At 64.2% G+C, this 53856-nt stretch carries 65 protein-coding genes (1 of these 65 only partly in view); 22 read left to right on the top strand and 43 right to left on the bottom strand.

The window, feature by feature from the left end:
* From CA234_RS08740 to CA234_RS24300, 5 genes are all read right to left on the bottom strand, one after another.
* Positions 1–339, bottom strand: the start of a protein-coding gene (locus CA234_RS08740) for an NADP-dependent oxidoreductase (protein WP_126001421.1). The gene continues 681 nt to the left of window position 1, outside the view; the window shows 339 of its 1020 coding nt (coding positions 1–339); it begins with the start codon at positions 337–339; its stop codon lies off the left edge, out of view.
* A gap of 72 nt (positions 340–411) precedes the next feature.
* Complete coding sequence (locus tag CA234_RS08735) at positions 412–1158, bottom strand: ferredoxin reductase (RefSeq protein ID WP_126001420.1); 747 nt, start codon at positions 1156–1158, stop codon at positions 412–414.
* Positions 1151–1756, bottom strand: coding sequence for a sulfite oxidase-like oxidoreductase (locus tag CA234_RS08730; RefSeq protein ID WP_126001419.1), 606 nt, complete (start codon positions 1754–1756; stop codon positions 1151–1153). The genes CA234_RS08735 and CA234_RS08730 overlap by 8 nt, the downstream gene beginning before the upstream one ends.
* A 389-nt stretch (positions 1757–2145) precedes the next feature.
* Positions 2146–3090 (bottom strand): VPGUxxT family thioredoxin-like (seleno)protein, type 2, encoded by a 945-nt coding sequence (locus CA234_RS08725; protein WP_126001418.1) that lies wholly within the window; start codon positions 3088–3090, stop codon positions 2146–2148.
* Between the two features lie 128 nt (positions 3091–3218).
* Entirely contained in the window at positions 3219–3389 is a 171-nt protein-coding gene (locus CA234_RS24300) for a hypothetical protein (RefSeq protein ID WP_164521752.1), read from the bottom strand.
* Between the two features lie 20 nt (positions 3390–3409).
* On the opposite strand from CA234_RS24300, the gene CA234_RS08720 reads away from it, so the two are divergent.
* From CA234_RS08720 to CA234_RS08705, 4 genes are all read left to right on the top strand, one after another.
* Positions 3410–3883 carry a redoxin domain-containing protein gene (locus CA234_RS08720; protein ID WP_126001417.1) on the top strand — a complete coding sequence of 158 codons (474 nt, stop codon included), beginning with the start codon at positions 3410–3412 and terminating at the stop codon, positions 3881–3883.
* 3 nt (positions 3884–3886) lie between these two features.
* Positions 3887–4375, top strand: a complete 489-nt coding sequence (locus CA234_RS08715; RefSeq protein WP_126001416.1) for a DM13 domain-containing protein — start codon at positions 3887–3889, stop codon at positions 4373–4375.
* Between the two features lie 76 nt (positions 4376–4451).
* Entirely contained in the window at positions 4452–5432 is a 981-nt protein-coding gene (gene gnd / locus CA234_RS08710) for a phosphogluconate dehydrogenase (NAD(+)-dependent, decarboxylating) (protein WP_126001415.1), read from the top strand.
* Between the two features lie 52 nt (positions 5433–5484).
* The gene (locus CA234_RS08705) at positions 5485–6798 is read left to right on the top strand and encodes an MFS transporter (protein WP_241213394.1); all 1314 of its coding nucleotides are present in this window, start codon (positions 5485–5487) and stop codon (positions 6796–6798) included.
* Between the two features lie 19 nt (positions 6799–6817).
* Here the strand turns inward: CA234_RS08705 and CA234_RS08700 are convergent, their stop codons facing one another.
* The 7 genes from CA234_RS08700 to CA234_RS08670 all read right to left on the bottom strand — a co-directional run bounded on the left by CA234_RS08700 (position 6818) and on the right by CA234_RS08670 (position 11817).
* Positions 6818–7234 carry a hypothetical protein gene (locus tag CA234_RS08700; RefSeq protein ID WP_241213389.1) on the bottom strand — a complete coding sequence of 139 codons (417 nt, stop codon included), beginning with the start codon at positions 7232–7234 and terminating at the stop codon, positions 6818–6820.
* Between the two features lie 101 nt (positions 7235–7335).
* The gene (locus CA234_RS08695; protein ID WP_126001413.1) at positions 7336–7908 is read right to left on the bottom strand and encodes a hypothetical protein; all 573 of its coding nucleotides are present in this window, start codon (positions 7906–7908) and stop codon (positions 7336–7338) included.
* A 94-nt stretch (positions 7909–8002) separates the two neighbouring features.
* Positions 8003–8971, bottom strand: a complete 969-nt coding sequence (locus tag CA234_RS08690) for a magnesium and cobalt transport protein CorA (protein WP_126001412.1) — start codon at positions 8969–8971, stop codon at positions 8003–8005.
* Positions 8968–9672 (bottom strand): glutathione S-transferase N-terminal domain-containing protein, encoded by a 705-nt coding sequence (locus CA234_RS08685; RefSeq protein WP_126001411.1) that lies wholly within the window; start codon positions 9670–9672, stop codon positions 8968–8970. The genes CA234_RS08690 and CA234_RS08685 overlap by 4 nt, the downstream gene beginning before the upstream one ends.
* A gap of 132 nt (positions 9673–9804) precedes the next feature.
* A complete protein-coding gene (gene msrA / locus CA234_RS08680; RefSeq protein WP_126001410.1) occupies positions 9805–10344 on the bottom strand; it encodes a peptide-methionine (S)-S-oxide reductase MsrA in 540 nt (179 codons plus the stop codon).
* A 1-nt stretch (position 10345) separates the two neighbouring features.
* On the bottom strand, positions 10346–10789 hold the full coding sequence (msrB, locus tag CA234_RS08675) for a peptide-methionine (R)-S-oxide reductase MsrB (RefSeq protein ID WP_126001409.1): 444 nt from the start codon (positions 10787–10789) through the stop codon (positions 10346–10348).
* Between the two features lie 152 nt (positions 10790–10941).
* A complete protein-coding gene (locus CA234_RS08670) occupies positions 10942–11817 on the bottom strand; it encodes a LysR family transcriptional regulator (RefSeq protein ID WP_126001408.1) in 876 nt (291 codons plus the stop codon).
* A 257-nt stretch (positions 11818–12074) separates the two neighbouring features.
* Here CA234_RS08670 and CA234_RS08665 point away from each other — a divergent pair, with 257 nt between their 5' ends.
* The 3 genes from CA234_RS08665 (at position 12075) to CA234_RS08655 (ending at position 14772) form a co-directional block, all read left to right on the top strand.
* A complete protein-coding gene (locus tag CA234_RS08665; RefSeq protein WP_126001488.1) occupies positions 12075–13310 on the top strand; it encodes a bifunctional alpha/beta hydrolase/OsmC family protein in 1236 nt (411 codons plus the stop codon).
* The gene (gene msrA / locus CA234_RS08660; protein ID WP_277600211.1) at positions 13307–13882 is read left to right on the top strand and encodes a peptide-methionine (S)-S-oxide reductase MsrA; all 576 of its coding nucleotides are present in this window, start codon (positions 13307–13309) and stop codon (positions 13880–13882) included. Before CA234_RS08665 ends, msrA (CA234_RS08660) begins: the two co-directional genes overlap by 4 nt.
* A 110-nt stretch (positions 13883–13992) precedes the next feature.
* On the top strand, positions 13993–14772 hold the full coding sequence (locus CA234_RS08655) for a ZIP family zinc transporter (RefSeq protein WP_126001407.1): 780 nt from the start codon (positions 13993–13995) through the stop codon (positions 14770–14772).
* Between the two features lie 29 nt (positions 14773–14801).
* Here the strand turns inward: CA234_RS08655 and CA234_RS08650 are convergent, their stop codons facing one another.
* Together CA234_RS08650 and rpiA are read right to left on the bottom strand one after the other, a co-directional pair.
* Complete coding sequence (locus CA234_RS08650; RefSeq protein ID WP_241213387.1) at positions 14802–15281, bottom strand: MarR family transcriptional regulator; 480 nt, start codon at positions 15279–15281, stop codon at positions 14802–14804.
* A gap of 311 nt (positions 15282–15592) precedes the next feature.
* A complete protein-coding gene (gene rpiA / locus CA234_RS08645) occupies positions 15593–16279 on the bottom strand; it encodes a ribose-5-phosphate isomerase RpiA (RefSeq protein ID WP_126001405.1) in 687 nt (228 codons plus the stop codon).
* 256 nt (positions 16280–16535) lie between these two features.
* On the opposite strand from rpiA, the gene gap reads away from it, so the two are divergent.
* The 4 genes from gap to CA234_RS08625 all read left to right on the top strand — a co-directional run bounded on the left by gap (position 16536) and on the right by CA234_RS08625 (position 19300).
* The gene (gap, locus tag CA234_RS08640) at positions 16536–17546 is read left to right on the top strand and encodes a type I glyceraldehyde-3-phosphate dehydrogenase (protein WP_126001404.1); all 1011 of its coding nucleotides are present in this window, start codon (positions 16536–16538) and stop codon (positions 17544–17546) included.
* A 183-nt stretch (positions 17547–17729) separates the two neighbouring features.
* A complete protein-coding gene (locus CA234_RS08635; RefSeq protein WP_241213385.1) occupies positions 17730–18248 on the top strand; it encodes a MarR family transcriptional regulator in 519 nt (172 codons plus the stop codon).
* A gap of 48 nt (positions 18249–18296) precedes the next feature.
* Positions 18297–18782, top strand: a complete 486-nt coding sequence (locus tag CA234_RS08630) for a DUF417 family protein (protein ID WP_126001403.1) — start codon at positions 18297–18299, stop codon at positions 18780–18782.
* Positions 18783–18859: 77 nt separating this feature from the next.
* Positions 18860–19300, top strand: a complete 441-nt coding sequence (locus CA234_RS08625; protein ID WP_241213384.1) for a DUF6314 family protein — start codon at positions 18860–18862, stop codon at positions 19298–19300.
* On the opposite strand, the gene CA234_RS08620 is transcribed toward CA234_RS08625, so the two are convergent.
* Complete coding sequence (locus tag CA234_RS08620; protein ID WP_126001402.1) at positions 19288–20256, bottom strand: YeeE/YedE thiosulfate transporter family protein; 969 nt, start codon at positions 20254–20256, stop codon at positions 19288–19290. The two genes, CA234_RS08625 and CA234_RS08620, sit on opposite strands and share 13 nt — an antisense overlap.
* A gap of 431 nt (positions 20257–20687) precedes the next feature.
* On the opposite strand from CA234_RS08620, the gene CA234_RS08615 reads away from it, so the two are divergent.
* Entirely contained in the window at positions 20688–20972 is a 285-nt protein-coding gene (locus tag CA234_RS08615) for a LysR family transcriptional regulator (protein ID WP_126001401.1), read from the top strand.
* Between the two features lie 80 nt (positions 20973–21052).
* Here the strand turns inward: CA234_RS08615 and CA234_RS08610 are convergent, their stop codons facing one another.
* The 5 genes from CA234_RS08610 to CA234_RS08585 form a co-directional block, all read right to left on the bottom strand.
* Positions 21053–21583: a hypothetical protein gene (locus CA234_RS08610; RefSeq protein WP_126001400.1), complete on the bottom strand. Its 531-nt coding sequence runs from the start codon at positions 21581–21583 to the stop codon at positions 21053–21055.
* Between the two features lie 53 nt (positions 21584–21636).
* Complete coding sequence (locus CA234_RS08605) at positions 21637–22038, bottom strand: hypothetical protein (protein WP_126001399.1); 402 nt, start codon at positions 22036–22038, stop codon at positions 21637–21639.
* Between the two features lie 100 nt (positions 22039–22138).
* On the bottom strand, positions 22139–22702 hold the full coding sequence (locus CA234_RS08600; RefSeq protein ID WP_126001398.1) for an alpha-ketoglutarate-dependent dioxygenase AlkB: 564 nt from the start codon (positions 22700–22702) through the stop codon (positions 22139–22141).
* Between the two features lie 439 nt (positions 22703–23141).
* A complete protein-coding gene (locus CA234_RS08590) occupies positions 23142–23402 on the bottom strand; it encodes a hypothetical protein (protein WP_126001397.1) in 261 nt (86 codons plus the stop codon).
* Between the two features lie 25 nt (positions 23403–23427).
* Positions 23428–23949 carry an SOS response-associated peptidase family protein gene (locus CA234_RS08585; protein WP_241213382.1) on the bottom strand — a complete coding sequence of 174 codons (522 nt, stop codon included), beginning with the start codon at positions 23947–23949 and terminating at the stop codon, positions 23428–23430.
* A 52-nt stretch (positions 23950–24001) separates the two neighbouring features.
* Here CA234_RS08585 and CA234_RS08580 point away from each other — a divergent pair, with 52 nt between their 5' ends.
* From CA234_RS08580 to CA234_RS08555, 6 genes are all read left to right on the top strand, one after another.
* Positions 24002–24610, top strand: a complete 609-nt coding sequence (locus CA234_RS08580) for an SOS response-associated peptidase (protein ID WP_126001396.1) — start codon at positions 24002–24004, stop codon at positions 24608–24610.
* A gap of 1 nt (position 24611) precedes the next feature.
* Positions 24612–25049, top strand: coding sequence for a DUF1810 domain-containing protein (locus tag CA234_RS08575; protein WP_126001395.1), 438 nt, complete (start codon positions 24612–24614; stop codon positions 25047–25049).
* Positions 25050–25204: 155 nt separating this feature from the next.
* Positions 25205–25981 (top strand): protein ImuA, encoded by a 777-nt coding sequence (locus tag CA234_RS08570; protein ID WP_206431137.1) that lies wholly within the window; start codon positions 25205–25207, stop codon positions 25979–25981.
* Positions 25899–27746: a DUF6504 family protein gene (locus CA234_RS08565; RefSeq protein WP_126001394.1), complete on the top strand. Its 1848-nt coding sequence runs from the start codon at positions 25899–25901 to the stop codon at positions 27744–27746. Before CA234_RS08570 ends, CA234_RS08565 begins: the two co-directional genes overlap by 83 nt.
* The gene (locus CA234_RS08560; RefSeq protein ID WP_126001393.1) at positions 27746–31021 is read left to right on the top strand and encodes an error-prone DNA polymerase; all 3276 of its coding nucleotides are present in this window, start codon (positions 27746–27748) and stop codon (positions 31019–31021) included. The genes CA234_RS08565 and CA234_RS08560 overlap by 1 nt, the downstream gene beginning before the upstream one ends.
* A 221-nt stretch (positions 31022–31242) precedes the next feature.
* On the top strand, positions 31243–31773 hold the full coding sequence (locus CA234_RS08555; RefSeq protein WP_206431135.1) for a DUF1993 domain-containing protein: 531 nt from the start codon (positions 31243–31245) through the stop codon (positions 31771–31773).
* A 372-nt stretch (positions 31774–32145) separates the two neighbouring features.
* Here CA234_RS08555 and CA234_RS08550 read toward each other — a convergent pair whose 3' ends face one another.
* Genes CA234_RS08550 through CA234_RS08530 form a run of 5 tightly spaced genes read right to left on the bottom strand, consistent with a single transcriptional unit; the run spans position 32146 to position 38571 of the window.
* Positions 32146–32640 (bottom strand): DUF2726 domain-containing protein, encoded by a 495-nt coding sequence (locus CA234_RS08550; RefSeq protein WP_126001391.1) that lies wholly within the window; start codon positions 32638–32640, stop codon positions 32146–32148.
* 28 nt (positions 32641–32668) lie between these two features.
* Positions 32669–32869 (bottom strand): hypothetical protein, encoded by a 201-nt coding sequence (locus tag CA234_RS08545; protein ID WP_126001390.1) that lies wholly within the window; start codon positions 32867–32869, stop codon positions 32669–32671.
* A gap of 43 nt (positions 32870–32912) precedes the next feature.
* Positions 32913–35984 carry a MobF family relaxase gene (gene mobF / locus CA234_RS08540; protein WP_126001389.1) on the bottom strand — a complete coding sequence of 1024 codons (3072 nt, stop codon included), beginning with the start codon at positions 35982–35984 and terminating at the stop codon, positions 32913–32915.
* 3 nt (positions 35985–35987) lie between these two features.
* Entirely contained in the window at positions 35988–38291 is a 2304-nt protein-coding gene (locus CA234_RS08535) for a type IV secretion system DNA-binding domain-containing protein (protein ID WP_126001388.1), read from the bottom strand.
* Positions 38281–38571, bottom strand: coding sequence for a hypothetical protein (locus tag CA234_RS08530; protein ID WP_126001387.1), 291 nt, complete (start codon positions 38569–38571; stop codon positions 38281–38283). The genes CA234_RS08535 and CA234_RS08530 overlap by 11 nt, the downstream gene beginning before the upstream one ends.
* Positions 38572–39265: 694 nt before the next feature.
* Between CA234_RS08530 and CA234_RS08525 the strand changes: the two genes are divergently transcribed.
* A complete protein-coding gene (locus CA234_RS08525) occupies positions 39266–39484 on the top strand; it encodes a hypothetical protein (RefSeq protein ID WP_126001386.1) in 219 nt (72 codons plus the stop codon).
* Between the two features lie 112 nt (positions 39485–39596).
* Here the strand turns inward: CA234_RS08525 and CA234_RS08520 are convergent, their stop codons facing one another.
* Entirely contained in the window at positions 39597–39821 is a 225-nt protein-coding gene (locus tag CA234_RS08520; protein ID WP_126001385.1) for a hypothetical protein, read from the bottom strand.
* A 781-nt stretch (positions 39822–40602) separates the two neighbouring features.
* Between CA234_RS08520 and CA234_RS08515 the strand changes: the two genes are divergently transcribed.
* Positions 40603–40785 carry a hypothetical protein gene (locus CA234_RS08515; protein WP_126001384.1) on the top strand — a complete coding sequence of 61 codons (183 nt, stop codon included), beginning with the start codon at positions 40603–40605 and terminating at the stop codon, positions 40783–40785.
* 97 nt (positions 40786–40882) lie between these two features.
* Here the strand turns inward: CA234_RS08515 and CA234_RS08510 are convergent, their stop codons facing one another.
* Together CA234_RS08510 and CA234_RS08505 are read right to left on the bottom strand one after the other, a co-directional pair.
* Complete coding sequence (locus tag CA234_RS08510) at positions 40883–41461, bottom strand: hypothetical protein (RefSeq protein ID WP_126001383.1); 579 nt, start codon at positions 41459–41461, stop codon at positions 40883–40885.
* 189 nt (positions 41462–41650) lie between these two features.
* Positions 41651–42628, bottom strand: a complete 978-nt coding sequence (locus tag CA234_RS08505; protein WP_126001382.1) for a DUF2493 domain-containing protein — start codon at positions 42626–42628, stop codon at positions 41651–41653.
* A 461-nt stretch (positions 42629–43089) separates the two neighbouring features.
* Between CA234_RS08505 and CA234_RS08500 the strand changes: the two genes are divergently transcribed.
* Positions 43090–44217 (top strand): SH3 domain-containing protein, encoded by a 1128-nt coding sequence (locus CA234_RS08500; RefSeq protein WP_126001381.1) that lies wholly within the window; start codon positions 43090–43092, stop codon positions 44215–44217.
* Between the two features lie 110 nt (positions 44218–44327).
* A complete protein-coding gene (locus CA234_RS24295; protein ID WP_164521751.1) occupies positions 44328–44501 on the top strand; it encodes a hypothetical protein in 174 nt (57 codons plus the stop codon).
* A gap of 61 nt (positions 44502–44562) precedes the next feature.
* Here the strand turns inward: CA234_RS24295 and CA234_RS08495 are convergent, their stop codons facing one another.
* From CA234_RS08495 to CA234_RS24830, 15 genes are all read right to left on the bottom strand, one after another.
* Positions 44563–44883: a single-stranded DNA-binding protein gene (locus CA234_RS08495; protein ID WP_126001380.1), complete on the bottom strand. Its 321-nt coding sequence runs from the start codon at positions 44881–44883 to the stop codon at positions 44563–44565.
* Positions 44884–45206: 323 nt separating this feature from the next.
* Entirely contained in the window at positions 45207–45644 is a 438-nt protein-coding gene (locus tag CA234_RS08490; protein WP_126001379.1) for a hypothetical protein, read from the bottom strand.
* Between the two features lie 3 nt (positions 45645–45647).
* Entirely contained in the window at positions 45648–45908 is a 261-nt protein-coding gene (locus CA234_RS24290) for a type II toxin-antitoxin system Phd/YefM family antitoxin (RefSeq protein ID WP_164521750.1), read from the bottom strand.
* Between the two features lie 148 nt (positions 45909–46056).
* Positions 46057–46575: a DUF736 domain-containing protein gene (locus CA234_RS08480; protein WP_126001377.1), complete on the bottom strand. Its 519-nt coding sequence runs from the start codon at positions 46573–46575 to the stop codon at positions 46057–46059.
* On the bottom strand, positions 46572–47288 hold the full coding sequence (locus tag CA234_RS08475; RefSeq protein WP_126001376.1) for a hypothetical protein: 717 nt from the start codon (positions 47286–47288) through the stop codon (positions 46572–46574). Before CA234_RS08475 ends, CA234_RS08480 begins: the two co-directional genes overlap by 4 nt.
* On the bottom strand, positions 47278–47766 hold the full coding sequence (locus tag CA234_RS08470) for a hypothetical protein (RefSeq protein WP_126001375.1): 489 nt from the start codon (positions 47764–47766) through the stop codon (positions 47278–47280). The genes CA234_RS08475 and CA234_RS08470 overlap by 11 nt, the downstream gene beginning before the upstream one ends.
* Before the next feature lie 100 nt (positions 47767–47866).
* The gene (locus tag CA234_RS08465; protein ID WP_126001374.1) at positions 47867–48196 is read right to left on the bottom strand and encodes a hypothetical protein; all 330 of its coding nucleotides are present in this window, start codon (positions 48194–48196) and stop codon (positions 47867–47869) included.
* Positions 48197–48423: 227 nt separating this feature from the next.
* Positions 48424–48774, bottom strand: a complete 351-nt coding sequence (locus tag CA234_RS08455) for a DUF3768 domain-containing protein (protein ID WP_126001372.1) — start codon at positions 48772–48774, stop codon at positions 48424–48426.
* A complete protein-coding gene (locus CA234_RS08450) occupies positions 48771–49631 on the bottom strand; it encodes a hypothetical protein (RefSeq protein WP_126001371.1) in 861 nt (286 codons plus the stop codon). The genes CA234_RS08455 and CA234_RS08450 overlap by 4 nt, the downstream gene beginning before the upstream one ends.
* A 17-nt stretch (positions 49632–49648) precedes the next feature.
* Positions 49649–50293 (bottom strand): hypothetical protein, encoded by a 645-nt coding sequence (locus CA234_RS08445; RefSeq protein WP_126001370.1) that lies wholly within the window; start codon positions 50291–50293, stop codon positions 49649–49651.
* Between the two features lie 85 nt (positions 50294–50378).
* Positions 50379–51137 (bottom strand): PRTRC system ThiF family protein, encoded by a 759-nt coding sequence (locus CA234_RS08440; protein ID WP_126001369.1) that lies wholly within the window; start codon positions 51135–51137, stop codon positions 50379–50381.
* Positions 51127–51786 carry a PRTRC system protein A gene (locus tag CA234_RS08435; RefSeq protein ID WP_126001368.1) on the bottom strand — a complete coding sequence of 220 codons (660 nt, stop codon included), beginning with the start codon at positions 51784–51786 and terminating at the stop codon, positions 51127–51129. The genes CA234_RS08440 and CA234_RS08435 overlap by 11 nt, the downstream gene beginning before the upstream one ends.
* Positions 51783–52610 (bottom strand): PRTRC system protein B, encoded by an 828-nt coding sequence (locus CA234_RS08430; RefSeq protein WP_126001367.1) that lies wholly within the window; start codon positions 52608–52610, stop codon positions 51783–51785. The genes CA234_RS08435 and CA234_RS08430 overlap by 4 nt, the downstream gene beginning before the upstream one ends.
* A gap of 7 nt (positions 52611–52617) precedes the next feature.
* The gene (locus CA234_RS08425) at positions 52618–53535 is read right to left on the bottom strand and encodes a hypothetical protein (RefSeq protein WP_241213376.1); all 918 of its coding nucleotides are present in this window, start codon (positions 53533–53535) and stop codon (positions 52618–52620) included.
* A gap of 22 nt (positions 53536–53557) precedes the next feature.
* Positions 53558–53782 carry a hypothetical protein gene (locus CA234_RS24830; RefSeq protein ID WP_206431151.1) on the bottom strand — a complete coding sequence of 75 codons (225 nt, stop codon included), beginning with the start codon at positions 53780–53782 and terminating at the stop codon, positions 53558–53560.
* Positions 53783–53856 lie beyond the last annotated feature (74 nt).

Raw genomic sequence — 53856 nt, 5'->3', positions numbered from 1 at the left:
GATCTTGGTGGCAGAAGTGGCGTCGATGACCGCATAGTCACGCCACCCGGCGAAGTGGCTGACGACATCGCCCGGCCTGAGGTCGGTGTCTTCGCTTTCGATGACGACGCCGATCGCGGCCCCATCCAGGGGCTCGCCTAACTCAAACGGCGGCATGTAGCTTTCGCGCCCGGTCATCCTTCCGCGCATGTAGGGGTCGACCGAGAGCCAACGATTGCGGACAAGAACCTGCCCGGTGTGCGGAGACGCGAGCGATCGTTTGACGAGTTCGAAGTTGTCAGATGCGGGCAGCCCTTCCGGACGCGCCTTGAGATGAAATTGTCGCGCCACGACCGTCATCGCATCAGCCCTCCCCGCTGATCGCCGAGGTTTAGCGTCCCTGCCCGAGAGGACGCGGCGAGACTTGCGCCGTTATCCACCGTAGCGCTCGGTCTTGATTGCCGCGGCGTCCAGACCGGCGCGCAGTGCGCCATCGGTCGCAATGTTCACGAAGCCGTTCGACCCGCAGACGAAGACGTGCGCCGGCGTGCGGGGAAGCCGACCGATCACCTCCCGGACGACTGCGCTATCGATCCGCCGCGCGAAATCTGTCGCACGCCTCGGAGCTTCACGCGTGATCGCCAGCGTCAGCACGAAGGCGGGATCATCCAATTCGATGGCCTGCAGCTCGTCCGAGAACAGGACGTCGCGAGCCGAGCGGGCCGACAGGAGCAGGGCTGTCGGAACAGTCTGTGCCATCTCGCGGCGCTGTCGGATCATCGCCATCAGCGGGACGAGGCCAGAGCCTGCTCCGATCAGGAGGATCGGCTCGGCTGCCTGCCCCGGCCAGAGGAAGTGCCCGCCGAGTGGGCCGCGAAGTTCGATCTCGTCACCGACCGCCGCCACGTCGTGGAAGAAGGGGGATACTTCCCCGTCGGACAAGCGTTCGATGGCGAGCTCGAGGACCCCTGTATCGTTGGTTGGCGAGGCAATCGAATAGCTGCGCATCGCCGTGTAGCCGTCAGGCGCCGTCAGGCGCACGTCGACGTGCTGACCCGCCACATGGGTGAAAGGCGTGCGCAGCCGGAAGAAGAAGCTTTTGATCGCCGGGGTCTGTTGGGCGACCCGGTCAATCACGGCTTTCTGCCACGGCGCTGCCTGCACGGCGCCATCAGTCATGGGTGTACCGCTGCTCGCGCCACGGATCGCCATAGATGTGATAGCCGCGAAGTTCCCAGAAGCCGGCTTCGTCGCGCGTTGTGAACTGCAGCGCTTTCACCCACTTGGCCGACTTCCAGAAATACAGGTGCGGCACGAGCAGGCGCGCTGGGCCGCCATGATCGCGCGGAAGCGGTTGCCCGGCATATTTGAGCGCGACCATCGCCTTGTCGGAAAGCAGATCCGCCAGTGGCACGTTGGTCGAGTAGCCGTCGTACGAATGTACGAGGACGAAATCGGTTGGTTGCTCGAGCCCTGCGTCCGCGAGGATGTCCTCGATGAGTACGCCTTCCCATGCCGTATCCAGCTTGGACCAGGACGTGACGCAGTGAATGTCCTTCTTCACCCTGGTCTGAGGCAGAGCGTTGAACTGGCTCCAGTTCCAGACCTTGACCGGCTTCGGCCCGATCTTGACCGTGAAATTCCATTTCGCGGTATCGAGGTCCGGCGTCGGTCCCGCGGTCAGGACCGGAAAATTCTCGACGAGATGCTGGCCAGGCGGAATCCGGCCGGACTGGTCGCTACCCGATCCGCGACCGGTAAAACCTCTCGTGACCATGCCGGACTCCCCTTGTTCGTCGCGACAGCCCCGGCCTAGTTTTCAGCTCACTTTCCTGCGTCACAAGTCTTACGCACGCGGATCGAAACGAAGATAAACTTTGTGAAACCTAGGTGCCTGATGCTCTGCCAGTATAGACATGATTTCGTTCGTCATGATTCGTGACGACGACGTGTTGACTATAACTTCGGAGCATTGCCGTTTCCCAATAGCCTGTGACTATAGTTTCAATAGCCGTGAGAGCATTGGATGCCGCGTGATCGCCAAGACCCAGGCACCTCGCGCACTCGCAAAGCCTGGGGAGTGGTCCGCAAACGCGAGCGGCTGCACCGCGATCGACCGCGACGCGATCCAGTCAAACCCCGATATGAATTCGAGGTTCGGTCGAGCTATCTCGCGTCAATGGCTTCGGAAGCGGAATCGAGCTTCGCCTTGAGCACCGGCCAGCTATCGCGAATGTCTTGGCGGTAGGTCTCTCCGTCGCTCACGCGCTGCAAAAGCGGATGGGCAAGCCAAGCGGACTGCTGCGGGCTGAGATAGTCAGGGATCGGGTTGCGATACGGCACGGCCAGGTTGAGTCGAGTTCGCTGCGCCGCCGACAGCGGCAGATGGCGGACGGCGTTCTTGCGCAGGTAGAATTGCGGCTCGCGGTCTAGACGAAAGCTACCACGCGCCACCGGTGCGAAGCCCTCTGCACGGGCATAGGCGTCCAAGTCGTCGCGGGTGATGGCGCGCGGGTCGAATTGCACCTGCACCGCTTCTTCGCCGTCCACCCAACCCGCATCGGTCGTGATCACGGCGGGATGCTGAGCGAAACTCGTTTCCCCCGACCAAAAGCACGGCGTCGTATAGATGCCCCTCTCGCTCAGGCCATTTTCGATGAGCAGGTCACGCCCCAGCAGTTGGAAATAGGCCGGCACGTCGCCGCCGAGCGCTTCCAGAGCTGCGCTGAGCCTCTCGTGAAGGGCGAGCGGATCGTACCGATCCGCCAGACGGGGCAAAAGCTCCGTTCCATCTGGGCGAAGGAAGCGCGTGACCGGGTGGTTCCAGGATCGCTCGCCATAGAGGCGCATTATCCTGGCATCAGCGCCGGGATGATTGTTGAAGACCGCCACCGGCACAAACCGCTCGGCGATCAGCTCCACCATCAGAGGATGCGTCAGAACGTCCTGCCCGAAGTTCACGCAGGTCGCGCACCCCGGAACTTCCTGAAACAGCAGCAACACAGGCTTGCCCTGAGCGGCCGCGAGCGACGTGGCATGATCATAGTCGCGCAGCCATGCGACATCGCCGAGCTCACGATGCTCGCGATATGAAACTCGTGTCTTTGTCATGCCATCTATTTAGTGAAGCGAGGCGGCAATTCACCTGATCGATATCTGCGACATCGAATATCTTGGCTCGCAGGAAGCGCTCCAAGCCTCTGAGCTTACAGCTTGGCTATCGAAACTATAGCCTACGGCTATTGGAAAACAGATGGCGCGAACTTCATAGTGTCGACGCCCGGATCGACATCGAAGCCTGTGGAAGGTGCGGTCATGATCTCGCGGACACGGCAGATCGTAAGCACCAGGGCCATCCAACTGGCTGGGCGCTGTGGTCTGCAGACATTGATTTGGATGTCGAACGGCATCTCTGAGGAGGAGAGACGCAGTGGCCGCTCCCGAGCAATCAGCGCCTGAACTCCGGGTTAGCCAATGGATCGGGGGAGACGGCACGAAGCTGGACACCCCAGTCACACTCTCTCAACTGGGGCAAGGACCGAAGATCCTCTTTGCGTTTCAGCACTGGTGCCGCGGCTGCCACCTGCACGGCTTCCCTACGTTACAGCGGCTTCATGCCGGCCTGGCGCCGAAGGGCGTCGGCTTTGCGGTGATTCAGACGGTTTTCGAGGGAGAGCACGAAAACACCTTCGAGAAACTACGGGAAAACCAGTCGAAGTACGAGCTGCCGGTCGCATTTGGCCACGACCCTATTCCGCATGGCGCGCGTCTCCCCACGTTCATGGAGGATTACCGGACGCGCGGCACGCCCTGGTTTAGCGTAATCGATGCCGAGGGCGCGGTCGTATACTCGGACTTCCAACTCGACGCGGACAAGCTGGTGGCGCATCTGGACCGGGCTTGATCGATGCGCCGTTGGCTCATCCTTGCCACGACCCATGTCGCGACACTGTCACTAGGGTTTGCCGCCGGCATCTACGCTTTGCCGATCCTGACGGCGCCGCCTCCGCCGGATGCGGCGGCGATCGCGTCGACCGAAGCGGAAGCGCTCTACACCGGGCGATTTGAGCGCCGTCTTGAGGGCAGCGATTTCGTTCACTGGGGCGAGGGAGATGTGAAGGTGTCGCGCGAACGGATAGCGCACATCGGCCGCCTCTCCCCCGGTCCGGATTACAAGCTCTATCTCACCCCGCGCTTCGTAGACACGAAAGACGCGTTCATCGCAGTCAAGAACAAGTCACGCCGCATCGGCGATGTGAAGACCTTCGATGGTTTCCTCATAACCGTCCCGGCCGACGTCGACGTCGCCGCCTTCAACACGGTGGTGATCTGGTGCGAAGCGTTCGACCGCTTCATCAGCGCGGCCGAGTATCGGCGCCCTGCCCGAGCATCATGAAACCTGAAGGGCGCCCCGATACCGCAAGTCCGATGTGGCCGCCGTCGACACCGTATGTTGCAAGGCGGAGAAGAATATGAAGATCGGCATCATCGGGCTCGGCCGCATGGGTGCAAACATAGCCCGGCGGCTGATCCGGCACGGCCATGACACCGTAGTCTATAACCGCTCGCCCGAGCCCGTTGCCGATCTCGTGCGAGAAGGAGCAATTGGTGCCTCAGGGCTGGCCGACATGCGCAGCAAGCTCGACAAGCCGGCGATCTACTGGGTGATGCTGCCGGCCGGCAAGCCGACCGAGGCAATGATCGCCGCGATCGCCGACCTGGCTGCGCCGGGCGATATCATCATCGATGGCGGCAACGGCTTCTACAAGGACGATATCCATCGCGCCAAGGGCCTTGCAGAGCGCGGCATCCACTTCGTCGATGTCGGGACGTCGGGCGGCGTGTGGGGCCTCGATCGCGGCTATTGCATGATGATCGGCGGCGAGAAGCCGGTGATCGATCATCTCGATCCCATCTTCGCCGCTCTTGCGCCGGGGCTGGGGACGATACCGCGCACCGTCGACCGCCGCGACGGTCACGACCCGCGCGCGGAGAAGGGCTACATCCACGCCGGGGCTGCTGGGGCAGGCCATTTCGTCAAGATGGTCCATAACGGAATCGAGTATGGGCTCATGCAAGCCTATGCCGAAGGCTTCGACATACTCAAGGGCCGGTCGTCGGCAAAACTGCCTGAGCACGAGCGCTTCGACATCAACCTCACCGATGTTGCCGAGGTGTGGCGTCGCGGCAGCGTGATCTCATCTTGGTTGCTCGACCTGTCGGCCGCGGCGTTCGCGCGGGACCAGATGCTCGAGCAGTTCTCGGGCCATGTCTCGGACTCAGGCGAGGGCCGATGGACGATCGAGGCGGCGATGGAAGAGGCGGTCCCGGTCAACGTCCTCTCGGCCGCGCTGTATGCGCGTTTCAGGAGCCGTGTCGAACATACCTTCGGTGACAAGCTGCTTTCGGCGATGCGCTTCGGTTTCGGCGGACATGTCGAGATGCCGCAGTGATCGCGCCTCCCTTCCGCGACAAGGGCTCGCGTCGGCCGATCGCACGGCGATCATGCGGGCGCTGGGTGGTTTGGCGGGACAGAAGATGACCCCTCCGATGGAGTCGGTCAAGGCGGCTGCCACGCGCGGTCTCGCGCTTGCGCCCGTGGCGGCGCTGCTGCTGAGCGTCGCCTTTCTCCTGCTCGGCAACGGATTGCTGGGAACCCTGCTGATCGTCCGGGCCGGACAGGAGGAGTTCTCCAGCGGCAGCATCGGAGCGATGATGTCGGCCTATTTTTCGGGCTTTACCATCGGCGCGCTTTTGCTGCCGCGCGTCATTGTGTCCGTTGGTCATGTGAGGACGTTCGCCGGCTTTGCGGCCATCGCATCGATCACCGCGATTCTGCATGCCGCACTAGTGGAGCCTTTGGCCTGGATGCCGTTGCGCATGATGACCGGGGTGGCCTACGCCGGCATGATCCTGGCGACGGAAAGCTGGCTCAACGCGCACGCATTGCCTTCGACGCGCGGGCAGCTTCTGTCGATCTTCGGCGTCGTCTCGATGGGGTCGTGGGCCGTTGGCCAAGCGCTCTTGAACATCGCGCCACCTGCCGGGGTGACGCTGTTCCTGATCGTGTCCGTGCTGATATCAGCGGCGGTGGTGCCGATCACCCTGCTGCCCAGTCACCCGCCGGCCGAAGTCGAACAGGAACCGGTCGCCCTCCGGGATCTCCTATCGCTGTCCCCTCTCGCGACAGTCGGAGCCTTGCTGACGGGTCTAGCCATCGGCGGGTTCTGGGGCATGGGTCCGAGCTTTGCGCAGAAAATCGGTCTCGATGTTTCCGGAATCTCCGCCTTCATGGCTGCGGTCCTTGGAGGCACGCTCGCATTGCAATGGCCGCTCGGCTGGCTGTCCGACCGGGTGCCTCGAAATCTGATCATCGCCGGCGCCGCCTTGGCATCTGCGGCGGCCGCCGTAGGCGTAGCCCTGACGGCCGAGGCACCCCTGCCCTTCCTGCTCGCCGCGGGAGCGCTCTTCGGAGGGTTCGGGATTCCGATCTACTCTCTGTGCGTCGCGGTCGCGAACGACGATCTCCCAGCTGCTCGTCTTCTGGGAACCGCGCGCGGTCTTCTGCTGCTCAACGGCATCGGGACCGCCGTGGGACCGCTGGTCGGCGGAGTGGCAATGAACCTCGCTGGTCCCGGCGGCCTCTTCTTGTGCGCTGCTGCGCTGCTGACGGTCCTTTCAGCGGTGGCCATCGTCTACCGGTGCCCAGAGCACTCATTGGCTGTGAAGGCCACCCGATGCCCGAGCGCACCGATGATCACGGGGGCGCTCGACGCGATGATACAAAAGCAGGACCGGCGTCGAAGCGCCACGCGCTAAGGAACGACCACGTCAGGCCCTACGCGACCTCTTCCACCAGAAGATCGCGGCCATTGAACTGCACGGTCTCCCCGGGTTGCGCGCCCTCGATCGCCTCGTAGATCGGTGCCATCGTCGAGATCCCCATGAGCTCTTGCCCGTGGCACATGAACTTGCTCGTTGAGACAGCGATCACGAAGTAGCGGCCCGACAGCTTTACGAGCGCGCCTTCCGCGACTGCGGACTTCGGTCCGAAGTCGATCGTCCTGAGCTTGTCGAGCTTATCGGCGTAATCGTCGAGCGTGTCATCGAGCGCTTCCGCAAAGTCGCTCGCGACCTCGGCCTGGGCCTGTTCGTCGTTCTCGATCGGCTCGCTTCGATCGAGCCTGGCGGTGGAAACATAATCCAGATACTTCTCGCGGGCGCTTTGCAAGGCAGCCGTTTCAAGCGAGAGCATCGTGTCTCGAACGTGATCCTTGTTCCAATGCATGACAACCTCGTTTGATTTCGCTTGCGTAGACCGAAGAGAGCAGCGAGCTGCTCGCCGCACCAAGTCCGCTACTCGTCTGTGACGACATCTTCGCCCTGGTACGGGATGCGGATGAGGCGCGGGTCACGAATGATGCTCGTGACCAGCCATACGTAGGTTTGCTCTGCGGTGTCGAAACCTAGGATGCTGAAGGCGCCGCCGAAGGGGCAGGCAGGGAAATCCGGAAAGCCTTCGCGCAAGACGTATCGCTCGGGATCGCTGTCGAACTCGGCCTTGTAGACCTTGCGTAGACCGTGCTTGCTCGGCACATCTTCATCGCCTGCCGGCGTCGTTTCGCGCTGCTCTGAAAGACGTTCGGCCAAATCGCGGTGGCAGATTTCGTCGAAGACATCGAAGGCATCGATCAGCAACCCCTTGTGCTGGGTTGCGGGATCGGTGATCGCGTAAATGTTGGAGGCGTCTTCGGCATCGTCGCCACTTTCCAGACGCAGTGCGGCATCTACTTGAATCGCGCAGGCATCCAAAGTCGATCCGAGCTCGAGATCGACCAGGCGCCCTTCCTTCACGCGATACTCCCGATCGTAGCCCTTCGCGACGAATGACTGCACCGCTTCCAAAACGTCGGAGACCTGAGAATTCATGAGTGCACCTTTGCCTCTTTTATGATCAGGATCGCTTGAGCGTGCGCCGCACCTTGGCAGCGAGCGCAGGTGAAGGAATGCGCTTGAGCGGCGCTCACAGCCATTTCACCTTTTTGAAGCGCAGGAACAGGAAGACGCAGAACAACGTCATCACCCCAAGCACGACGAAATAGCCATAGGCGGTGTCCAGTTCGGGCATGTGCTTGAAGTTCATGCCATAGATTCCGGCTATCGCCGTCGGTACGGCGAGGATCGCCGCCCAGGCTGCGAGTTGACGGGTGATAACCCCGGTCCGCTGCGCTTCCAGCAGGCTGCTGAACTCGAAAACGGACGACAGGACCTGCAGGAGGCCGTCGACCATGGTCTGCACTCGCGAGACATGATCCGCGACATCGTTGAAGTACGGCCGGACCTCGGTGCTGATGCAGGGGAAGTGCCCGCGGACGAGCTTGCGCACGAGCTCCGCCATCGCTCCCAGGGTCCGCTGGAATCTTGTCAGCTCGCACCTCAGCCCGAAGATGCGAGCGACTTCCTTGCGGCCGAGGAAGTCGTCCAGCGATTTGCGCTCCATGGCCAGAACGTCGTCCTCGATCATCTCGAAGATCGGGAGGTACTGGTCGACGATGCGGTGCAGGATCGCGTGCAGGACGTAATCGACGCCTTTGCCGAACAGCGTCGGCGAGGCTTCAAGCTGCTCCCGGAGATTCCCCAAGGCGCCAGGCGTGCCGTGTCGCACGGTGATGAGATGATTGTGGCCCATGAAGATGGCCGTCTTGCCGTAACGGATGCGGTCGCCGTCCAGTTCGGCCGTTTTGGCGACCACGTATAGCTCGTCGTTGTAGACCTCGAGTTTTGGAGGACATTGCGGGTGCATCGCGTTGTCGATGGCCAATGGATGCAGGCCGTAGGTTTCCTGAAGCGAGCGGAGTTCGCCCGTCGTCGGTTCACTCAATCCTATCCAGCAAAAGCCCGAACGGCTCTTGTCCAGCGCGACACATTCGTCGATCGCGACTTCTCGTACGCGCTTTCCTTCGTTGTAGTAATAGCTGGCGATGACGCTCATGCGGTTCTGGCCGGAACGAGCAGCCCGCGCTTCACCGCCGGCCGCGCGAGACCGCGCTCGAGCCAAGCCGCTATGTTCGAGAAATCGCTAAGTCCGAGAAGGTCGCCCGCGTCATATGTTGTGACGAGCGCGTTCACCCAGCCGAGCGTCGCAATGTCGGCGATCGAGTATTCGCCGACGATCCAGTCGCGGTCATCCAGCTGGCGATCGAGGATCTCGAGCAGCCGCTCGGACTCATCCGCGAAGCGCTGCTGAGGGCGCTTGTCCTCGAAGTCCTTGCCGCCCCATCGCAGGAAGAAGCCCAACTGCCCGAACATGGGCCCGATCGCCGACATCTGGAAGAATACCCAACTCAGCGTCTCGTAGCGCGCAGCCGGAGCGATCGGGATGAACTGGCCGGTCTTCTCCGCCAGATAGACCAGAATGGCTCCGGACTCCCAAACGCCGATCGGCGTGCCGCCCGGGCCGTGGGGGTCGATGATCGCCGGTATTCGGCCGTTCGGATTGAGCGATACGAAGGCCGGGTCCTTTGACTCGTTCTTGGAGATATCAACGAAATGCGGCTCGTAGGCGAGCCCGGTCTCCTCGAGCATGATCGAGACCTTCACGCCGTTCGGCGTCGGTGCCGCGTAAAGCTGCACCCGGTCTGGATGTGCCGCTGGCCATCGCCGCGCGATGGGGAACGAGGAGAGTTCTGGCATACGGCTGCGATCCTCGGGGCAGGCTTGGTCCGAATAGGTGCCGGTCAGGCTTCAATTCGAGGACCGCATCGCACGGCGATGCGGTCACGAAGTATGCGGCCTCAGTCGGCGATGGCGCGTGAGGGCGGCGGCCTATTCCGCTCGGGCAGCGACCGCGGCTTGCGCATCGCCGTCATTCTGGCGCTTCGGAAGCACCCAGTCTTTTCGCTCGAAGTGACAGGTGTAGCCACCCGGACGCTTCTCGAGATAGTCCTGATGCTCCGGCTCGGCTTCCCAGAAATCGCCAACGGGCTTGACCTCGGTGACGACCTTGCCGTTCCACAAGCCCGATGCATCCACGTCGGCGATCGTATCTTCGGCGACGCGCTTTTGCTCCTCGTCGACGTAGTAGATGCCTGAACGGTAGGAGAGCCCGCGATCGTTGCCCTGACGGTCCTTCGTGGTCGGATCGTGGATCTGGAAGAAGTATTCCAGGATGTTTCGATAGCTCGTCACCTCTGGGTCGAAGACGATCTCGATCCCCTCGGCATGCGTGCCATGGTTGCGATAGGTGGCGTTGGGGACGTCGCCGCCGGTATAGCCCACGCGGGTCGAGATGATGCCGGGTTTCTTGCGGATCAGATCCTGCATGCCCCAAAAGCATCCGCCGGCGAGAACAGCGCGCTGTTGCATGTTAAGCCTCCTCTACCTGGTCGAGATATTCGCCGTAGCCTTCCGCCTCCATCTCATCGCGCGGGATGAAGCGGAGCGCTGCCGAGTTGATGCAATAGCGCAGGCCGCCCCGGTCGGCGGGGCCATCCGGGAAGACGTGGCCAAGATGGCTGTCGCCATGCACCGACCGAACTTCCGTCCGCACCATTCCATGCGAGCTGTCTCGCACTTCGTTGACGTGCGCCGGAACGATCGGCTTGGTGAAGCTCGGCCAGCCGGAGCGCGAGTCGAACTTATCGGTCGAAGCAAAAAGCGGCTCGCCCGAAACGATGTCAACGTAGATGCCCGGCTCCTTGTTGTCGTTATACTCGCCAGTGAAGGCCCGCTCGGTGCCGTGCTCTTGGGTAATGCGACGCTGCTCGGGAGTGAGGCGGTCAATTGCCGCCTGTGTCTTCTCAAACTTCATGATCCGATCTCCAATGCTAAGTCTAGAGGGCCAGGCGCACTATGTTCAGCTTGACTGATCTGTCGTCATATCAACTATCGCAGTGACGACATCACTTATCCAATACGCTGTAAGCATAGTTTCCATAGCTTTGACGCTTCGCTCCGCGTGGCTCACTGCCACACATGTCGGGCCGCGAGCTGCGCGACCTTCCGGATTTCGACCGGAGCCGTCGAACCGGAAACCGTTGCGATCACCACCTCTCTTTCCAGGGTGAACCCTTCGATCGGTCGCGTGACCAGACCGGTTTCTGCGGCCGATCGTTCCGGCACGATGCATATCGCGCGACCTTCGGCGACGATGCGGTGAACCCAGTCTTCCCGTTCTGCACGGAAGCGCGGACGCATCACCACGTCGCGTCGTGCAAAATGCTCCAGTATCTGATCACGAAACTCACACTTCAGACGATCGACCAAGGGATATCTCGACAAGTCCTCTCCACGAACGACGTCCACCGTGGCCAACGGATGCTCGACCGCGCAGGCGAGCACGAACCGCTCTCGAAAGAGGGTGCGGACATCGAGCTTGCGATCCGGGCGAGTTTCACGCGGCAGAATGCAAGCGTGGTACTTGCCGGACAAGACCTCCGACGTGTCTTCGCTCGATTGAAGCGAATGCAGCCTGATCTCGATCGACGGCACCTTGTCCAAGGCAACTTCGAAGAAAGCTGCGAACGCCTTGGGTCCGACGGTAGGCGCCACGGCGATGTCCAGGACGCGGTGCCGCCCCATCGTCCAGTTCTCGGAATGATCGCGCACGCTCCTCAACGCCAGGAGCATCCGCCGGAATTCTGCCTCGACATCCTGGCCCAGCCCCGTGAGACGGCTGTTCTTTCCGTCACGATGGATCAGCGCACCGCCGAGTTCCTCTTCCAGGCGACGGATGGCGCGGGTCAGGCTTGGCTGAGACACGCCGCTCAGCCGAGCTGCCTCGGTGAAATTCAGCGTCTCAGCCAAATTAATGAAATAGCTGACCTGATTGAGTTCCATCACCCTTCGGCCCATGTGTCTGCAACACGCTTTCCCGCAGCGCCGACCTGGACCGGCCGCTTTGGAAAAGTATGCGTGACGCATATAGTTTTTGGGTTTGGGCTTGTCTATATGCGTGACGCATATAAAAAGCATGTCCTGTGGTGATAGGTGCCGATGCCCGATGCTGTGCGGCCCAATGAAACGCGAGGCGGTGGCGATGCCCCTCTCGCGGGCTGGCAGAGATCGTCGATCAGCGCCCTGATATGACGGGAGGTATCGACGTGCCGGGCAGATCGTTCACGTTCGAAAACGAAGAGGGCAGGCTTCTCTCCGGGCTCCTGGAGTCGCCGGAAGGGACGCCCCGTGGATGGGCAATCTTCGCCCATTGCTTCACGTGTGGGAAAGACAGCCGAGCGGCTGTCCATATATCCCGTGCGCTTTCGCGGGCGGGCATCGGCGTCCTGCGATTCGACTTTGCTGGCACCGGGATAGGTGGCGGCCAAGGCGAGGCAGTCAGTTTTGCCTCGGACGTCACGGATCTCAAATCCGCAGCGAAAGCGATGACGGCCGCGGGAATGACCCCTTCCCTCCTCATTGGGCATAGCCTCGGTGGAACTGCCGCATTGGTGGCTGCGGCTGATCTGCCGGATATCGTCGCCGTGGCGACCATCGGCGCTCCGGCGGAGCTCCAGCATATCCTGAAGGTCTTCAATGCCAGCGATCTCGACACGGTCAGGCGCGATGGAGAAGCATCAGTCGAAATAGCCGGCCGGCCCTTTCTCATTCGTCGCAGCTTCATCGACGCCGTCGAGGAGGTGGACGTGGAGAAGACGGTCGCTGCCCTGCGTCGCCCCCTGCTCGTCTTGCACTCCCCCGTCGATCAGGTGGTCGGGATCGAGCATGCGTCGCGCATCTTCGTCGCCGCTCGCCATCCGAAGAGCTTCGTGTCGCTCGATATGGCCGATCATCTACTCGCCGATGCGGCCGACGCGAACTTCGCTTCAGCAATGGTGGCGAGCTGGGCGAACCGCTACCTACCGCCCCTCGTAGCCGATCTTCCGCAGGTTGAGGCCGCGGGCGGGGTCGAGGCCATCGAAACGCTGGCAGGCAAGTTCCAGCTCAAGGTCCGCAGCGGCGAGCATACGATTTACTCGGACGAGCCAGCCTCGGTCGGCGGTCTAGGGAGCGGTCTGTCGCCATATGAGCTGGTCTCGGCAGGACTTGCTGCCTGCACCGTGATGACGATGCGCCTCTATGCGAACCGGAAGGGATTCCCGCTCGAACGGGCGAGCACGAGGGTGGAGCACAAGAAGGTGGCGGACATGATGCCGCCGGACAGGTTCACGCGCACGATCGTCCTCGACGGCCCTCTCGATGACGAACAGCGCGCTAGGATACTCGAGATCGCCGATCGCTGCCCCGTCGATCTGACGCTCATTCGCGGATCCGATGTGCAAACCGAGCTCGTCGATGCGCCCAGCCCCGATTCCAGCTCCCAGTCGGCCGCATGACCATGGCATCCGGCGAGGACGACCATGATCGATCAGGAAGCGAGCGGTCTGTGAGCGACGGTGTTGCCCGAGGCGGGGCGAGCCGTACGGAGCGAGCGATACTCGCCGGCGGCTGCTTTTGGGGCATGGAGGATCTGCTGCGCCGAGAACGGGGGGTCATTTCGACACGCGTCGGATACATCGGCGGGGAGACGGCGGACCCGACCTACGATGATCATCATGGTCACGCGGAGGCGGTGGAAGTGGTCTTCGACCCGGCCGTCCTGAGCTATCGCTCCCTGCTGGAGCTCTTCTTTCAGATCCACGATCCCACGACGTACGAGCAGCAAGGCAGCGACGTCGGTCCGAGCTATCGCTCCGCAATTTTCTATACTGACAAGTGTCAGATGGACGTCGCCCTGGCCACCATCGACGAGATCGAGGCGTCAGGACGATGGCCAGGTCCGGTCTTGTCCGAGATCAATCCAGAGGAGCCTTTTTGGGAAGCCGAGCCGGAGCATCAGAAATACCTCGTCCAACACCCAAGGGGGTATAGCTGCCACTTCGCGCGGCCCAATTGGCGCCTGGATTGATAACGGTGAGGATGTGGCAACGCCGCCAGTCACGCGCCCGTCCGATCGCCAGTGGATGCACAAGCGAGCGATTCTGCGCCTCGCCATCATCTGAAGGAGGCTGAGCGTAAATGGGCTCTCCTGTTTCCCCGATCCCCGAGTACGTTGTGGCCGGTCTGTGGGGCCTGGTGTCCGGCAGCGGGCTGCTTTTGGGCGCGATCGTTGCGGACGCCTTCTTCGGCAAGCTCAGCCATCGGATGGTTGCGGCCGTCATGGGCTTTGGCGGCGGGGTCTTGTTTGCCGTGATAGCCACTGAACTCGTCGTCCGGCCGGATGCGGCTGGGGCGGATTTGTGGCCGACCGTCGCCTTGCCGGCAGGTGCGGCGGTTTTCAGCAGCATAAACTGGTATCTCGCCAGCCGCGGCGCGAAGAACCGGAAGCGCTGCGGCGAATGCGTGGAGCAGCCGAACGAGGCAGAGCATCACGGCAGTGGATCGGCGATCGCGGTAGGCAGCGTGCTTGACGGCATCCCCGAGGCGCTGGTGATCGGGATGTCAGTCGCCGGCGGCGGCGCGATCAGCCTGGCGGTGATCGCGGGTTTCTTTCTGGCGAACGTGCCCCAGGGGCTGTCGAGTACCTCGGGCATGAAGCAGGCGGGCCGCTCGCGTCGGTACGTCTACACGATTTGGATCGGGATACCGCTGCTCATCGGGGTCGCCGCCGCCGTCGGGAATTTCCTGCTCGGTTCGGCGTCCGCGCAGGAGCCGGCGATCCTCTTGTTCGCGGCGGGAGCCGTACTAGCCATGCTGGCCGAAGCCATGATCCCCGAAGCATTCGAGAATGCGCCTCCTTTCATAGGCCTGATCACCGTTCTTGGCTTCCTGGCTGCCTACCTGATTGCGCAGCACTAAACCGGCACGTATCCGGATGGACGCGGCCCTTACGCGCGGTCCAGCCCCCGCTCGTGCAGCTCGGCGTCGATAGGGCAATCGGTACAGCCTTCGTAGCAGCACAGGCGGCAGATGCGATACGAGTGCTCGAGGTTCTCCAGGCGGGCGCGCAGCACGCGCTCGGCGATGTCAGCCAGAAACTTCATTTCGCCCTTGTTGAGGATCGACAACCCCTCGGCGATTACCTCATCTCTTGCGGCCAGGACCGCGGCGCTGGCCTCTTGACCGGCCGAGGTCAGATACAGGGAGCGGACCCTCCCGTCGGTCGAAGTCGCCCGGCTCTCGATCAGTCCCTGGTTGGTAAGGCGATCTGCAAGTCGGACCGCCGCCGCGTGCGACAGGCCTACGCCAATCGCGAGCATTCTAACCGAAAGCCCGGGCTTGTGCGCAATCAGCGCCAGCGCCGAAGCGGCAGGTCCTTCTTCGGGCGCCCGCGATGAACTAGCGCGAACGATGTCCTCGCTGATCATGAGTGCGAACGCCCCGAACACGTTACGGTCTCGAGGTTCATCCATCCGCACCGTTATATGTGCGTGGCGCATAGACAGCAAGCTTCGGCGCGGCTTGACACACGCGGCCCGAATGCGGGTAAGTGCAATAATATCAAGATTTTACGTCGATTTGGCAGCCGTCTGGCTCTCCAGAATTTGCGACGGGCTGTCGAGCGGCATGATACGCGGCGGCTATGACAGCGAAGTGAACGCCTGGTCTCGTGCGGTTTTCCTCCGCTTCGTCGACGATGTGGCGGTGCGATCGATCGATGCAAGCCGTCGGGTTGGCTTCACGACCGCTCCGCGTGCCGGAGCTCGACCGTGCCGCCGCGGGCAATAACGACGGTGTCGATCTCAGAGAGGAAGAGGCCGTGTCCGGCGACGCCCGGAATGCATGAAATAGCGAGCGCGGTCTGCTGACTATCCGCAATCGACCCAAGCGCAACGTCCAGGATGTGGTTGCCCTGATCGGTCAGGAATGGGTGGCCGTCCTTCATTCGGAGAGAGACTTGGCCTCCGAGATCAGCAAGGCGCGCTCCGACGAATTCGGTAGCAAATGGAAAGGCCTCGACCGGTAGCGGAAAGCGGCCCAGCCGCGTCACAAACTTGCTGGAATCAACCACGGCTATGACGCGGGCCGACGCGGCAGCGATGACTTTTTCCTGCAGCAGGGCGCCCCCGCCTCCCTTGATCGCCTGCAAACGCTGATCGATCTCGTCGGCGCCGTCGATCGTGAGGTCGATTGAGCTGAGACCCTCCATGGAGGTCAGCGGTATGGCCAGTTCGTGGGCCAAGACTTCGGTCATTCGGGAGGTTGCCACCGCCGTGATGCGGAGCCCGCTGGCAATCCGTTCGGCCAGGCATCTTACCGCATAGTTTGCCGTGCTGCCTGTCCCTAAGCCGACAAGCATGCCGTCCTGGACTTCATCAACCGCTCGTCTGGCCGCGAGAACCTTTTCTGCTTCAAGGTCAGACACCACTCACGTCTCCTGTTCTGTCCTCGGGCCATCACTTCGCGTGATGCCTGCCAGCGCAACGGTAGCGAATGTGCTGTCGGGCGTTCGCCTCGGTCGTTCGTCCGCCTTGCGATATTGACCTGCTAGGCGCTGACGATTAGGTCTATGCGTCACGCATATATATACTGCGTCGGCTCAAGTCTCAAATCTCTTCCGAACGGTGGCGAGGCGATGCCCGCTGCCAGCGACCATTTCTCGGCAACTGAAGGAAATGCGCATGACGGTCAGGGTCGCGATCAACGGTTTCGGGCGCATCGGTCGCCTGACATTGCGCTCGATGGTCGAGCTTCGCCGTCAGGGCATCGAGGTGGTGGCCATCAACGACCTCGCATCGGTCGGCACCCTGGCGCACCTTCTCAAGTACGATTCCATTCATGGTCCCTTCCCGGGCGAAATCGAGATCGGCGCCGACTGGATCGACGTCGGCTCTGGAAAGATCGAAGTTACCATGAAGCGCGACCCTGCGGACTTGCCTCATCAGCGGTGCGGGGTCGACATAGCGCTGGAGTGCTCTGGGTTCTTCACTTCGAAGGACAAGGCGAGCGCACATCTGCGCGCCGGCGCGAAGCGCGTTCTCGTCTCCGCGCCCAGCGAGGGTGCCGACAAGACGATCGTCTTCAAAGTCAATCACGATACGTTGACCCCCGAGGATGTGATCGTCTCGAACGGGTCCTGCACGACGAACGTGCTAGCACCCGTGGCGAAGGTTCTGAGCGACCTGTTCGGTATCGAGCGCGGTTACATGACGACGGTTCACGCCTACACCGGTGACCAACCTACGCTGGATGCCGTCCACTCGGATCCATATCGAGGCCGCGCTGCCGCTCTCTCGATGATCCCGACGTCGACGGGTGCGGCGAACGCCATTGGCCGCGTACTGCCGGAGTTGAAGGGCAAGTTGCACGGATCGTCGATACGGGTTCCGACCCCCAATGTGTCGGTCATCGACCTGGCTGTGTCCGCCATGCGCGACGTCACCGTTGAGGAAGTGAACGAAGCCATCCGGCATGCGGCCAGTGGATCGATGCAGGGCGTGCTGGCCGTCACGACCGAGCCGCTGGTCTCGATTGATTTGAGCCATCGGACCGAATCGTCGATCGTCGCACTCCCCCAGACCGACGTTGTCGACCGGCGATTGGTTCGTGTGCTCGCTTGGTATGACAACGAGTGGAGCTTTGCGACCCGCATGGCCGATACAGCGCTCGAGATGGGCAAATTGGAGGGCTGACCGGACGACGAGACGCCGACGCTGGACACACGCGGTCCGGCCGTCATCTCTGCGCCCGGCTCGCGATCCTCAAACACCTCATCCGACGAGAGGTGTTCCGGACAATCGGCGCAACTATTTCCGGTTCAAACTCGACATGGGCTGATTGAAGGTGTATGCGTGACGCATATATCCTGTCGAGTCATGCTGATGATGGACGAGCCCTCAGATCGACTGATCAATGTCTTCGGCGCGCTCTCTCAGGCCGTGTCCGATCGGGTGCGGATCGCGATCGCCGAAGCGTTTACCGCGGGCGGGGAAACCGCAGCCGCGCTGATCGCGATCGGTCACGAGCCGGGGATGTCGATTGATCAGATCAGCCGAATCCTTCGCCTCTCACACGCCGGAACGGTTCGCGTGGTCGAGCGACTTGATGATCAAGGCTTTGTTGGAAAATCACAATCGCCGTCCGATCGCCGCGTCGCCCATATCACGCTGACGCGGCGGGGACAGGCCGAACGAACCAAACTTCTCGGTCTGCGAAATGCAGCGGTCGCCGGCTTGTTGGTTCGGGTTCCTGACAACGATCGCGCGGTATTGGAACGGATCGCAGACACCATTCTCACATCTCTGCTCGACGATCCGCAGAGCGCGCTGTCGACGTGCCGCTTCTGCGATCAGGCACGATGTCTTGGCTGCCCGATGGGCACGCGGCGCCATTGAGCCACTCGTCCCTCCACAACCGACATTATCTTCAATGAGGAGTTTCAGATGCCGTTTCTGAACCGATATCGCTTTCATGTTGCTGAGGAAGGCCGAAAGGACCTGGCGCTGCTGAGATGGGCGCTCGTCCTGGTCTTTCTATGGTTCGGTGGCATGAAGTTCACTATGTACGAGGCTGACGGGATCGCTCCGTTCATCGGGCATAGCCCGCTGATGAGCTGGCTCGGCATGTTCGGAACGCAGGGGCAGAGCTACTTCATCGGGGTCATCGAGCTCTCGACGGCTGCGGTTCTTGCTATCGGCGCGTTTCGGCCGATCTTCTCGGCGCTGGGTGCGCTGATGTCCGTTGCCACCTATCTGATCACGCTGACATTCTTCGTGACGACGCCGGGCGTCGCCGAAGCCAGCGCGGGAGGCTTCCCTGCCATTTCAGCCGCGCCGGGCCAGTTCCTGCTAAAGGACGCCGTCCTCCTCGCAGCGTCGCTCGTTCTGTTCTTCAACTCGGTCGAGCGGCGACCGGCGCAGTTGGCGTGACGGACGCCTGCTCGCGCTTCAGGTCATAGGCCTGAAGCGCGTCAGCGCGTGTACAAGACGCTGGGAGACGGTTCGTCGTGATTGAAGGGCCTGGCCTCCTTCAAAGTCTGAGCGGCGCCTGGCAGCTTGATCGCGACATCAAAGCTGCCGGCGCGCAGCTACGGGGCGAGGCGATCTTCGAGCCCGAACCTGATGGCGCCTTCGGATACCGGGAGTGTGGAACGCTTCGATTGCGAGACGGCCGGGAGTTGTCGTCTCACCGGCGCTACACCTATCGGCCCTCCGAAAGAGGCTTCACGGTCGCCTTTGCCGATGGGCCGGCGATAGGCAGCGACTTCGTGCGCCTGATCTTCGATGCCTTGGACGGCGAACGCCTGGTAGCTGACGACGTCCATCACTGCGGTGACGACATTTACGAGGTTCGTTACGTTCTTGCGCTGCCGAGTGCATTCGAGACCGTCATCGACGTGACAGGACCAGCCAAGGCCTATCGTCTGATCAGCAGCTATGTTCGGTGAGGATCGATGCGCCCGCCGCGGGTCAGTCTGCGGCGTCCGATCAAGCCAAGCAATATGGTAGCGGTCATCGTGAGGACAGCCGCGAATCCGGCTGGCGACAGCGCAGGTATCGCCGACAGGATCAAGCCGTCGTTTCCGCCGGGGATGAGTGCGATCCCAATTCCCATGAGAAGGCCGCCGCCGAAGGTGCGGACGAGGTCACGAGCCGAAGGCGTCTGCAGGCGCACGGTGCCTTGACCCACCGAGGCGGCCAGTGCGCCCAAGACCGACGCAGCAACGGCCGGAAATGCGAAAATTCCGGTGCGCATATCTCCGAGCAGAAGGCTGTGCTGCAACAAGTGCGCGAGGGTCCAGGCTGGCGACAGCGCAAAAAGCGCGCCGCCGGTCGTTCCAAGGACCAGCATCGATAATGCCAGTGGCCATCGTGTCCTAGGTAGCAGAGGCTCGGTGGCCGTTAGCTTGATCGATGCTAGCGTCAGGACGATCAGAAAGCTCAGCAGGCAGACCGTACCCAGCAGGCTCGGCGTCGAAAGCGGGCTCGGCCACGTCGCGAAGGGAGCAAGTCGCGCTTGGTCAATGAGCAGGATGCCGGCCGACAATCCGAAGGGCAGTGCCAAGAGCCGTATTTCCCCGTCCCCCAAACGAGCGAGCGATCCCAACAGGCACGCGTCGTTGACGAGGGCTCCGATGCCGAAAGCAACGGCACCCACCACGAGCGGAATATGGATGCCGGCTGCGGTGATCGATGGTCCGTCGGTCGCGGCGGTCCAAGCGAGCGGCACGGCAGTGAGGCCGGCAGCCGCAGATGCTGCGATAAGTCCGATGAAAACTCTTGGGGGGCGTCGTCGGACCAACTCGTCAGCAGCCGCGACCAGGCACGTGCCCCCCTGGTTGGCGGAGAAACCGAAGCCGAAGGATAGCGCACACAGAGCGACATCGAGCCACGACAGCATCATGCTAGGCCCCGCAATTCAGGCGGCGCATTTTCGACCATGGGACGCCGATCAACGCAATCTCCTTAAGCGCGCGGAAGAGCCTTGCGAGCCAGGGTGCAGCGATGCCGCGCCTCATATGGACGAAACTATATGCGTGACGCATAGACATTGCCCGCCAATCAGTGTATGCGTGACGCATATAAATCGAGATTTGCAACATGGCTATCTTGCCGAGCGGGACGTTCCCTCGTCCTGCTGAACGAAAGCGGCGCGCTCCTCCCGATATGCTGGTCAGCCAGCGTAGTGGAGGCCGGGCGCTAGGCCGATGGGCCGTCGTCGCGCTCGAAAGGCGCGTGACGCTGCGTACAAGCAGCGGCAGGCCTTTTCCTAATGAAATCCTAGGCACAGCAAACAGCGCGGCAAGCAGCATTCCCGGCACCCGGTGCTAGCGCATGTCCAGGGACGACCTAGCCGATCTGGTAGCATTTGCAGCGGTGGCTGAAATGGGCAGCTTCACGAAAGCCGCATCGCGGCTTGGCGTATCGCAGTCGGCATTGACCCGGGCAGTGCAGCAACTGGAGGGTCGGCACCAGATTCTGCTGCTTGAACGGACTACCCGACGTCTGTCTCTAACTCCTGCCGGAGAGGCGCTGCTCGACGTCGTTCGCCCTGCGCTGCAGACCATTCAGAACCAGCTAGCGCTTCTCGAAAGTCAGCGGGAGCTACCTTCTCCTTGAGCCGGCGGTCACGCTGGCTCTGTCCGCCCAAAGAAGGCGCTGGTCCGTGGCCGGTCTACTAGCGCTGGATGGTGGGTCGATTATCGGCGTAGGGCTGCGAGCGCGTCAGGTACGATCGTATAGACCGCCTCGCGCTGCGCCCCACGGTTTTCATGATCGACGCGGTAGCCTTGATAATGGCGCCGTAGCAGCCCGGCCCGAACAAGGTCCGAGACTGCCCGGCTGACGTTGCAACGACCCGAGCGGCGGACGCGCTCACGCACCTTCTGCTCGATGAGAAGATCGGCTTTGGTGGCATCAACAGGAAGCGCGTTCGACTTCTCGAGGTCCTCGCGCACCGCTTGGACCGTTGAGCGTCGGCGTGCGTCGCGCTGCGCCATCGGGACTAGACCGTCGCAAAGCCAATCCCGCACCGGCATCGCCGCGCCGTTGACAGCAACGCTCGGACCTGCCTGGCCTTTTTCGTCGGCAATCTCAGCGATCAGCTGAAGAAGCATGTAGGCGAACTTGGGTCGCTGCGAGGCGCCGGCGATCGTCGCCAGCAGCATCGGCGTATCCATGGCGCGCCTTGAAGGCCGCAGCTGGTCGAAAAGGTCTGCCTGATGGAACATAGCAGGAATCTACGCGACGCCGAGTCGCGTGTGAATCCCCTTTGTCGCCTTGCTCAGACTTTCTTGCGCGCCTTCGCACGGGTGAGCCGGCGAGCGTTGCGGTGGACAGGGGCGAGCGCCCTCCCCGCTGCCTTGGCGCTCCGCTCGATTATCGTCGCCGTGCGAGACGTCATGGTCCCGACCTCGGCCGGCGTAGCTGCACGGCCTTTGAGCGCTATGCCCATCATCATCTGCCAGTTAGCGATCGCCTGCGCTTGGACCGCCTGAAGATCGTCGACCGCGGAAGCCCCGGCCCTTGCGAATGCCGCGACCTTTTCCGGCACCATCCGGCTGAGCTCGGCATAGTCGCCGTTCAGGGGATCGCGCGACGCCGCCAACATCGCCTGTGATCGGGTCTCGATGACGGTGCGCGATGCATCGGCCATCTGCGCCATCTTCATGCCGGCGTCGGCCATCGCCTGCCCGCTACGCCACATGCCGGTCCAGAAGTCGAAAGGGGTCAAAGCCGTGCTCCGCTGGTGCTCCCCTCCTAACGACCAGCACTGCCGGATGGCTTCAACCCGGCTTCACCAAAGTACGAAATGTGATCGACCAACGCGCTTCTTCGAGCGCAGCGATGCTGTGTTCCCACAAATGGCGGGCCTCACCGGTCAGATGGTAGATCGAGCGCGGCAAGAGCGGCGCGATTGCGCGCGTAAAGCCGGCAGCACCGCGCTGCCGAAACCGCATCTGAGCCGTCGCGCCAAGCGAAATGCCGATGATGTGCTCGAACACCGGACGATCTCTGTGCCACCCGATGCCGGCACCCGGGTCGTAGCGGATGAGCAGGGCCTGGGCGATGTCAGTGGGCTCGAGGCCGGCGAAGGCGGCTGCGCGTATCTTGAGGGGTTCCAGCCATTCCGGGATCGGTTCGGCCGTCCCGAAGCGGCCGGTTTCGAAGTCGTAGGACCATCCATAAGAGCAGGTCAGCCGCTTGCCGGTCCATTGCTGGAAGCGAAACGGGGATAGCTCGGCGCCATCGATGTGGGCGATCAACGCCTGTTCTTCGGCTTGCGCGAGGAAGTCGGCTGCTAAAGCCAGACCAGGCAGCAGCGGCGGGGTGAACAGGTCGGTCTGCATCGCCCTGCTCATCGGCCGCCCTCAAGACCACCGCGGCCGCGCAATAGATTGCCGAGCGGACGCCCGTCCAAGCTGCAATGCGCCACAACGCGGTCATAGCTCCGTCGGCCGGCGTGGCAGGTGAGAGACCGCCCCATGACGATGCTAGCGAGCAATCGCTTCGCACGCTGGCCACCTGGCTCGTTCAGCTCCGGGGCGTCGAAGTCGGCGAGGCGCACCTCGATCCATCGGTCGGGCCGTCCCGCAGGTCCGATGCAAAGCCCGTCGCCATCGCCGACATAACGAACGACACCGGAGAAGGCGGCGCCGCGAGCGGGCAGAACACCCTCGCACGGATCGGCCAATGCGGGTGTCGCCCAGGAAAATGAGGCAACGACCACGCCGAGGACCAATGCCCGACGCAGATTAGGAAAGTTCGGCTTGAACCGTCTCGGATACATCACCACGGTATGTCGTCGTCCGTAATCGCATCGGTCGCCTCCGGCGCGGAGGGTTGGCTAGGCCAAAGGCGTACGCCCGCGTCGGCACGGCGCCTCAGCTCGGCTATGATAGCCACAGCCATGTCCCGATCGCCGTCGTAGTTCGCTATCGTTCGCTCGAATGACGCGGCGAGGTCGGCGGGGGATGTTTGAGGATATTCGAGCAGGATCTCATCGGCCTCTTGGGTCAGCCAATCTTCTACGTCCGCTAGCGCGTCCATGCTCATCCTCCTTTCTTTTCGGTGGTCACAGCGCGAGTTCCGATTGGCTGGTCCCGCCGCCTAGGAGCCGCTCGACGAGGAATGTCCGCTCTGGCGGCGTCTGCAGCAGGTCGATCTCCGGAACGGTAGCGTCGAGCCATTGCATCCGGTGCCGTCGTTCGATGATCGCGCCATGCCGTTCCTGGTAGCGTGCAACCTCCGCGTTCGCCGCGAACGTGATGATACGGAAGCTGAGCGGCCACTCGCCCATCGCCGGCTCCCAGATGGCGGCAAGATAGAAGAAGTTGCCGCTTTCGAGGGTCGCGCGGTAGCGCTTGTCCCCCACGCGCATGTGAAACTCGCTGGCTGGAACCAGGCAGCGATGGCGCGGGAAAGTGCGGCCCTCCGAGCGAACGAACCGCAACGAGGCACCATCGCTGAACCGGGGGTTCGACCCCCATGCCGCCTCGACCATCTCGATTTCGCTGGCGTCATCCGGATTTCGCCTGATGATGGGACGTCTGCCCCCCGGCGGGGCATCGATATCAAATGGTGTGGGCGACTCCATCGCGCCGGAACATACTGGGAACGACGACAGGTCGCAAGAAAGGCTGGGGCGCGTGTGCAATGACTATCGGCTTGAGGTGGACGTCGCCTCGATCATGGAGGACTTCGAAGACCTCAAGATCAAGATCAAGACCCCCGAAGGCACGCCAAACGTGGCAGCTCGTGAGGATATCAAGATCAGCGATTCAGCCCCGATAGTACGCGGTGTCGATGGCGAACGTGGCGTGGGCGAGCTGGTCAGTCGTAGATGGAGCTGGCCAGGGCAAGGCGGCAGGCCCGTCTATAACTTCCGCAGCGAAGGTCGCGAATTTTCCTCCGGCCGCTGCCTGATCCTCGCCGATGGCTTCTATGAGTTCACCGAACCGCAGCCAGGTCAGAAGCGCAAAACGAAGTGGCTGTTCACGTTGAAGGGACACGACTGGTTCTGCATCGCCGGCATCTGGCGCACAGCGCCATCCGGCGAAGCCTGGACCATGCTGACCATGGAGCCGGGTGAGGATGTCGCGCCATATCATCATCGTCAGATAATCCCACTGACACGAGACCAGTGGGCCGACTGGCTCGATCCGTCGGTGCCGGCGAAGGATGTGCTGCGAGCGTTGCCGAAAGGCAGCTTGCCGGTCACGCGCGTGTTCCCGGCCGCAGAACCGGCGCTGCTCTGACATGCCGGGGACCAACTCGCTCGACCGCTTCGTCGAGGCTCAGACCCTCAGCTACAAGACCGCGCTCGCCGAGATCCGGCGCGGGGCCAAGCGCTCGCACTGGATGTGGTATGTTTTTCCACAGTTCGCCGGGCTCGGGCGCAGTTCGACCGCGCAGCATTTCGCCGTCCGGTCGCTCGAGGAGGCCCGCGCTTATCTCGACCACGCCGTATTGGGTCCGCGCTATCTCGAATGCGTCGCTGCGCTGCAGGATCTCGCGACAAGCAATGCCGAGGCTGTGTTCGGCGACATCGATGCCACGAAGCTGCGCTCATCGCTCACTCTGTTCGAGGCAGCCCGTCCCAACGCGCTCATCGCCGCGGCGCTCGACCGTTGGTTTGGCGGCGAGCGCGACCCGTTGACGCTGCGGCTGATCGGGGACGAGGCGCCCACAGGCTAAGCCGCTACATGTTAACGCCCGAGAGACGGATAGCTTGGGCGATCGAACCCGCGAGTTGCGTATCGAAGTCATGCGGCTTGGTAATCAATCATCCGGCTTGACGAATCCCAAGAGTAAGCGGAACATAAAAGGAACAAGTGAGTCGATGCTGACCGATGCCCGTACCTTCGTCGTCCCCCGATCGGCCCGGTGCCGATCAAATAGCCGCGCTTCGCGCGCAGCTTGCGCAGGCCCAGAGCCAGCGCGGGCCGGTGCTGGCGTTCGGACTGGAAGCGGTCGATAGCCAGATTGCCGGCGGCGGGCTCGACGGCGCCGGGCTCCACGAGATAGCCGCTGCCACCGCCTCGCTGAACGACGACGCGGCCGCCACGCTGTTCGCAGCCGGTATCGCCGCCCGATTCGCAGCACAGCCAGGATTCACAGTGCTGTGGGCGCTGAGCCGCTATGACCTTTATGCGCCGGGGCTGGAACAGGTCGGGCTCGGCCCTGAGCGTATTTTCCACGCCGAGGCGGGCAAGGATGCCGAGGTGCTGGCATTGGCCGAGGATGCGTTGCGGTTCGGCTCGCTTGCCTGCGTGGTCGCCGAGGTGAAGTCGGCCGACCAGACCGCGACCCGCCGGCTCCAGCTCGCCGCATCGGATGGCGGGACGCCGATCCTGCTCTACCGCCGGCATCGCTCGCTCGATCGCTGTCCGCTCGGTCAGCCCTCGTCGGCGATGACCCGCTGGCGGATCGGCTGCGTGTCGTCAGCCAGGCTGCCCTACCCCGGCGTCGGTCGTCCGCGCTGGTCGGTCGAGCTGGTCCGGCAGCGCAACGGTAATCCCTTCTCCCTCGAACTCGATGCGTGTGATGACCAGGGTCGCCTCGCTCTACCTGCCCCAGCTCGCCATCGAGCGGTTGCGGCGGTCGGAGCGGCCAGCCAAGCTGCCTGAGGCGCTGCCGGCCCCCACACGCTCGAGGTTCGCACCGCCGATCGATGACGATCCTGGCGCCTGCTCGGTGCCGCGCGGCGGCGGCTGGCGGCCGGGCGCCCGCTGGGCGCTCGTTGATCATGGCGCCGCGGCCTGGCCACGCGACGGCGCTCCGCCGCGCGCGTCGGTCGAGGACGCGATCGCCTCGCTGCCCGCGCATCAACAACCGCCCAAGCGCATGCTCGGCCGGCGCAGCGAACCTGCCGATCATCCGTTCAAGGCAATGCCGCCCGACGAAGGTGCCCCGGCGCGCAGGCCTGCCATGCCGGCCCCGATCGCTCAGACATGGGGTCGCCCGACCGTCCTGATCGAGCGGATCGGCCAGAAGGACGTGTTGACCGCCACGTGCCCGGCCGCACTCGAGCTGGGCCTGCGCCCCGGCATGGCTGCGGCCTATGCGCGCGCGCTCGTCGCCGATCTCGACGTGCGCGACGCCGAGCCCGATGAGGATCGCGCTTGGCTCGACCGGCTGGCGCTTCATGCGGTCGGCCATTGGACGCCTTCCGCCAGCGTCGCCGGACCGGATGGCTTGTGGCTCGATCTCACCGGTACCACCCATCTGTTCGGTGGCGAGCCGCACTTCTGCCGCCGGTTACTGCGCTTCCTCCAGCGCATCGGCTTCACCGCCAGCATCGCGATCGCCGGCACCCCGGGCGCAGCGCATGCGCTGGCGCGCTACGGCGACAAGCCGGCCACCATCCTGCCACCTGGCACCGAAGCCGAGACCCTCGCCGACCTGCCGCTTGCCGCGCTGCGACTGACGCCGGAGGCGTTGCATGCGGCCGCCAGGTTCGGGCTGGAGCGGATTTCCGACCTCTATCCGATGCCGCGCGGTCCGCTCGCGCGGCGGCTCGGCATGGCGACGGTCACTCGCCTCGACCAGGCCCGCGGCATGGTCGCCGAGCCGATCGTCCCGGTGGTACCCTTCGAAGAGCCGCGCGTGATGCGCCGGCTGCTGGAACCGATCGGTACAGCTGAGGCGATCACCCAGGTGATTGGCGATCTCGTCGACGACATGGTGGCGGTGCTGCAGGCACGGGGGCTCGGTCTTCGCGCCGCGGTGCTGACCTGCTTGCGCGTCGACGGCGACGAGCAGCGTATCGGTCTTGGTACCGCGCGGGCAACGCGCGACGCGAAGCATCTCACGCGGATGCTAGCGATGCGGGTCGAACGGATCGATCCGGGGCTGGGTATCGAGGCGGTGGCGCTTGCCGCCCCGAGGATCGAAGATCTCGCACCGGTGTCGCTCGGTGCGGCGCTGGTTGGCGACGATCGTCCCGCCGACATCGCGCCGCTGGTCGACCAGCTTGCCGGACGCGTCGGTGAGGCCGCATTGTTCCGGGTTGGCGCAGAGGAGAGCGACGTACCCGAACGCGCGACCCGGCGGACAGACGTGCTCGCGACACCGGTTGGCTGGCCGACGTGGAAGCGGCCCGTGCGGTTGCTACGTCGACCAGAGCTGCTCGGCGACGTCGTCGCGCTGTTGCCGGATCAGCCGCCGCGGCGGTTTGCGTGGCGCGGCAGCGGCTATCGCGTCGTCGCCGGCGATGGCCCGGAACGCATCCATGGCGAGTGGTGGCGCAACGAGCGCGAGATGTGGGCGGTGCGGGACTATTTCCGGGTGGAAGCTGAGGGCGGTGAGCGCTTCTGGCTGTTCCGCCGCGGCGACGGCGTCGAGACAACGACCGGCGACCTCAGCTGGTACATGCATGGGCTGTTCGGGTGATGGAGAGGCCCGCGGCGACTTATGTCGAGCTTCAGGTGACGAGCCACTTCTCGTTCCTGCGCGGCAGCAGCTCGCCCGAGGAACTGTTCTCCGCAGCCGCGCTGCTCGGTCATCATACGCTGGGGTTGGTCGATCGGGGTAGCGTCGCGGGCGTCGTCCGCGGCTGGGATGGGCAGAAAGCTACCGGTGTGCGCATGATGCCCGGCGCCCGGGTCGACCTGACCGACGGCCGCGCGGCGCTGCTTTATCCGACCGACCGCACCGCCTGGTCGCGGCTGACGCGCCTCCTGTCGATCGGCAAGGCGCGCGGCGGCAAGGGCCGTTGCGTCCTCGACTGGAACGACGTCGCAGCGCATGCCGACGGGCTGGTGGCGATCCTCGTGCCGGATATGCCAGACGACGCCACCGCCGCTCGCCTTGATGAGCTGCGCGCGGTGTTCGGATCGCGCGGCTATCTCGCACTGTCGCTTCGCCGCCGGCCCGATGATGCCCAGCGACTTTACGAGCTGGATGCGATGGCGCGTGCTGCGGGCGTGCGGAGCGTCGCTACCGGGGATGTGCTCTATCACACCGGCGAGGCGCGGCCGTTGCAGGACGTGATGACCGCCATCCGCGAACGGACGACGATCGATGCGCTCGGGTTCCGGCGCGAGCGCTACATGGACCGTGACCTGAAGTCCCCCGCCGAGATGGAGCGGCGGTTCGCCCGATTCCCGGACGCTGTTCGGGCCAGCGCCGACATCGCGGCGCAATGCCGGTTCGACCTTGGCGAGATCCAGTATCAGTACCCGTATGAGCAGATCATAGCCGGGCGAACGGCGCAGGAGGCGCTAGCGGCACTAACCGAAGAGGCGGCCGCTCGCATGTTTCCCGGCGGCGTGCCGCAGGCCTATCGGTCCCAAATCGATCACGAGCTGAGATTGATCGCCCAGCTAGGTTACGCGCCCTACTTCCTCACGGTAAACTCGATCGTCGGCGAGAGCCGCCGCCGCGGTATTTTGTGCCAGGGTCGCGGAAGCGCGGCGAACAGCTGTGTCTGCTTCCTGCTCGGCATCACGTCGATCGATCCGATCAAGCACGAATTGCTGTTCGAGCGCTTCGTCAGCGGCGAGCGCAAGGAGCCGCCCGATATCGACGTCGATTTCGAACATGAGCGACGCGAAGAGATCATCCAGTGGATTTACGACACCTACGGACGTCACCACTCCGCCCTCACCGCCGTGGTGACCCGCTACCGTACCCGCGGCGCGGTCGCCGAGGTCGGTAAGGCGCTGGGCCTGCCGCGCGACCTCACGAAGATGCTGACCGGGCTCGTGTGGGGCTGGTCGGTCGACGGGATCACCGATGAGCAGATTGCCAGCCTCAACCTCAACGCCGGAGATCACCGGCTCAAACTGACGCTTCAGCTCGCCCGCCAGCTGATCGGTCATCCGCGACACCTGTCTCAGCACCCCGGCGGTTTCGTGCTGACCCAGGACCGGCTCGACGATCTCGTGCCAATCGAGCCGGCTAGGATGGAGGATCGTCAGATCATCGAGTGGGACAAGGACGATATCGACGCCCTCAAATTCATGAAAGTCGACGTGCTGGGCCTGGGCATGCTCGGCTGCCTCAACCGCGCGTTCGACCTCTTGGAGCAGGAGAAGGGCATCAGCGTCGGCATGGCCGACCTGCAGGACGATGACCCTAACGTCTACGCGATGATCCAGAAGGCCGACACGCTCGGCGTCTTCCAGATCGAGTCCCGCGCCCAAATGAACATGCTGCCCCGCATGAAGCCCAAGGAGTTCTACGATCTCACCATCGAAGTCGCGATCGTGCGGCCGGGACCGATTCAGGGCGACATGGTCCATCCTTATCTTCGGCGCCGCGAGGGCAAGGAGAAGCCCGAATATCCAAAGCCCGAGCTGCGCGCCGTCCTCGAGAAGACTCTCGGCGTGCCGCTCTTTCAAGAGCAGGCGATGAAGGTCGCCATCGTCGGCGCCGGTTTCACTCCGCAAGAGGCCGACCAGCTCCGCCGCGCGATGGCCACCTTCAAACTCACGGGCGGCGTCAGCCACTTCTATGACAAGTTGGTCAGCGGGATGGTGGCTCGCGGCTATCCGAAGGACTTTGCGGAAAGGACGTTCAAGCAGATCGAGGGTTTCGGTTCGTACGGCTTTCCCGAAAGCCATGCCGCCAGCTTCGCCAAGATCGCCTATGCGTCGTGTTGGATGAAGCACCATCATCCCGACGTGTTTTGCGCGGCGCTGCTCAACGCGCAGCCGATGGGATTCTACGCTCCCGCCCAGATCGTCGACGACGCCCGCAGGCATGACGTCGAGGTGCGGCCAGTGTCGATCAACCACAGTCACTGGGACTGTACGTTGGAGCCAACCGGCAGGCGCTATATGGCAGTCCGGCTCGGGTTCGGGCAAGTCCGTGGGCTCGCCAACGTTCACGGTGCCACGATTGCTGCGGCCCGCGGGCCAGCGCCTTACGAGAGTGTCGAAGAAGTCTGGCGGCGCGCCGGCGTACCCCGAGCCGCTATCGAGCGTCTGGCCGAAGCCGACGCATTCCAGTGCCTCGCTGAAAACCGCCGCCAGGGGCTATGGAAGGTGAAGGGTCTCGGCGAAGCGCCGTTGCCGCTGTTCGCTGCCGCTGACGCGCGTGAGGACAGGTTCTCGCCCGAGGGTCTGGAGCCGTCGGTGGCGCTCCGCGCGATGACCGATGGCCGCGAGGTGGTCGAGGATTACCGATCGCTTCAGCTATCGCTGCGCGGCCACCCGATAAGCTTCCTTCGCGGTCAGCTTGATACGATGCGCGTGATGCGCTGCGCCGATCTCCCGGCGGTGCGCGACGGCCGCAACGTAGAGGTCGCCGGTGTGATCCTCGTCCGCCAGCGTCCAGGTTCCGCCAAAGGAGTCCTGTTCATCACTATCGAAGACGAGACCGGTATCGCCAACGGCATCCTGTGGCCCGACCGGTTCGAGATTTACCGCCGCCAGGTCATGTCCGCCTCGATGATCGCGATGCGCGGCAGGGTGCAGAAGGAGGGCGAGGTCATCCACATCATCTGCGACCGCATCACCGACCATGACGACATGCTAAGATCCATCGGAAAGATGGATTTCACCGTTGCGCCGGGACGCGGCGATGGCGCCAAGAATGGAGCTGGTCCCGATCCGCGCGATCCGAGCTGGCCACCGCGAGGGCGAACGCTCGCCTATCCGCCGTTTAATGCCGTTCCGGACGAGGAAGAGCTGATGCGCATCCGAAGCCATGACTTTCATTGACCCTGCCGGAACCACGCCAACTCTCAGCTCTTCAAGGCTGTCATCAATGACACTTTACCTCTCGCTTCCGGGTAAAGTGTCACGGATGACAAACCGCTGCCCCGCGCTATCGTCATTGGGATGTTCCTGTAATTCTCGGCGCAAAGCATCGCCGAGCCTGGCAGGATGTTTCGAACATGCCGCCGCGCGCAGAGCGCATAGTCCGCATCAAGGAGAGTTACGTGTCCATCACGCTCTATGAAGCAATCATACCATCTCAGCTCCAGATCCTCGGATCGGTGCATCGTCTCCTGGGCAAGGCCGAGACGTTCTGCGCTGAGCGAAACTGGGCGGATGACGAGATCATTGACGCTCGCCTAGCGGCTGACATGAATCCTTTCGCTTACCAGATCAAATCCGTGGCTGTGCATTCCCTTGGCGCTATCGAGGGCGTTCGGCAGGGGCGCTTTTCGCCCGACCAAACCTTGCCGCCGGACAGCTTCAGCGGCCTCAACGAGCGCATCTTGGCCACCATCGCCGCACTTGAAGCCATCCGTCCGGAAGAGGTCGAGGCATTCATAGGTCAGGACATGTGTTTCGAGTTCGGAGATAACCGGATGGAGTTCACGGCCGAGAGCTTTCTGCTCTCGTTCTCGCAGCCGAACTTCTATTTTCACGCTACGACGGCGTACGATATCCTGCGCTGGAAAGGGCTGACGATCGGAAAAAGGGATTTCAACGGAAGGGTTCGCAAGAAGCCTGACGTCGCGTGATATCATACGATCCGCCGCATATTGATGACGCTTGGTGGAGCGACGCAGAAGTATCATGAGTCTGCTCGACCACCGCTTCGAGGGCCCGTGGTTATCGGCCGGCTGGAATATGATCGGCTGCGAGGCGCTTACGATTATGCCGCCGCGAGCACGATGCCCGGGGTCCTCTCAGCACTGCAAATCTTGGCTGCTAGGGTTCGACGCGGCGAGACCATCTGACTGTTTGACCCGGCTACCTCCAGCACGTTCGAGGCGATCAGGATCGTCGCGCTCAAAGCGTGTGTCGCCGCTCACTTCCCCTCAATGGCAAGTCTGGACCGGATCGATGCCGAGCGATGATTGCGCGGGTAACGGACGAGGAGGTCGTGCAGCTCACTCCCCGCCCCGCAGATGACCGACTGCGGTGACTGCCGCTGCGACTGTCGGACGAGCTGACTTAGGAATGCGGATCGTTGTGTAACCCGCCCCCGCCGTCATCGAGTCACGGAGGAGGTCCTTCGCGGCATCGTGCGAGCGATCATCCAGTTCGACCAAGGCAACGACCGTTCCAACCGTTGGATCGACGATCACAAAATCGACAATCTTCTGAGAGAACGCGTTGCGATCGGCTGGATTGAAAGTTTTGCCCGGCCGGCGCGGAGCAGCCAGCAATGCGCCCATGGCGACCTGAGCATGGATTCGATACATCGGCAGCACATGCTCGAGTGCCTTGAGCATCGCCTGCTCGCGCGCGGTGAGGAACGGCTTCGCAATCGGCGCCGGCGATCCACCGACACCTTTGACGAGCGCGAAGAGCACCGCGATGCAGGCCAGAAAGATTATGGCGGCAAACGGCGCGCTGCCGAGCTGATCGATCAGACGTGGCATAGCTTGATCTCCCTTTCAGAATCGCGCGTCAGAACCAGCCGTCCTTGCGCCCCTCATTGCTATCGCGCAGGCTTCGGCCGTCGACGGCGGAGCGGCGGATCTCGAGTTCGACACCGTCACCCTTCCGCCGGGTCCGAAAGTCGGCATTGCTCAAACCGTTACGCCGTGCGTAGTCCTCGGCCGCCTTCTCGCTGCCGAACTTGCCGCCTTCATCGAACTCCCATCCCATCGGTCGTCTCCTTCGTCTGCCGGCACCGCGCCGGCTGTTACCTTCACAAATCGAGTCCGAGGCTGCGCTCCGGCAGCGGCGGCAGCAGGTCGCCCTTGTCGGGCTTGAGGTCTGCCGGGGCCGTGAGGTCGCCGCTCTTCGATGCGGCTGCGGGCGCGGCGGCCGGCGTGAGGGCTCCGTCCGGAAGGGGCGGCAAGTCGGCGAGAAGGTCGGCCGCGTCGGCCAGATTGATGCCGTCGATCGGACCGGGATCGAACTTTGCCGGCGCGGCTGACCCCTTCTTCCCGTCGATGTCGATGCGGCCCAGCGTCTCGAGTGCCGAGGTCTTGTTGCCGGGATTGAGGTCGAGCTGGCGCTCCAGCTTCCCCTTGTCGTCGACCACCATGACGAGCTCGTCGCGCACACGGGTGACGCCGACATTGAAGAGCCGCTGGTTGGACAGGTTGCGCTCGTGGCTGTCCATGACCGTGATGGCTTTGTCGGTCGTGATGCCTTGCGCCATGTGCATGTTGAGCACGTAGGCGAGATCGAGCCGCGACAGCATCGGATCGCCGAGATCCAGCGTGAGAGTCTGCTTGCCCGCTGTTTCGACCGTCACCCCCGCGGCGTCCACCGACAGCACGCGCGCGAGAGCGGCGTTATGAAGGTCGCGCGGCTTGTCGTTCGCGGTCCAGCGGATGCGGTCGCCCTCGCGGACGTGGAGGTCCTTCTTCTGGGTAAGTTCGAGACGATCCCGCTTCTCGGTGGGCGACAGGCTCTGGGGATCGAAGCGGATATGCCGCCGCCCGTCGCTGAGCTCGACCTTGCCGCCCGGCAGCATGCGGGTGACGTCGTAGCGCCCCTGCTTGAGACCGATGTCCTGCGCGCCGCCGCGGCCGACGTCGAGCGTCTGGCCGACCTGATAGGTCGAGGCATAGCGCAACTCCTCGCGTGTGAGATTGACGCGCTCGTAGACCGTGAGGTGGATACCCTGCCCGCGCACCGTTCCTTCGGCCGCAAGCCCATCCTGGATGCGTTGATTGATGATCGCGCGCGACGCGCGGCCCGACGCGAACACGGCGGTGGCATCGCGGTCTTCGGCCGATAATGCGAGCCACATGCCGGCCGCCGTCTCGGGCGCGCTGGCGCTCTCATGAACATTGTCGCCCAGCACCTTCATCGCCTCGCCCGCGCGGCCGACATTGGCGAGCGCGGCGACCGTCCGCAGCGTGTCGGTACGCTGGCGGATGTTCTCATCCATCCGCGCCATCGTCCCTCCGGCCGCCTGGATCATCGCGAATGATTTGCCGGCGTCGATCGAGGAGAGCTGCTGACGATCGCCGACCAGCACCAGCTTGTCGACGCCGAGCGCCTCGGTGATCCGGTGCAACGTCAGCATGTCGCTGCTCGAAACCATCGAGGTCTCGTCGACCACCAGCGAGGCGCCTGCCAGTCGGGCCCGCGCTTCCTCGTATCGGGGCGTATCGCGCTCGGTGACGAACCGTTCGTTGGCGAGGACGAAGGACGCGATCGTCTGGCTCTTGATGCCGGCACCCTCGGCCAGGTCCGCGACCATCTTGTTCTGGAACGCGAGGCCGAGCACAGTTCGGCCCTCGGCTTCAGCGATCCGGGCCACTGCTTGCAGCATCGTCGACTTGCCGGCGCCGGCGACGCCCTGGATCGTGACGGTGCGGTCGGGCGACGACAGGATCAGCGTCGCGGCGGCGAGCTGGCCGGCATTGAGCGGCCGATCGGCGACGCTCTGCAGACGCTCGGGTGCAGCACTCGCCGAGACGACCGGGTCTGCCTTGCCGGCCCCTGCCTCGACGCTTTTCAGGATCGCTTCTTCGGTGCGCAGCGCTTCCTGCGTGGTCACCATCTGGACGCCCTTGTCGCCGGGTCGCGCTACCCCGGGAAGAAGCTGGCGGGTCTCGATGAGCTCGCCGATCCGGTGCTCGACCGTGTCGATCGTGACGCCCTTCAAGCCGAGGTCCAACGCAGTCTTCGCGAGCAGATGGACGTTGAACGCCGCCTCGCGCTCCGCCAGGATCCGGACCGCCGACGCGACCGCGAGCTGCGAGCGCGCAACCGCCGGCGACTGGGTAGCGCGGGCGAGCCCGCTGTCGACGAGAGGATCGCGTGGGCGCAGGAGCCCGCCGAGCGACGTGCGAGCGCTCGCGATCGCATCGCTCACCGCGCGATATCCGCGCTCGATCGGCCCCGCCCCGAGACGCTGGCCGGCGCGGGCTTCGGCTGCGGCGAGGAGGCTCTTGCCGTCGAAGCCGAGCCCCGCCGCCTTGTCGATCCAGCCTTTAACGAGCCCGTCGCGGTCCTCGACGTTGAGCTTGGGATCGCGGGTCGTGGTGGTGACGCCGTCGCGACCCTTGGCCGAGACGATCCCGAGCGCGGCAGCTTTTTCCAGGATCGCCTCGCGCCGCTGGCTGAAGGCATCGATCACCGCTTTCGGCACGCCCGATATCTCGAAGGTGCCGTGCTTGCCCTTCAACTCGACCTGGTAACCCAGCTTCTCCAATCCAGCTCGCAGATAGGCGTGGTAGATGGCGCCGATCGTCGCATTGTGGCTCCAGATCTTGTCGGCATGAAGCGCCTGCCATTTGCCGTCCGGCATCTGCGTCAGGTTGGCGACTACGGCATGGACGTGGGCCTGCGGATCGAGCGCGCGGCTGGTGTCGTGCTGGAAGAGTGCATAGACGAGATTGCCGGTCTGGACCGGCACCTTGCGCCCCTCGACATCCTTGCGCCCCTCGGCGAGATTCTTTTCGACCCACGCCATGGTTTTCTGGACGGCTGCCATGTTGGCGGCGAGCACGCGCTTGTCGCCGGCGACATAGGCCATGACCGAAACGGACTTCGGCGCCGAGAAGGTGAGATCGAGGCCGTGACGGCGGTTTTCGACCTGTGCCACGCCCTCGCCGCTTGGCAATATCCCGCTCAGGACCGCCTCGAATGATTCCCGCGAAACCTCGCCTTCCAGGCCGAGCGCCTCGGCCCCTGCCCCGCTCCAGCTGTTGACCTCCGAGGCGCCGTCGGCGGTGTAGTAATTGTCCTTGAAATCGTCCTTCGCGAAATAGTTCGCGGCACCGGATGCGGAGCGGACCGAGGCGATCGAGTGCATCGATCAAATCCCCATGTCGAGATCGCTGTCGTCGCGGCCGACGGCGATGCCGTGGCGGAGTTCAACTAGCGTCTGGTTCTCGACCTGGCTGATCTGTGGCGGCGCGGCGCGACCGTCGCGGCGCTCGTCCGACGAGCGGTTTGCTGGCTCGTGTCCCTCCGCCTTCTCGCGTGCCGCCTGGGCCTTGTCGGCAGCGTGGCTGGCGGGGGTCGACTGTTCGTTCTTGTCGTCGGCACGCTGCGCCGCCCGATCGGCTTCCGTGATTTGCTCGGCGGCAGGCATCTGCAGGATCCGCGCCGCCATCTCCTTGGCGAGATTGGTCGTATCGACCACCTCATCGACGATCTGAACGGCGCCGTCGCGACCGCCCGCCTCACCCCCCTCGTCCGCGAATGCCTCCTCGCCGCGGCGCGAGCGGACGGGCTGCATGGAGGGTCTGGCGACAAACCCCGGTGCGACCTGGGGATAGTCCTTCCACTCGAGCAGAATGCGCGCGGCCGGGAAGCCGTCCGGGAACTTCACGAAGCCGTGCATCGAAGGCAGGTTGGTGATGTCGTCGGCGATGACGAGCGGTTCGACCTGCTTCCTGGGTGTCAGCGTCGAGGCGTCGCGATTGTTGTTGTAGCCGTAGCTGTAGGCCTCATCCATCTGGCGGACTTCACGGTTGCCGATGTAGCGCGCGCACTGCTCGGCTGTGTCGAGGTCCGCGGTCGCGAGAATGAGCTTCGAGCGGGCGAGCGACGCGAGATTGCGGGCGCCCTGTTCGCCATAGACCTCGACCAGTTTCTCGAAGCTGTGGATGCCCAGGATCATGGCGCCGCCGAACGCGCGGGCGGTCTGCAGGCCGTTCTCGATGGCGGGCAGTTTGTGGAGCGCGCCGAGCTCGTCGAACATGAACCACATCCGCAGCGAGCGGGTGCGCGGCATGGTCATCAGGCGATTGATGCACAGGTCCATCCAAAGCGTCAGCAGCGCCCGGTTCATGGGCAGATCGACGTAATTGGAGGTGATGAAGAGGATCGCGCCGGGCTGCTTTTCGCCCGTGATCCAGTCGCGGATCGAGAACTGCTCGCCCTCGTCGGGGAGGAAGCGCAGGACCTGCGCGTTGGTGTTGAACACGGCGCGGATCGACTCTGCCATGCGAGCGGCTTCCGGGGCGGTCAGTGGATCGGCGATGGTGTTGGCGAGGAAGCGGTGGACCCGCTTGAGATCCGCGGTCATCAGGTTCTCGGACAGCGCCAGATTGGTGGTCTGACCCCGCTCCTGAAGCCGGATGCACATCTCGATGAACAGTGTGCGTGCGGCCAGCGCCCAGAAGGGTTCGGAGGACCCGCCGTCAGAGGGAATCAGCGCGGCCGCAGCGGCGGTGAATTCGCTGTGCGTGCGGCAGTCATTGAAGATCGACCAGGCCGGGCAGCGCTGGTCCATAGGATTCAGGATCGTGTCGCGGGTGGGGTCGAAAAAGGCTTCGACATAGGCACCGGTCAGGTCGAAGATGACGGCATTGTCCCGGCGGTCGCGCATCTGCGCGACGAGGCTGCGAAGCTCGGTGGTCTTGCCCGATCCGGTCGTCCCGATCAGCATCGTGTGAGACTGCTCCATGCGGTGCGGGTAAGGCACGCCGGCGAGCGAATAGGGGTGGTGAATGCCGCCCGCCTTTCGCTCCTGAAACGTCAGCCTCAGCACGGCCTTCGGCGAGAGCGCGGGAAAGAATTTGCGCGCATCGTCCTCGAAGCTGGCGAGGTTGTGCTGGGCGATTTCGGATTGAAGCACGCCATTTTCGACGAGCATGGCGCCACGTTCGTGCCGCTCCTGAAGGATCGTCTTGCCCCTCCGGCGCGAGAGATCGATGAACCAGATCGCCAGCGGCGCGACGACGAAAAGCGAGACCAGCAGAGATCCGATCAAGGCCCGCATCGTCGTCGCCCAAGCCTGCTGGACCTCGGGGATGAACGGCACTGCCGGCATGATCGTGCGCATGATCTCGCCGTTGGGCAGCGTGACGTTGACGCGCTTGTTCGGGTTGAGCTCGATCCAGTTCCAAAGCGTCGCGTAGAGCTTCATGCAGACGAGCTGGAAGCCATGCTCGTCGAGGCGGAATGACAGGATCGCGAACCAGGCAAGAAGGAAGGCAAATAACCATGCGATGACGGGCAGCCGGGCGCCCGAAAACCACATCAGCATTTCGTGGGTCAGGAGCTGGGAGCCGCGGGTGAAATTGCCGGAGTTGCGCTGCACGCGACCACGCGCGGAGTGGTGAGTGAGCGGGATGTTCTGCCCATTCGAGCGGATGTCCTCACGCGCCATGATATTGCACCAGGCGCTTGTCGGTCTCGGCTACAAGACGGTCGCGCAATTCGGGGTATTGTTCGCGGATGATGACATCGAGCGCGAGCTGCTGAAACTCGCTGATGCGGGCCAGGCGGCGCTGGCTGGCGGTCAGCAGATCGGAGGAGGAGAGGAAGACGTCGAGCGCCGACCGGATGATGTCGGCGACGGTCAGCTTCTGATCGGCTGCGATCGCGCTGAGACGATCCCATTGGGAGCGCTCCAGGCGAATATTGTAGTGCCGATAATTGGTAGCCAAGACCAACCTCCTAGCAGGGAGGCTGGTGGGGACTGAAGAATGGCGACGCTTATACCTCGGCGGCAGGGCAGCGACAAGCCGGTCTTCTCACCCGCCCGCGCCGTAGTCTCGGGTAGTACCAGAGAATGGCGGAAATCTGCGACTTTTACGCTCCCCCGCCACCGTACTACAGCGTACTCCCCTTCCCTTCCGCGCTAAGCCGTTGTGCAGCAACGGAAACCCTGCACCTTCAGGTGCGTAGGGTGTGCATCTCCTATGGGGCCGATCGTTGGTCCCGGTCCCGATCCAGTGATGTTGGGAAGTGCCCGCTCCCGGTTCCGGCGGGGCATGAGGCCGCCGCCAGGCGGAAGTGCCGGCGGGAAAGCGTCGAGCCCTCGGGATGTCCGGCCAACCGTGGCGTGCCGGCGCGAAAACTACGGGCTGTTCCCGGGCGTCGCAGATGCAATTGCGGCCGAAGACGCCATTGACCAGGCGAGGATCGTGACCCGCATGGGCGGAGACGAGGCGCCAGCCTCGGCTCCGTGAGGTTAGGTCGCTTGTCGGCCTGAAGGGTCGGCACGGGACCTTAGCGAATAGAGCCGTGTTCGGGCGCCAGCCCGATCCGCCCAAGCTCCCTGAAACGCCTTTCGGGCCGCGCCTGTCATCGGTATAACGGACCGGTTCATAGCCCGATTAGCCTTCACAAGAGGCAACTATGGCAAAGACCTTGGAACAGGAGCGTTTGGCGCTCGAGGAAGATGAGCGCCGGCTAAATGAGCGGCGGCGAAAGCTGGAGGAACGCGAGCGCGAGCAGGCGATCGCGACGGTCGAGAAGTCGGGCCTGCTCAAGCTCGATGCCAGGCGACTGGCGGACCTCGCCGATCGCATCAAGCGACTTGGTATCGAGGAAGTCGAGAAACGATTGGCGGCCTGAATCCGCACCTGCCGCGGCATCGCCGCGGCGCGGTCATGGGGGGTTCGATGCCCCCCATGACCGCACCTCTCCAAGCAAAAAAGGGGGAGAGGCCGCAGCCCCTCCCCGATGCTCAGAATTCGTCGGACATGCGTCCCGGAACCGTGTGTACGACCCGGTCGATGAGCGTCATCGGCAGCGCGTCATAGTCGCCCTCGTCGATGGCGACGTAGCGCCCGTCACCCTCCTCGATGACGTGCTGGTCGAAGAAGCTGTGAAGCGCGCGGCGCTCGGCGAATGCGAGGGCGGCGAGGTAGTTGGCGGCGTCGGCGTGGGCGGCGGTCGAGATGGTCTGCATGGAAGCCTCCTGTCGTCTTGAATGACAGGGGAATGGCCGTCGTTGAGGGAGCCGCCGGGTCAGGGACGCCGGCAACGCCGGCGCCGCGCAGCGGCGGTGGGGGTCACGATTTTTTTCGGCGGCCACTATCGCCGAAGGGTGGGGATCGGCCTCGATTCGCCGAAGAAAATGGTGGGGCCCCGCCGTCCTTGACGCGGCGGCTCCCTCAACGACATCCTTGGAAGTCTGTGAGAGATTTTTATCCCCCCGCTTGGGGACCGGCGGGAGGCCGTGATGTGTGCGACTGGTTCCCTGCCGTGATGCGGGGCGGCGTGCCGACCGGCCACGTTCCGGCAGCCTGATCGGGGTCTCGGCGGCGGGCGAGCCATCCGGCTCCAGCGTGCTGCCAGGTGCGCGCCCTTGCGGGGAGAAAGCGTTAACCGAACCGCGTCAGAAGCCCGGCGGTTAGTTCTCCGAGGTCACCGTGGCCGGTGGCCTCGGCAGGCCGTCGCCTGTGTCTTCGATCCACAAATTTATGGTTCGATGTCCGGCCACATGTTAGTCCGCTCGGGCGCTGCAAAACGGGCGGCGCCGGGACTGGTAATCCCGTCGAGAACGGCAACTCGGGGTGAGTGATCACGCCGGGGTGCCTGCGCATATGTCCAGGTGCCTCGGCACTAAAAGCGTAGGCGCATGTCTCGACGTGTTACCAGCCCCGGCTCCCGCGCCTAGCGCGCGGGAGTTGTTGGCTGGGCGCACCGCCGACTGCCGCTGGAATCACCTTCGCGCTCGGGATCGGGACATGGATACGAACCCGTCAGAGCAGGTCGTCGCGCGTGCGCTGGCGCTGGCGCTGCTGCGCCAGTCGCTGGTCTATCTCGGGACCGCGGAGGAGGTCGCGGCTGCCAGCCATACGCAGCGCGCGATCGACTCTTTGCTTCGCCAACCGGTGAGCGAGGACGACCGAGCATTGCCGCGGAACTGAGGGCCGGCTGCGACCGGGATCTCGGGCCCTCCAAGCAAAAAAATGGGCGCGCCGCCGGAGCGACGCGCCCTGCGCTGTGGAGTGGATTGGACGGAGGCTATGCCCATTCCAGCCGGGGCGCATCATCGGGATCGGCGGTGGTCAGAAGCCGATCAAGTCGATCGAGATACACGCTGGTGCCTTCCATCGCGGCGCGTCGGCGAACAGCCGGATGCGCGAGTCTCGCGCGAACCGCATCCACCGGGATTTCACCAACGCTGTCTGGTCGGAGACCGAGGCTTTCGAGCAGCGCAAAAGCGTTGCTCGATGCGAGGTCGAGTTCGTGGCCGAGGTCGGACGTAAGGGCAACGCGCATGGCGAGCACGCCGGCCTGGTTGACAGGACAGACGCTGATGCGGCGGCGGCGGAACTGGGCTTCCTCGACGACGGTGATGACCGCCTCATCATAGTCGAACAGCCTGGCGATCGTGGCCAGCGCCACCGGGCAGACCCGCGCTTCAAGATGGTTGGAGAGGAAGCCGCCTTCCTCCGGATCGGGGTCGGCGAGGACGATGCCGGAGCGTTCGCCCTCGTCGCGAAGGAGGGCGTGAAACGCGGCGAGCTGGCAGGTGCTGATGGCGGCGGTCGGGCCGTCGCGGTCGTCGGCGGCAGTGGCGATGCGGAACGTGACGGACATCTCGTCCTCCCCTGTTGATCCACTACCGCCCTCCCCCCTCCCCTTTGCCGCCACCGGCGGGGCCGCGTAGCAAGTGCGCACGCGCCCGGTCTCGCGGCGCGAAGGGGCTCGATGCCCCTGAGCGCCGGACGTCGACGCAGAGAAGAAAGAGAGGCCCCGGCTTGCGCCGGAGCCTCTCGGACAAGCGCCTCACGCGGCGCGCTGGCTGCGTTGCTGGGCGAGGCGGACGATGTGCAGCGGGACACCTGCCTGCCGCAGTTTCTGGGCGAGGTTCTGCTGAATGCCCGAGCCCTCGCAGATGACTGCCTCGACCGGCTTGAGGTTGAGGATGCGGTCGTTGCGGACGAACGCCGCCCGGTTGCCCTGGCTGCGATCGAGCCGGAACTGAATCACCTTCACGCCGCGCGATGCGGCCCATGCGTGCGCCACGGCATCGCACCCCTTGGCCTGCGCGGTCGTCGCGAGGATCATCTCGGGAATGCGCGCCTTGATGCTGTCGAGACCCTTCCAGAGCAGGTCGCCGTCTTCCCAGACCTGACCGCCGGAGAAGGCCACCACGGGTCCCTCGGGCGCGAACTGTTCGCGACGTTCCCGGGCGCGTGAGGCGAGATAGTCGCGGGCATCGATCATCGAGGCGTTAAGCGCGCTCGACACCCGGCTTCCCCGCACCGGCGAGAAGGGCTTACCGGTTTCGACACGGTAGACCTCGGCGGCATGGTCGCGCATGCACTCCATGGCTTCCCGGCACCCCTGCAGCGTCTGGCAGAGGAGCTGCGTATCCTCCAGTTCGGTCGCGTAGATCTCGGAGGGATCGTAGGCGCGGGCGAGTTCGCCGAGCTTCTTGGCCGCGTCATCCTCCCGGCCTTCGATCCGCTTCGCCACGACGTGGAAGCTGTTCGCGAAGCCCCAGGCGAGATCGGTCGCGAAGGCCTCCATGCGCGTGTCGCGCAGCACATCGAACATCGTCTGCATCATCATCTCGACGGCGGCCCGGACCTGCTCGGGATCGGGCATGTCCAGCGCTTCCGGCGCCTCGACAATGCTGAGCTTCGCCATCTCGCTATGCTCGATGAAAGCGCCTTCGTAGGTCTGGGTCAGGTCCTCGTGTTCGCGCGCGGCGGCGATGTGGCTGGCGAGGTCGGCGAAGTTGGTGAAACTGGTCTGCATGATAGCCTCCTTGGAATCTCATCCATTCGATGAGGCTTCTCATTCGACGTGCGGTGGTCGTGCCGGTCAGGGACGTTAATCGGGAAGCCGGCGCCAGCCGGACCCCGGTTAACGCCGCGAAGCGGGGAGCGGGGGAGCCGATTTTCTCGGGCCCGGAGCGAAGCGCAGGGATCGTGAAAATTGGGGGAACCGCTCATCCTTGACGGGCTCGGATCCCCGCACGTCACAACTAGGAATTCAGAGAGAGAGATTTTTGGTCACCCACCTCTCCCACGCACCCGCAAGGTGATCGTTACCCGTGTAAGGGCGGAGACCCGGCGGAGACGGGGCTCCGGGAGCCGCAGGCGAGTAGAGCGCCGGTCCCGCCCGCAGGGTGGGATGCGTCGAACCCCGGTGGCGGTGCAGATCGGTTCTTGAAATGTTGGTCGCTCCGGGCGTGTCGATCTGACAGAGTTGCCTTCATGAGGACCAACCCTTTTGGCTTGCCCGAGAGCGCCACCGACCGCTTCCTTCGCGAGGAACGGGAACGCGCCGCCCTGTACCGCAACGCGCTCGGCGGCAGCGCAGTCGCCGACGCGATCAGACAGGCGAAGACCGCCAGTGAGATGCTGCGCGGATTTGACTTCGACGCGCCCTATCGCGGGATACTCGACACGCTTGAGCAGGATCGCAAGCAACGCGAGAGCCTCAAGCACCTGACCAGCAATGCGTGGGCACTGTCGGTCACCGACACGGCGCGCCGAATCGCCCAACAGGACAGGTCATTGCTCGACCAGCAGCGGCATCTGGCCTCGTCGGTGCTCGATACGGTGCGTGCGTTCGAAACGAGCAAGTCGCTCGTTGCATCAGCGATCGCTGCGGCCAGTGCTGGCGAGACCTACAGGCGCGTGATCGCCGAGGCGCTACCGCGGTTCACGACCTTCAGCGCGATCGCCGAGCGGATGCTCGTGATCGATACGCTAACCCTGCGCGCCAGCAACGAGGAGCGGGAAACCGCGACCGCATTCGCAGCGCGCACCGTGATCGAGATGCAGCAGGTGGCTGCGGCGATCGTCACTGCGGAAACGGATGAAGAGACGGCCCGGCTGCAAGGCTCGTTGTTCGATCTCGTCCTGAGCTTCTTTCAGAGTCTTGGTCCCAACACGTTGCCGGAGTTGCAACGCATGGGCCTGGTCGGTTTCATCAGCTTCATTCTGACGATCTTGGGCGCCTATGCGCTGATACCGCAGCAGCAGACGATGAGCCCCGATGAGAAGGCAGCCTTCAGCTCGTTGAACGAGAAGATCGATCGGACGCAGGCAGAACATAACAGATACCACGAAGCCGCAGCCCAGTCCGAGGCGGCCCTCCTGGCGCAGCATCAGCGCGCCTATCTGACGCGGGCTGCGACATTGCGAGACGCGCCGTCGCGCAGTGGAGCCGTCGTGTGGAAGGCGCCGCAGGGTACCGAGATCGCGGTGGAAGAGAGCAAGGGCCGATGGCGCAAGATCCTGTTCCGAGACCCGCTCTCCGGCCAGCTTGCAAGGGCTTGGGTCTATGCGACCGCGGTGACGCCGCTCGCAGCTCCGCTCGCCGCAGATGGAGAATAGGATGGGTCTGCCTGTGGCGTGAACCATGCTATAGCGTGACGACGGGCAGCGGTGCGACATGAGTCCCGTGCCTGCCTGCAAGCACCAGCATCAACGACGCGGGGCGCGAGATGGACGAGGCATTGATCAAGGAAGCGGCCTTGGCACTAGCAGCGCGGCTCAAGAATCTGCTCGACGCGAGCATGGCGAACGAGATCATCTTGACGCGAGAAGAGGCGCTGCTGGCGCAGGGATTTGCGCAGAGCGTCGCGGACCTGCTCGTCGCTCCGCCGCGTCACGGCTGAAGTCTGCCGTCCCGGGTCCGCTCTGGTGACGAAGCGGCGCCGGAGCGCCGCCCGCCGAATGTCAGAAGAAGTCTATCTTGTCGGCCCAGATTTCGCATCCGTAGCGAGTGACACCGTCGCGGTCGTCCCAGCTCGAATAATGGAGACTCCCGGTGATCGCGACGGCGTCGCCTTTCTTGCGCGATGCACCAGACCGCGCGAGCCCGTTGAAGCAGGTCACCTTGTGGAACTCGGTGTCCTTGGCGGTGTAGCCGGTCGCCTCGTCGACATAGGTCTTGCCGTCCTTGAGCTTCAAGCGATCCGTCGCAACGATCAGGGTGGTGACGGTGCCGCGCGTCTCGGGGTCCTTGGCGACTCGGCCGGCGATGTTGACGTTGTTCATGGGACTGCTCCTCGTTGGGACCAGCGGCCTTTCCGCCGGTGACACCGAAGAGCGGCGTGCGGGAGCGCGCCACACCGGTGCGCGTAGCGCGCAGGGAAACCCCTGGAGGGAGCAGGCGCGGGCAGCCGCGAAGCGGCAACACGGGCGAGCGGACGGGGTTGTGGCGGGCGCCCGTCTCGCCGCAGGTGTCAGGAACCGGCGACGGAAAGCCGCTGGCCCATAGGATGAATGCGACCCGCGACGGCAATGCCCAGTCGATCGCGCGACCGTCCAGAACTGCGGCGCCCCGCTTACGGAGTCGCTGCGCCTTGGAGCGCAGCAGGTCAGGACGTGCGTTTCACCTGGGCGATTTTGCCGGCGTCATAGGCGGCAAGCCAGCGCGTGCGGATGGTCTCGTAAAGGCTCGCCGGGAGCATACCATAGGCGACGTCGCCCGCCGGATCGCCGGGCGTCGGTCGCAGGTCGGGGCCGGGCCATTGGAAATGATTGAGCTCGGTGAGGATCACCCATGATCGCTCGTCATCGAGTCCAAGGCGCGCCTTCGTCGCCGCCGGGATCTCCACCGCAAGTTTCGGGTCAGCCGGAGGTGTGTGCGTCACCGGAAGGACGGTGACCATTTTGGCGCCAGCCTTTGTGGTTGCTGCCAACAGAATTGCACAGGGGCGATCCTTGCTGCCCTCCTCGTGGCCGGCCTTGGCTTCGTGACTCCAGAGATAGGCGTAGCGGATGACGAGACCTGGAACCGGTTCAGGAATCGCCACGCGTCAGGACCCGACCTCGTTATCGAAGGCGGCGGCCTCGGCCGGCGCCCGCGCGGCGCGCACGCCCTCCGCGATGTCGTCCGGAACGTCATCGAGCGTGTAGACCTGACGATCACGGCTCTTGAGCCGCTGATACTCGGCATGCGACAGGAGCACGAGGCTCTCGTGTCCATGATGCGTAATCGTAAGCGGGCTTTCGAGGGCCTGGCGACTGAAGCGGCCGAAAGACTTCGAAACCTCAACGGAACTGGCGGTCTGTGGCACGATGATTCTCCTATCCGGAATGTACGGAGTTTCCGGATAGATCGCAAGATCGGCCGGTAGGCGAGAACAAGAATAGGGCCCGCTTCGCCGGGGGAGCGAAGCGAGCCCTGTCAGACACCGCACGCCTGGTGGACGCGCGGTGGGAAGATCAGTCGGCCATCTCGGGCTGACGGCGACGACGGCCACCAGATGCGGGCTCGCCGGCGGACGCGTGCGCGCCGCCGAACGCGCCATCGGCCGAGGACTCGCCCAGCCCGTCGGCGCCCGCCGGCGCCACAGGCTCGCCCGTACCCGGCAGCGGCGGCAGGCCGTCGTCAGCCGCCACCGTGTCGGTGGGCGCATCGCGACGGCGCGTCGGGCGCGACCAGACGATGTTGTACGAGCCGTCCTCCTGGCGGAAGGCCGAGATGTAGAGCGGCTTGTCGAGGCTCGGATCCTCGATCTTGCCGTTGAGGAAGGTTTCTCCGGTCGAGTTGGACGAGAGCTCGAACAGCGCGCCGACCTGCACCCACTGGCGAGCGGCCGAGAGTGCGAGGATCTCGAACTTGGGCGCGCGCGGATTGGCAGAGTGAACGGTGCGCAGCGCGATCACGATCGCAACCGTCAGCGTCGAGATCTTGCCGGTGTAGGTGCCGCTGTTGTTCTGGGTGATGGTGCCGATGTTCACGGGTCGTCTCCTTGAGAAAGTTCGCTCGAACCCCTTGTCCGAACACCTTTTCTCACCCGCTCCTCTCCTCGGCCATTCGGCCGAGTAAGGCGCGCCAGCGCCGCTCCGACGAGCGCCACTTCGGCGCCGTCGGGTCGATCTTCTTCGTCCTTCGGAAGCGTGGGCGGATCAACTCTCGCTGGGTGCCGCTTCGGCGGGCTGTGCCTTGCGGCGTCCGGTCTGCTTGGGCGCTGCGGGTGCGGCGTCTGCGCCTGCCTTGCGACCGCGGCGTGGCTTATGGCGACATAGCCGCCGCCGAACTCGCCGGCGCGCAGCCTGTCGCAATCCGATGCCCATTCGAAGCCGAATGGCAAAGCGGACTGGGCGCAGCGCTGGATCAGCTTGGCGGCGGTTTCGACGCCGAACTGTTCGCCTGAGAAGAACAAGGCGACCCGGCCGTCTGCGTCGGCTTCCCCGAAGTCGATCTCGAAATCGAGAATCGGGAAATTCTCGTCCGGGAAAAGGTCTAGAAGCCCGTCGAACGGGCTCTCCGCCGTGCGCGGGAAGAGCGCGGCGAAGTCTTCGCCCATGCCATGAAAATGCGCTTTAAGCGCCTCGAGGCCGATTTCTACATCGCCGACTAACTCGATCGCGCCGATAACGCGACGCAGCAGATCGGCTTCGGGGCTGGTGACGACGATGCCGAACGCGGCTTTGGTGTAGCTATTGGACATTGCCGGCTCCATGGATGGCCGGGATGTCGGCGGCGGAAGTGCTGACCATCAGCGGGGGCACGGCGAACTCGGCACCGTCGAAAAAGGCGATGACGGCCGCGAGCGAGCCAAGCGATTCGACCCTGCTGCGGCTGACGACGACTTCGTCGTTTTCGGTGACCGTATAGGAGGCCGCGTTGCCGTCGCCTGTCGCAACGACTCGCTCCGGCCCCCACTGACCGGAATAGCCGCCGCACCACCGCACGAAGGGGACGCGCCGCGAAAGGCACCAGCTTTCCAGTTCGTCGAAGCTGCCGCCTGCCACTTCGTGAGCGAAAAGACGAAGCGGCTCACCGGCGACATGGTGGTGCGGTTCGAACGGCTCACCGTCCCATTCGGTGGCGAGGCCTTCGCTGGCGATGATCTCGATCAACTCGGCATAGGCGCCCGCGCTGAGCACACCCCCTATGCTGATCGAAGCGGATACGCGGTCGGCCATTGAAAACTCTTCAAAATTGCGCAGCCGAGCGTGCTGCCGCGAAGGCGGCTGCGACGGGTTGCTGCTGCTATTGGGAAACCTGCCTGGGCAGGTGGTTCAGCTAGTGAATCGATCCGAACAGGCGGCGCTTGGATGTGGCCTGGTGAAGTCCGTCCTTGATGCCGTTCGTTGCGCGCATCTCGGCGGTAAGCTGCTCGGCAAGTCCGGCGGGCACGATCGCATGCGGCGCGACGATGGCAATCGCGGCCTCGGCGGTGAGCAGTTCCCCTGGCTCCATGCCGGTCCAGATCAGGGGCTCGCCCTCGGCGGGCTCGTCTTCCGTGGTAAAGAAGACCTGCGCAAAGAATGTCTGGAGCGGGCGATCCCAGCCAATCACGGCCCGCACCACGTCGATGCTGTCCGGCTTCGGCTCAAGATCATGACGGCTCATGCGTTGCTCCTTTGAAGCCGGTGCTGAACGTGGCGTGCTGCACCCTCGGCGCTGCTGATCGCCTTTCCCACCGCCGACGCGGCCTGACGGGCGCCAGCCTGACGGAGCAGACTACGGGCTTCGCGCATTCGCTCAACCGCAATCGCGATGGCCTGGCAGTGCTCGGGCGTGGCCGGGGTGATCCGACGCATAAAACCTCCGATTTGGATGCAGGGGCGTGCTAAGGGCTAGTCGTCTTCCGGCAGCATGATCGTCATGACCCGCGTCGTGACGTCCGGGTCGGCCGGGTTCTCGGAGCCCCACTCGATCGAGCCATCATAATAGTCGATTGCGAAGCGGATCTGCCGGCCTTGGAACGTGACCTCACCGCGGCGGCGCTCGACGCGCTCGTCGGGCGCGAAGTCGCAGCGATCGATCGCCATCAGCAAATCGCCGTAGCTGCGAACGGTCTCGTGGCGGTCGTCGCCATCGGCAAGCGCCGCCGCGCACGCTGCGGTGATAACGATGCGCGCCCTTGGATCGAGACCTTGGCGGACACGGTCGTTGAGAACGGCAATGCGAGAAATCTGGTCGGTCATGCTGTCTCCATAGGGCTGGCGCGATTTGTCCGGCACACGCCGATGCTCTCGGCCTCGGCGGCAAAGAGCGGCAGCGTCGGATGCTGGACCGGAAGCGCTTTGGGATAGGGCAGCCGGGGGAGTACGCGGCCGCGGCGGCGGGCCTCGCGGGTAAGCTCGAAGCAATAGGCGAACAGCCCGGCTTGTTGGTGGGCAACGAGGTGCCGCTCGCGTTGTAACCGCCAGAGCCAGTGGCGCGGCTCTTCGCCGATGGCCGGCCTCGGGACCCCGAGGGCAACGAGCTGGTCGATCGCGCCAGCATGGCCTTGCTCGCCGAGACGGATTTTCGAGAGCGTCCTACCTGAAACCGTGATGTCGCCGACCCGCAGGACTGAACGCGGCCTCGTGATCGCCCGGTGCGCGGCCGAGAGCGCACAATAGATGCGGCCGATGTGACCCGCGCCGGGATCGCTGTAAGATACGACGGCCTCGATCACTGGGCGTTCCCGGCGGAGGTGCCGCAAGGCGCGCGCCAGGAAATAGCTTTCACCGTTCTGGGGCACCGCATCGGTGAGAATGAAGCGGGCCAGGACGCAGCCGCGCGCAGGGTCGTCGAACCCGGTATGACGCGAGATAACGGCCCCCGTGGTCGGGACTGCGAACACCGCCACGCCTTCGAGGACGCCAGCGGCACCGAACAGTCCAACAGCGACTTGAGCTGCCGGATAGGACCGGAGGTAGTGATGGCGCGCGATGAACGCGCGTGCCTCGCCATGCTCGATGACATCCACATGGTAGGCGCTTGGATCGATGAGCTCGAGATCGCGCGCCCATAACGAGCGCCGCTCCCGCCATCGCTGGCTGCGGTCTGTCTGCATGATATTGGCCCGCAGCGTCAGGCGAAGAGTCGCACCGCCTGCGCGACCGGAAGCGAAAGCTGCAGGTCACGCCGAAGCTGCGCTGCGAAGCGATCGGGCGAAAGCAGCAAGGTGATCGACGCGAAATGGTTGCGCTGGCCACAATAATCCGTGCGGCCGCTCACGCGCCGGTAGAGCACCTCCCGATCCTGGCCGAGCCCGCCCAGTGAGAGCTGGACATAGACTTGGTCACCGTGAAGCGTGATCTCGCCGGAGACCGCAGGGCCGCCCTTGTTGGAGCGGACGGAGTAGCTCTCGGCTTCGAGGCCCAGGGCCTCGGCGAGCCGGCGCATCGCGGTTCGCCCTTCGGCATGGAAGGTGCGCTTCGCGGCCTCGTCATAGGCGACGCCGCGATAGGCGAGCGTGCGCAGCACAGGATGTCGGCGGATCTCGGCGATCTGGTCCATGCAGGTGCGGCGCAGAACCATGCTGTCCGGGCGGCGCTCGGTCACCGATACGAGATGCCTCACGAGCAGTATGACGGCAGCGTCGCACTCGGCGTCCTTCCCGGCATTGCGGCAATCGGTGATCGCGGCGTGGATGGCGTGCAAGCCCGTGCCGATGGTGGTCAGGGCGCTGGGGTCGAGCGCCTGCTGGTGGCGCATCGCGACATCGTAGGTCATTGACGGGGTACTCCGGTCTCAAGCGCAAATCCGCTCGACCAGCCCCTTCCCCTCTCTTCTCCTTCACGCCGCTAGGCGTCGACGATCAGGCAGCCGCCGGCAGAGGTATCGGTGCGCAGCGTCCGCTGCCGAGGTTGATGAAAGCACCCGCGTGACCGATTGATCCGCGACCGAGCAGGTCGAACAGGAGTGACAGCGCGTGGCTTGCCACGATGCGGTTCACGAAGAGCGATTGTCGCTCCAGGGCCTCGGCGACCGAGCAGGATGGCGCGTCGTCGTCCGGCAGGCTCTCGTCGGCGAGTTCCGGGAAATATTCGAGGACGGTGGGCAAGCGGCGCTCGTGCCGCTGATTGGCAGCGGCGGGGCAGCCGATGATGAATTGGCCATCGCCTGCGCGGTTGCCGAGGTCCAACCAATAGAATGGTACCTTGGACCCTCGACCGAACGCGGCGCCGAGGGCGCGGCGAGCTGAGGCGGTATCGACGCAGCTGATCAGAATGTCTGCCCCCGATACATCGATCGCCTCGGGCGCCCGGCCGTGAACAGCTCGCCACGCAAGACCGTGCGCAAGGTTGATCCGCTCCGTCAGCGTATGGGCTTTGGAGTTGCCGAGATCGCAGCGGTAGAAGGGCTGACGGCCGAGGTTGGCCTCGGTTACGACGTCATCGTCGACCACGATCACATGCAGCGATCGCGACGAAATTGCGCGCAACGCCGTGTCGAGCGAGGCGAGGCCCATCAGCATCTGGGCGCCGTTTCCCCCGCACCCGATCAGAACGACATTGCTTACGCGGTGGTGGAGCCCTTCCGGCAGGAAGTGGCGATCACGGGTCTCAGACGGCATGGCCGGATCCTTCGAAGGGGCTGCGCGGAAGCGGAAGGAACATCCCGCCGGCGCAAAGCCGCGTGGCAAACTCGGGCTCGCCGGGCCCACCGAGCCGGCCGATGACGAGCGCGATCTTGGTGGTGTGAGCGTCATCGGTATCGTCCGTGGCGCTGAAGAAGGCCCGGCCATGGCCGTGGCTGTGGATGTCGCAGACGATGTGGCGGTTCCCGGGCAGGACAGGTGTCCGATAGACCAGGCGCGACGGCGTCGCCTCGTCGATCTGCGGGAAATCGAGAAGGAAGCGCCGATCGTCCTCGTCCCACACGATGAAGGCCGCCGCCTCGTTGGGCAGCGCCGCGCCGAAATGATCGATGATCTGGGCCAGGAACGCCCGTGGTATCAGGCCGCATCGAAGGTTGGCGCGAGGCTCGCCCACGCTACCATAGGGCAGGTAGGCGGCAATCGGCGGCGTGACAGGCACATCCAGCTCGAGCCAAGGGCGCCTGATAATCAGGAAGACGCCGTCTCGGCCGATCGCGAGGCAATGGCCCGCGCGCGAAGCCTGCACCGCGTCCAGGCCGGGTGAGCTGCCGCTCGGCGGCGCAGGGAAGCATGGGACGGCCGCTAGCAGGGCAGCCGCCGTGGGGTCATCGGCGAGCGCCGTCATCGTCTCGTCCTTTCGATGAGTTGGCCAAGCGTCAGCGGCTCGATCGCCTTGCGGGACGGTGCCGCAACTGACCGACGTTTGACGGCGAAAGCCTTGAGACGCCTGACCGGGAAGCGGGCGGCGCGCCGCGCCGCAAGGTCGTCCCAAAGGGAGATGAGCCCACCCTTCCCCGAGACCGTCTGGTCCTGCCCGTGATTGGGATGGGTCGACCAGGACTCGAACAATGCCCGTTCGAACTCCGGGATGGCGGAGACGGACAGCGTTCCGGGCTTCGGAATATTCCCCCAGCATAGCGTGCCGTCGGCGTAGACATTGAGGATCGGCGAATGGAAGACGATGGAGTCGGCAGTCGGCCGCTCATCCTCTCGAAGCGCGTAGACTCCCAGCGCTCGTCTCGTGGCCACGAGGAGGTGGGCCGGGTAAGGGACCGAAGCCACCGCTTTCGTGGAAAGGGCCTTCAGGCCGGGGGGTGGCGCGCTCAGATTGAAGTAGGCCGGCCGAACCTTCGCCGGGATCCACCACGCGAGGAGATCCTGGTGCGCAACGAGCACGTTATTCGGAAGTAGCTCGGGCGCGGCGGCGCGACCCAGTGCCTCGGACCATTGGCGCAGATGCGCCCGCGTCAGGGGCGTGCCGGCGGCGATCCTCGGCCCGGCGTCGTCATCATGCTCGATGTGATGAAGGCTGGCGAACGCCCGCCCATCCTGGCCGGGAGCGCTGTAGCGCGTGCCGCTTCTCGCGGCCTCGGTTCGATAAAGCAGGATGGCGTTGGTCAGCACCAGCCCGCCGGCGGTGGCTTCGAATTGGGTCGAATGCTTTGACATGGCTGCCTCAAAGGGTGTCGGGATCGAGCTGGATCAGCTCTTGGGCGGCGAGCAGAAACCGGGCGCCCGCCTCGAGCGATGCGAACCAATCGGTGACGCGAGTGGCGTCCGGCAGCGGGCAGAGGCCGGCGATGTCCATGAAGCCGTATTCCATGCCGTGGCGGGCGACATCGTCGACCTCGCGCGCGAACTGCTCGACGGGCACGAGCGTCAGGGGAGGCAATGACGAGCACTGCTCCAGGTCCGGCAAATATTCGTGGATGGTCGCGCCGTCGAAATGCCAGGCGTTTCGCTCATCCGGCAGGGCCCGAAGCGCCCGGTGGCTGCAACGCAGATTGCGAAGCGCGGTGCGCAGGCCGTTGGGCAGCGACCGTGGTGGTGCGGCGTTTGCCGCGATCATCCACTCCGGCCGTCGGCCGTTCATGTCCGAGGGCAGGATGGTGTCTTCGAGATCGTCCGGGTCGGCGCCGTGATAGGCGACGAGCGCATTGCGTGCGCTCTCGTCGTCGGTTTCGCCGTCCCAATAATACATCGAGATTTCGTCGAAGAGATCATCGTAGCCGAAGATCGGAAGCGCTGAGCCCATAGTCCGGGCGAGCGCGGTGTAGGCAGCGGCGCGCCAGCCGATCTGGGCGTCGCTGGTCTCGATCCAGCCGAGGTCGAGCTGCCCCATACTGTCGCAGACGATGGCGATGGCCGGCGCGTCCATGTCCTCGCTGTTGAGGACGGCGACGCGCAGTTCGGCCAGTTCGAGCGGCCTGAGAATATCCAGAACCGCCTTATCGAAAACGCGCTCGATGCGGCGCCGGGCCTCAGCGCGCGTGCAACGCCGTGCCGTCTGGTCGCGCGATGCAACCCAACCGCCAATCAGCTTGTGATGACGTGCAAGCGGCTGATCGAAGCTGACCGGGATCTCCCGGGACAAGACGACCGACCGCCCGGCCAGGTCAGCCGAGCGGGGGCAGTCGCAAGCCGTTGGGAGACTGGAGGGGCTCGGCCGGTTCGCCGTGTTGCGATGCCGGGTCGATGAGGATCTTGAGGTGGAGGGCCTGGGCCTGCGGGTCGCAGGGTGGTCCGGGAGAGCGGGTAGCGTCGCCATCGTCGAACTCGATCCATTCGAGGAGTGTCTTGCGGGGTGCGGCGGGAAGGACCGCGTCGGCCTTGCGCGCCACGGCTATCCCTTGGTGCCGACCGCGCGGCGGTACTCGGTGACATGGGTACCCGCGGTGACGCCGGCGTCGACCAG

The organism is Sphingomonas sp. ABOLE (assembly GCF_003950455.1).
Lineage (GTDB): Bacteria > Pseudomonadota > Alphaproteobacteria > Sphingomonadales > Sphingomonadaceae > Sphingomonas > Sphingomonas trueperi.
The sequence above is the reverse complement of the archived record's forward strand: the minus strand, read 5'-3'. Positions and strand labels throughout refer to the sequence as shown.

What these genes read in the sequence shown, in the direction of transcription:
- CA234_RS08735 (WP_126001420.1), bottom strand. Translation starts at nt 1,158, where the DNA reads ATGACTGATGGCGCCGTGCAGGCAGCGCCGTGGCAGAAAGCCGTGATT.
- CA234_RS08730 (WP_126001419.1), bottom strand. Translation starts at nt 1,756, where the DNA reads ATGGTCACGAGAGGTTTTACCGGTCGCGGATCGGGTAGCGACCAGTCC.
- CA234_RS08725 (WP_126001418.1), bottom strand. Translation starts at nt 3,090, where the DNA reads ATGACAAAGACACGAGTTTCATATCGCGAGCATCGTGAGCTCGGCGAT.
- CA234_RS24300 (WP_164521752.1), bottom strand. Translation starts at nt 3,389, where the DNA reads ATGCCGTTCGACATCCAAATCAATGTCTGCAGACCACAGCGCCCAGCC.
- CA234_RS08715 (WP_126001416.1), top strand. Translation starts at nt 3,887, where the DNA reads ATGCGCCGTTGGCTCATCCTTGCCACGACCCATGTCGCGACACTGTCA.
- gnd (WP_126001415.1), top strand. Translation starts at nt 4,452, where the DNA reads ATGAAGATCGGCATCATCGGGCTCGGCCGCATGGGTGCAAACATAGCC.
- CA234_RS08705 (WP_241213394.1), top strand. Translation starts at nt 5,485, where the DNA reads ATGCGGGCGCTGGGTGGTTTGGCGGGACAGAAGATGACCCCTCCGATG.
- CA234_RS08700 (WP_241213389.1), bottom strand. Translation starts at nt 7,234, where the DNA reads ATGCTCTCGCTTGAAACGGCTGCCTTGCAAAGCGCCCGCGAGAAGTAT.
- CA234_RS08695 (WP_126001413.1), bottom strand. Translation starts at nt 7,908, where the DNA reads ATGAATTCTCAGGTCTCCGACGTTTTGGAAGCGGTGCAGTCATTCGTC.
- CA234_RS08690 (WP_126001412.1), bottom strand. Translation starts at nt 8,971, where the DNA reads ATGAGCGTCATCGCCAGCTATTACTACAACGAAGGAAAGCGCGTACGA.
- CA234_RS08685 (WP_126001411.1), bottom strand. Translation starts at nt 9,672, where the DNA reads ATGCCAGAACTCTCCTCGTTCCCCATCGCGCGGCGATGGCCAGCGGCA.
- msrA (WP_126001410.1), bottom strand. Translation starts at nt 10,344, where the DNA reads ATGCAACAGCGCGCTGTTCTCGCCGGCGGATGCTTTTGGGGCATGCAG.
- msrB (WP_126001409.1), bottom strand. Translation starts at nt 10,789, where the DNA reads ATGAAGTTTGAGAAGACACAGGCGGCAATTGACCGCCTCACTCCCGAG.
- CA234_RS08670 (WP_126001408.1), bottom strand. Translation starts at nt 11,817, where the DNA reads ATGGAACTCAATCAGGTCAGCTATTTCATTAATTTGGCTGAGACGCTG.
- msrA (WP_277600211.1), top strand. Translation starts at nt 13,307, where the DNA reads ATGACCATGGCATCCGGCGAGGACGACCATGATCGATCAGGAAGCGAG.
- CA234_RS08655 (WP_126001407.1), top strand. Translation starts at nt 13,993, where the DNA reads ATGGGCTCTCCTGTTTCCCCGATCCCCGAGTACGTTGTGGCCGGTCTG.
- CA234_RS08650 (WP_241213387.1), bottom strand. Translation starts at nt 15,281, where the DNA reads ATGATCAGCGAGGACATCGTTCGCGCTAGTTCATCGCGGGCGCCCGAA.
- gap (WP_126001404.1), top strand. Translation starts at nt 16,536, where the DNA reads ATGACGGTCAGGGTCGCGATCAACGGTTTCGGGCGCATCGGTCGCCTG.
- CA234_RS08635 (WP_241213385.1), top strand. Translation starts at nt 17,730, where the DNA reads ATGCTGATGATGGACGAGCCCTCAGATCGACTGATCAATGTCTTCGGC.
- CA234_RS08630 (WP_126001403.1), top strand. Translation starts at nt 18,297, where the DNA reads ATGCCGTTTCTGAACCGATATCGCTTTCATGTTGCTGAGGAAGGCCGA.
- CA234_RS08620 (WP_126001402.1), bottom strand. Translation starts at nt 20,256, where the DNA reads ATGATGCTGTCGTGGCTCGATGTCGCTCTGTGTGCGCTATCCTTCGGC.
- CA234_RS08615 (WP_126001401.1), top strand. Translation starts at nt 20,688, where the DNA reads ATGTCCAGGGACGACCTAGCCGATCTGGTAGCATTTGCAGCGGTGGCT.
- CA234_RS08610 (WP_126001400.1), bottom strand. Translation starts at nt 21,583, where the DNA reads ATGTTCCATCAGGCAGACCTTTTCGACCAGCTGCGGCCTTCAAGGCGC.
- CA234_RS08605 (WP_126001399.1), bottom strand. Translation starts at nt 22,038, where the DNA reads ATGGCCGACGCCGGCATGAAGATGGCGCAGATGGCCGATGCATCGCGC.
- CA234_RS08600 (WP_126001398.1), bottom strand. Translation starts at nt 22,702, where the DNA reads ATGCAGACCGACCTGTTCACCCCGCCGCTGCTGCCTGGTCTGGCTTTA.
- CA234_RS08590 (WP_126001397.1), bottom strand. Translation starts at nt 23,402, where the DNA reads ATGGACGCGCTAGCGGACGTAGAAGATTGGCTGACCCAAGAGGCCGAT.
- CA234_RS08585 (WP_241213382.1), bottom strand. Translation starts at nt 23,949, where the DNA reads ATGGAGTCGCCCACACCATTTGATATCGATGCCCCGCCGGGGGGCAGA.
- CA234_RS08575 (WP_126001395.1), top strand. Translation starts at nt 24,612, where the DNA reads ATGCCGGGGACCAACTCGCTCGACCGCTTCGTCGAGGCTCAGACCCTC.
- CA234_RS08570 (WP_206431137.1), top strand. Translation starts at nt 25,205, where the DNA reads ATGCCCGTACCTTCGTCGTCCCCCGATCGGCCCGGTGCCGATCAAATA.
- CA234_RS08565 (WP_126001394.1), top strand. Translation starts at nt 25,899, where the DNA reads ATGACCAGGGTCGCCTCGCTCTACCTGCCCCAGCTCGCCATCGAGCGG.
- CA234_RS08560 (WP_126001393.1), top strand. Translation starts at nt 27,746, where the DNA reads ATGGAGAGGCCCGCGGCGACTTATGTCGAGCTTCAGGTGACGAGCCAC.
- CA234_RS08550 (WP_126001391.1), bottom strand. Translation starts at nt 32,640, where the DNA reads ATGCCACGTCTGATCGATCAGCTCGGCAGCGCGCCGTTTGCCGCCATA.
- CA234_RS08545 (WP_126001390.1), bottom strand. Translation starts at nt 32,869, where the DNA reads ATGGGATGGGAGTTCGATGAAGGCGGCAAGTTCGGCAGCGAGAAGGCG.
- mobF (WP_126001389.1), bottom strand. Translation starts at nt 35,984, where the DNA reads ATGCACTCGATCGCCTCGGTCCGCTCCGCATCCGGTGCCGCGAACTAT.
- CA234_RS08535 (WP_126001388.1), bottom strand. Translation starts at nt 38,291, where the DNA reads ATGGCGCGTGAGGACATCCGCTCGAATGGGCAGAACATCCCGCTCACT.
- CA234_RS08525 (WP_126001386.1), top strand. Translation starts at nt 39,266, where the DNA reads ATGGCAAAGACCTTGGAACAGGAGCGTTTGGCGCTCGAGGAAGATGAG.
- CA234_RS08520 (WP_126001385.1), bottom strand. Translation starts at nt 39,821, where the DNA reads ATGCAGACCATCTCGACCGCCGCCCACGCCGACGCCGCCAACTACCTC.
- CA234_RS08515 (WP_126001384.1), top strand. Translation starts at nt 40,603, where the DNA reads ATGGATACGAACCCGTCAGAGCAGGTCGTCGCGCGTGCGCTGGCGCTG.
- CA234_RS08510 (WP_126001383.1), bottom strand. Translation starts at nt 41,461, where the DNA reads ATGTCCGTCACGTTCCGCATCGCCACTGCCGCCGACGACCGCGACGGC.
- CA234_RS08505 (WP_126001382.1), bottom strand. Translation starts at nt 42,628, where the DNA reads ATGCAGACCAGTTTCACCAACTTCGCCGACCTCGCCAGCCACATCGCC.
- CA234_RS08500 (WP_126001381.1), top strand. Translation starts at nt 43,090, where the DNA reads ATGAGGACCAACCCTTTTGGCTTGCCCGAGAGCGCCACCGACCGCTTC.
- CA234_RS24295 (WP_164521751.1), top strand. Translation starts at nt 44,328, where the DNA reads ATGGACGAGGCATTGATCAAGGAAGCGGCCTTGGCACTAGCAGCGCGG.
- CA234_RS08495 (WP_126001380.1), bottom strand. Translation starts at nt 44,883, where the DNA reads ATGAACAACGTCAACATCGCCGGCCGAGTCGCCAAGGACCCCGAGACG.
- CA234_RS08475 (WP_126001376.1), bottom strand. Translation starts at nt 47,288, where the DNA reads ATGTCCAATAGCTACACCAAAGCCGCGTTCGGCATCGTCGTCACCAGC.
- CA234_RS08470 (WP_126001375.1), bottom strand. Translation starts at nt 47,766, where the DNA reads ATGGCCGACCGCGTATCCGCTTCGATCAGCATAGGGGGTGTGCTCAGC.
- CA234_RS08465 (WP_126001374.1), bottom strand. Translation starts at nt 48,196, where the DNA reads ATGAGCCGTCATGATCTTGAGCCGAAGCCGGACAGCATCGACGTGGTG.
- CA234_RS08455 (WP_126001372.1), bottom strand. Translation starts at nt 48,774, where the DNA reads ATGACCGACCAGATTTCTCGCATTGCCGTTCTCAACGACCGTGTCCGC.
- CA234_RS08450 (WP_126001371.1), bottom strand. Translation starts at nt 49,631, where the DNA reads ATGCAGACAGACCGCAGCCAGCGATGGCGGGAGCGGCGCTCGTTATGG.
- CA234_RS08445 (WP_126001370.1), bottom strand. Translation starts at nt 50,293, where the DNA reads ATGACCTACGATGTCGCGATGCGCCACCAGCAGGCGCTCGACCCCAGC.
- CA234_RS08440 (WP_126001369.1), bottom strand. Translation starts at nt 51,137, where the DNA reads ATGCCGTCTGAGACCCGTGATCGCCACTTCCTGCCGGAAGGGCTCCAC.
- CA234_RS08435 (WP_126001368.1), bottom strand. Translation starts at nt 51,786, where the DNA reads ATGACGGCGCTCGCCGATGACCCCACGGCGGCTGCCCTGCTAGCGGCC.
- CA234_RS08430 (WP_126001367.1), bottom strand. Translation starts at nt 52,610, where the DNA reads ATGTCAAAGCATTCGACCCAATTCGAAGCCACCGCCGGCGGGCTGGTG.